Raw genomic sequence first — 55,035 nt, forward strand, 5'->3', positions numbered from 1 at the left:
AATCTCCGTGCCTTGCGATATCGCTGGCGTGAGCCACCACGAAAGCGCAAGTTTCAGTCCATGCCAAAGCTATCTTAGCGCCTATGCCCTTGAGGGGGAGATGGCCGGCAGGCCAGAGGGGGGCGCTGTCCCGCCGACCTCTCATCGACGCTCAACCCCGCGACTCGGCCTGTTTCGATCGGTCATGGAAAGGTTTGCGTTCCTTCGCGCCCCCCTCTGCCCTTCCGGACATCTCCCCCACGAGGGGAGAGATCAGCAGCTTCAAATTCCCCGCCTTCACCCTAAGCTGAATTGACCCTTCACCCCTGACATGCCAAAGGCCGCAAAGCCTTTCATCTGGAGAAGCCCTGATGACCGATCGCGTCGAGATCGCCGGATTGCGGATTGCCCGCGAACTGCATGACTTTGTCGGCGAAGCGCTGCCGGGTACCGGCATTGCCGCCGACGCCTTCTGGAACGGCTTTTCGGCTATCGTCCATGATCTCGCGCCGAAGAACCGGGCGTTGTTGGCCAAACGCGACGCCATGCAGGAACAGATCGACGCCTGGCACCGCGCCAATGGCGCGCCCATCGATATGGAGACCTACAAAAGCTTCTTGCGTGAGATCGGCTATCTCGTGCCCGAAGGGCCGGCCTTTTCCGTGTCGACCGACAATGTCGACCCCGAGATCGCCACCGTTGCCGGGCCGCAGCTGGTGGTGCCGGTGATGAATGCGCGTTATGCGATCAACGCCGCCAATGCCCGCTGGGGCTCGCTCTACGATGCGCTCTACGGCACCGACGCCATTGCCGAGACCGGTGGCGCCGAGAAGGGTAAAAGCTTCAACCCCGTGCGCGGCGCCAAGGTGGTTGCCTGGGCGAAGAGTTTTCTGGACGAGTCCGTGCCGCTCACCTCGGGCAAATGGGCCGGCGTGAACGGGCTGACGGTTTCGGGTGGCACCTTGCGGCTCGGCGCCGGCGCCGGCGGCACCACACTGGCCAACCCGAAACAATTTGCCGGCTACCGCGGCGACGGCGCCAACCCGGAAGCCATCCTGCTGGTCCAGAACGGCCTGCACATCGAGATCCTCATCGACCGCACCAACCAGATCGGCCGCACCGACCCGGCCGGCATTGCCGACGTGATCCTGGAATCGGCGCTGACCACCATCCAGGACTGCGAGGATTCGGTCGCGGCGGTGGATGCCGAGGACAAGGTCATCGTCTACCGCAACTGGCTCGGCCTGATGAAGGGCGATCTGGCGGAGGAAATCAGCAAGGGCGGCAAAACCTTCACGCGCAAGCTCAATCCGGACCGCGCCTGGACCGCGCCCAGTGGTGGCGCGCTGAGCTTGCCTGGCCGCTCGCTGATGCTGGTGCGAAACGTCGGTCACCTCATGACCAATCCGGCCATCCTCGACCGCGATGGCAACGAGGTGCCGGAAGGCATCTTGGATGCGGCGATGACGGCGCTGATCGCGCTGCACGATGTCGGCGCCAACGGGCGTCGGATGAATTCCCGCGCGGGCTCGATGTATGTGGTGAAGCCGAAGATGCATGGGCCGGAGGAAGTCGCCTTCGCAGTCGAGATTTTCGACCGCGTCGAAGCGCTGCTCGGTATGGCGGCAAACACCATCAAGATGGGCATCATGGACGAGGAGCGGCGCACCACCGTCAACCTCAAGGAGGCGATCCGCGCCGCCAAGGAACGCGTCGTGTTCATCAACACCGGCTTCCTCGACCGCACCGGCGACGAGATCCACACCTCGATGGAAGCCGGGCCGATGATCCGCAAGGGCGACATGAAGCAGGCCGCCTGGATCTCCGCCTATGAGGCGTGGAATGTCGATATCGGGCTCGAATGCGGGCTCGCCGGTCATGCCCAGATCGGCAAGGGCATGTGGGCGATGCCCGATCTGATGGCGGCGATGCTGGAACAGAAGATCGCGCATCCCAAGGCCGGCGCCAGCACCGCCTGGGTGCCGTCGCCGACGGCGGCGACGTTGCACGCCACGCACTATCACAAGGTCGATGTCCATGCCGTCCAGGCGGCGCTCAAGAGCCGGCCGAAGGCGAAGCTCGATGATATATTGTCGGTGCCGGTGGCGGTGCGGCCGAACTGGACCCCCGACGAGATCCAGCGCGAACTCGACAACAATGCGCAAGGTATTCTTGGCTATGTCGTGCGCTGGATCGACCAGGGCGTCGGCTGCTCGAAAGTGCCCGACATCAACGATGTCGGCCTGATGGAAGACCGCGCCACGCTGCGCATCTCCTCGCAGCACATCGCCAACTGGCTGCACCACAAGGTGTGCTCGCAGATCCAGGTGATGGATTCGCTGCGGCGCATGGCAGCGATCGTCGACCTCCAAAATGTCGGCGACCCGCTCTACCGCCCGATGGCCACCGATTTCGACAATTCCATCGCCTTCCACGCCGCCTGCGACCTGGTGTTTAGAGGCCGCGAACAGCCGAATGGCTATACGGAACCGGTGCTGCACGCACGGCGGCTGGAGCTGAAGGCGAAAGAGCGGGCGAATTAGCGCCTGCATTTCCCTCCCCCTTGAGGGGAGGGTGGCCCGAAGGGCCGGGGGGGGTCCTGCGTGAAGTGCGGCGACTCCCTTCGNCGGCGGCTGGAGCTGAAGGCGAAAGAGCGGGCGAATTAGCGCCTGCATTTCCCTCCCCCTTGAGGGGAGGGTGGCCCGAAGGGCCGGGTGGGGTCCTGCGTGAAGTGCGGCGACTCCCTTCGGACGACACTACAAGCAATGTCATTGCAGAGGCCCTTTCTCGGCTCGGCTCCAAAAAGATCGACCATTCTTCGGCGACCCCCACCCTGCCGCTTCGGGGCCACCTTCCCCTCAAGGAGGAGCGTTACGCCGCCTGCGCCACCCGCTCCGACATCATGCGGTAGGAAATCGCCTCGGCCAGGTGAATGCGGCCGACGGTTTCTCTCGCTTCGAGATCGGCCAGCGTGCGCGCCACTTTCAGCACCCGATGATAGGCGCGCGCGGAAAAGCCGAGCTTTTCGCTGGCGTCCTTCAACAGAGACAGGCCGGCGGCATCCGGCATCGCGATGTCCTCGATAACAGAAGGCGAGCAATGCGCGTTGGTGGTCGCGCTGGTCACGCCGAGCCGCTCGAACCGTTCGCGCTGGATGGTGCGGGCGCGCGCGACGCGCTGCGCAACGGCGGCACTTTTCTCCGCCCGATCCGGCCGGATCAGATCGGCGGCCGAGACAGCCGGTACCTCGATCCTGAGGTCGATGCGGTCGAGCAGCGGGCCTGAGATGCGCGCCTGGTAGTCGGTGCGGCAGCGTTCACCGCGCAGGCAGCGATAGCCGGGCTCGCCGGCCATGCCGCAACGGCACGGGTTCATCGCCGCCACCAGCTGGATGCGCGCTGGATAGGTGACGCGGTGGTTGGCGCGCGCGATCATGCAGTCGCCGGTCTCCAGCGGTTGGCGCAGCGCATCCAAGGTCTGCGGCGTGAATTCGGGAAACTCGTCGAGGAACAGCACGCCGTTGTGGGCAAGCGATACTTCGCCCGGCCGCGCCCTGATGCCGCCGCCGACCATTGCCGCCATCGAAGCCGAATGGTGCGGGGCGCGGAACGGCCGCCGGTCGGTGAGCTTGCCTTCGCCGAGCTCGCCGGCCACCGAGGCGATCATCGAGACTTCAAGAAGTTCCTTGGGCGCCAGTGGCGGCAGAATTGAGGGCAGCCTCTGCGCCAGCATCGATTTTCCCGAGCCGGGAGGCCCGACCATCAACAGATTGTGGCCGCCGGCCGCCGCCACTTCCAGCGCCCGCTTGGCGCTTTCCTGGCCCTTGATGTCTGAAAGGTCGGGCAGGTCGCGGGCCGAGACATGGATGCCGGGCTCGGGCCGCGACAGCACCTGCGTGCCGCGAAAATGATTGGCGATGGCAATCAGGCTGCGCGGCGCCAATATGTCGAAATCCTTGCCCGCCCAGGCCGCTTCCGGCCCGCAGCCGAACGGGCAGATCAGGCCTTTTCCCTCGGCATTGGCACCGATCGCCGCCGGCAGCGCACCGGCGACCGCGGCAATGGTGCCGTCGAGCGACAATTCTCCGAGCACGACATAGGAGGCCAGCATGTCGCCCGGAATGGCGCCGAGTGCAGCCATCAGGCCGAGCGCGATCGGCAGGTCGTAATGGCTCCCTTCCTTGGGCAGGTCGGCAGGCGCCAGGTTGACCGTCACCTTCTTCGACGGCATCGACAGCCCCGACGCATGCAGCGCCGCCTGCACGCGCTCGCGGCTTTCGGCCACCGCCTTGTCGGCCAGCCCAACGATCTGCATGCCGACCTTGCCCGGCGCGATCATCACCTGGACATCGACCGGCACGGCCTCGATGCCCTGGAAAGCCACCGTGCGAACCCGCGCCACCATCTTGCTCTGCCCCCGGATATCGGCTCGCCTCGGCCTTGTGGTTCAGACCGCGAGCGACGTCAGGACAAGACAACCATAGATTTTAGGCCAAGGCAAGAACATTACAGGAACATGCATTCGTGGTGGTTGCAGCGCGCTGTGCCGGTTGCAAAAACGGAAGATGGTTAAGCAATGGAACGGCTGCTCCGCCTCCTCGACCGCGTTAACAAGGCGACTAGGCCCTTCGGCAATCTGAGGCTGTTGCTTTCTAAGCGGTGATGAAGGCATCGACCGAACCTGAAAGCGATCGATCGATCGCGACCTGCGGTGGAAGCCACTCCATGACAGGATATCGGAAAGGCCAAGGCAGGGCGATCCGGCGCGAAGAGCCGCTCTCCAGAAAAATCTCGTTTACAAGGTCTATGAACCGCCCGCGGTCTCGTTCGATTCGTTTCAAAGTTTGCGAACGAATGTAATCCCGGGGAATTCGTCGCTCCTTCAGCGCTAAGACAGCCTCCGCGATGGATCGAGGATCGGGTGGAACTGTGAGCGAATAGTCGTCATCCAGATAAAGGTCTCGGCCGCCATGGTTCGGCGTCGTGACCACTGGAAGCCCCGCGAGAAGATATTCCGTGCTGGCGAACATTGGTCCTTCCAGGTGAGAGAGACAGATTCCCACGGCTGCACGATTTAGATGCGTGTTCACCTGAGCCGGTGCCAATCGGACCGGCTTGCCGGTGCCGTCAAACTCGTTGATAAAGACGTGATGCGGCGCGAGCTCCCTATGCCGATTTATTCGCGCTCTTTCCGACTCCGTCGTGGAGGATCCGCTTGAATCTCGATAGAAGACAAATGCGCAACGCTGGATGCCAAGCGACAAGTCATGGCGCTTCCACGGAGCCAGCTGCGCATTGTAGATTGCATCAAATTCTACAGGGACGTCATCGAGAGGCCTGAATATGTGTTCGGAGGTTGTTGACGTCTTGTTGTGCAGGACGGCGGCCTCGCCGGACTGGTTCAACAGATCAGCCTCTGCCTGAGTGTTGGATAGGAAGATTAGCGCGTGACGGGGGTTCTTGAGTCTATGCAGAACGGCATAGGTCCGGATGGTTTTGACGCTAGCACTGTTTTCGATGGACCAGGTTGGCGAGATGAGAAACCAGGCGCGGTGGCCGCGTGGAAGAAAAGGCATATGACTTGCTAATCCGAGCGGCGTACCGGACATTCCCGAATAGGATATGAACGGATCGTCCGACAGCATACTGGCCTGAAGAGCAGGTTGCGACTTCGCGGAAGGGTGCCCTTTTCTGAGTTTGTGGCCATGACGCAGCATGGCTCTGACAATCTCGAATTTGGTAGGAGGGTGATACCCGTGCTGTAGGGTCAACATGCGGCAATTGCGATCTTGAGTGCGGAGAAAAACTCGCTTCGACAGAGAGAAATTTGGCAAAGAAACATCGCCATTTGACCGACGGAATATCTCAGGCGATCAAATCTGGTGTACGGAGAAGCGCCTCTTGAAAGAAAACATCGTCCCAAGCGGGGCTGGTTCTCACATCGCGCTACCAACCGTATCCGTTTGCGTAGGCTGTTTCAATCAAGAGGCATTCATCGACACTGCGATCCGATCCGTAGCGGCGCAGACATACACTGCGTTCGAGTGCGTGGTGGTCGATGATTTTTCGACTGACGGTTCCCGCCGAAGGATTGAAGAGTGTCTGTCCCAGCTTGGCGACAGTCGTTTCCGCTTTCTGCCCCGACTGCAAAATGGCGGGCAGTTGACAGCAATGATGACCGGGCTTGACGCGACAGCCGGGCCCCTGATCTCCTTTCTTGACGGTGACGATGCTTGGCATCCTGACTTCATAGAATGCCATGTGAGAGCGCATCTCAGCCAAACCCGTATCGCGGCAATGTCGAGCTCCGATGAGGTGGTGATAGATACGGCCGGCAACCTGCTTGCGGGCGGTCATCCCGTATTCCACCTGAACGACCCGCGATCGATGCCGAAAATGAGCGGCTACCTGCATGTCGACACCGAAGCTGACCCGACATTATTATTTATTGATCGGGGTACCGTGGGTTGGTTTTGGTCAACCACATCGGGGATGATGTTTCGTCGAGCTCCGCTTGAAATCATGCGTCCATCCGATCCGGACGAAATAAAGATATGTGCCGATGGTTATATGGCTCGTGCCGCCCATATGATCGGCGGAACCGTGAGGATTGGGCGGGCTCTTGGCAGTTATCGGCTTCACGGCGGCAATGGCTGGGCGGACGGGCGCATCCTGGGTACCGGAGTTGGCCTCGGCAGGATGTCGCCTGATACTGAAATAGCGATACGGCGGGCACTGGCCAATCGTTGGTGCGAAGTGGCGCCGGGACTGGCGCATTTAATCTCCCGCCACTCAATGCGCAGGACCTTGGTCGACCTGATCGGACTGTCTGCGGCTTTTGCATTGCTGGAAAAGAACTCCGATGCGGGTTTTCTGCTGAAAGACTGGGCAACACCACAGCGAAAATTGCAGACCAGACTTATCGGTCTCCTTCCTCCGAAACTGAGGCCTCGGCGCTTCCGGGACATAGTTTGATTTGATGAGCCGCTTGCTCGGCAGTCTTACCCGATAAAGAGCATCTTTCGATGCTTCTCTGGACCCACCAAAGTCCTCCGTAGCAACGCACACTACGCGGCCAAATTCCGCCGCTTCGCCTCTACCGCGTCCCAGAACAGGCTGGCGATATCCGCGCCACCAAAGCGTTGCACTTCGCGCACGCCGGTTGGCGAGGTCACGTTGATCTCGGTCATGTAGTCGCCGATCACGTCGATGCCGACCAGGATGAAGCCGCGCTCTTTCAGCGACGGGCCGATGCGGGCGCAAATCTCGCGTTCGCGCTCCGTCAGCTCAGTCTTTTCGGCGCGGCCGCCGACATGCATGTTGGAGCGAGAATCGTGGTCGGCCGGCACGCGGTTGATGGCGCCGACCGCCTCGCCGTCGATCAGGATGATGCGCTTGTCGCCCTTGCGCACATCCTTCAGATAGCGCTGGACGATATACGGCTCGCGTGACAGCTGGGCGAACATTTCGAGCAGTGAGGCGAGGTTGCGATCGTCTTCCTTGAGATGGAAGATGCCGGCGCCGCCATTGCCATAGAGCGGCTTGACGATGATGTCGCCGAATTCCTTGCGGAAGGCCGCGACCTCCTGGGGATCCTTGGTGATCAGCGTTTCGGGCATCAGATCGGGGAATTCGGTGACGAAGATCTTTTCCGGGCTGTTGCGCACCCAGGCCGGGTCGTTGACGACCAATGTCTTCGGGTGAATGCGCTCCAGAATATGCGTGGTGGTGATGTAATTCATGTCGAAGGGCGGATCCTGGCGCAGCAGGATCACATCCATCTCCGACAGGTCGGTGCGCACCTTGTCGCCCAGCGTATAATGATTGCCCTTCTCGTCGCGGAGCTTCATCTCTTCGATGCGGGCAAACACCTTGCCGCCCAGCATCGACAGCCGGTCGGGCGTGTAGTGGAACAATTGGTGGCCGCGCCGCTGCGCCTCCAGCGACAGCGCAAAGGACGTGTCGCCGGCGATCGAGACGGTGGAGACATGGTCCATCTGGACGGCGATCTTCAGGGTCATCTTCTGGTCTCCAGCGGGTCGAGCAAGTCCAGGAAAAGTGCGTAGTGGTTTTCCGTCCGGAATTGCGGCAAGGCAAGTCGCCGATATACGGAACTTGGCGGCTTCTGCCAATCGCGCTTGCTTGGCCCAGACCTTTACCGGTCGAAGACCAGCCGGGAGTAACCGAGGAAGGACAGCGCCATGGCGACCAGCGAGGCGACGGCAAGTGCCGCCAGCGGCGGCATTGCCGGCAGCGCGAACAGGATGGCGCAGTAGACGAGATAGTTGACAATGCTGGTGGCGATGCCGACGCCGCCATAGCGCGCGCCCTCCTGCGCCACGCCGCGGCTCGACGGCGAAAAGGTCAGGTGCCGGTTGATCTGCCAGGTGACGCACAGCGCAAAGCCGATCGACAGGACACGGGCGACGAAGGGACCGAGCGGCGTCACCGCCAAGAACAGCCAGAGCACCGCGGCATCGGCGACGAAACCAACGCCGCCGGCCAGGACGAAGCGGGCGAGCCGGCTCACGGCCTCAGGCGGCCCGGGGCGTCTTGCCCGGTTCGGCCTTCGCTGTTTCGCTCGTGCGTTCGCGCCGTTCGACCCGGCCCGACGGGACGGAGAGATAGAAAATGCGCTTCTGCTCGGCGCGTCCGCGCGATACCGAATCGAGGATCAGTCCGGTCACCATCGCAAGCATCGACAAGAGCAGCAGGCCGACCGACAGCACCCAGGTCGGCATGCGCGGCACGAGGCCGGTCTGGGCGAATTCGATCAGCACCGGCGTCATCAGGGTAAGGCTCGATGCCAGGAAGAAAATGGCGAAGGCGCCGAAGAAGCGCAGCGGCTGCGTCTCCTTCATCAGCATGGCGAACATCCACAGGATCCTGGCGCCGTCGCGATAGGTCGACAGCTTCGACGACGATCCCTCAGGCCGGCGGCCATAATCGAGCGCGATCTCGCTCACCGGCAGTTTCAGCTGCGAGGCATGCACCGACATTTCGGTCTCGATCTCGAAGCCGCCGGAAACGGCGGGAAAGCTCTTGACGAAGCGCCTCGAGAAGACGCGGTAGCCGGAGAAGATGTCGGTGAAGTCGGCGCCGAACAGCCGCTTGTAGAGGCTATTGAAGATGCGGTTGCCGAAGGCATGGCCGGAACGGCCGGCATCGTCGGTGACGCCGCGCCTGGTGCCTACCACCATGTCGCAGCGCTCGGTCTGCAGGATGTTGATCAGCAGCGAGGCATCTTCCGGCGCATAGGTGCCGTCGCCATCGGCCATCAGATAGATGTCCGCATCGATGTCGGCGAACATGCGCCGCACGACATTGCCCTTGCCCTGGCGCGGCTCGCGGACGACGATGGCGCCCGCTGCGCGGGCCTTTAATGCCGTCAGGTCGCGCGAATTGTTGTCATAGACATAGATGTCGGCCGATGGCAGCGTCTCGCGAAAGCGCCGCACCACCTCGGCGATGGTCAGTTCCTCATTGTAGCAAGGCAGGAGCACGGCAATGGCCGGCTCGTGGCGGACTTCGTGCGGCATTTCCGTCTCCCGACACCCGGCGGAGCCTCCGGCCGCGCTCATATGCGGACTCGCTCAGGCGACTTTACTATTTATTGAAGCTGTTAAGGCTAGGTTTAAGGCCGCAGTCTTTCCGACGAAGGTCATGATGATGAACGCAGCCAAGGCGGGTGCTTCCTCCTGGAAGTCCGATATGTCGCTGGCGCTGCTTGCCATGCTGGTGGTGCTGGCCGTCAATGCCGCCACGGGCTTTCGCGAATTGAGCAATGCCGGCGGCGACAATGACAGCCTGCTGCGGCTGGTCGAGGTTCGCGACATGCTGGCCGGCCAGGGCTGGTTCGACCTGCATCAGTACAGGATGGGGCCGGAAGGCGGTTTCGTCATGCACTGGTCGCGGCTGGTCGACGCACCGCTCGCCGCCATCATCCTCGCCGCCTCGGCGCTGACCGGCAGCATGGCCATGGCCGAAGTGATCGCACAGGTGCTGTGGCCGTCGCTGCTGTTTTGCCTGGCGGTGTTTTTTACAGCCCGTGCGGCACGCAGCTTCGCCGGCGTCGGCGCCGTGCTGCCCGCTATCGTCATCGGCGCGGCGGCGCTGCATTTCATCGGCATTTTCTTGCCGGGTGCGCTCGATCATCACAATGTCCAGCTGACGCTGACCATGGCCAGCCTCAGCCTGCTGCTCGAGGCGCCGGCGCGTCGCTGGGCGGCGCTGATTTCCGGGCTGTGCGCGGCCCTGACGCTGGCCGTCGGCATGGAAACCGCGCCCTATGTCGCCACCATCGGCGCCTGCATCGCTTTGCTGTTCGTCGTCGATCCCGGCGGCGAACGCCGGATCGCCAGGGATTTCGGTCTCGGCTTTGCCGGCGTTTCAGCCCTGGTCTTCGTCAGCACCATCCCGCCATCGGCCTGGGGCCAGGCGCAGTGCGATGCCTTCTCGGCCGTACAATTCGTCGTCGCGGCAATCGCCGGACTGGGCCTTGCCGCCGTGACGTCGCTCAAGGTGTCCAACGGCACGGCCGGACGCCGCCTGATTTCGCTCGGCCTGCTCGCGCTTGTGCTGGGCGCCGTTGTCGCGGCGCTGTTTCCGCAATGCCTTGCGGCTCCCTACGCAAACCTCGATCCGCGCCTCAAGGAATTGTGGCTCGATCACATTGACGAGGCGCAGTCGCTGTTCAGTATTGCCGCCAGCGAGCCGGCCTCGCTGGCGGCGCGCTATGTCACGCCGCTGGTGGCGATCGCGCTGATGGCGCTTCGCCTGCGCGGACCATGGCGCCGCCAGGACAGCCTCGTCGGCGCCTTGCTGGTCGGCGCCTTCATCGTCAGCGCCTGGCAGGTCCGCGGCTCGACATTCTCGATCGCCTTTGCCGTCATCCCGCTGTCGGCCTGGATCGCAAGCTGGCGCGAACGGGCGAGGATCAGCCCTGCGCGCAGCGTATCGCTGCGCATGGCGGTGGTCTGGGTGGTGTCGGTGAATGCCGTCTGGGCCGGCGCTGCCGCCGCGACGTCGAGCGTGTTCGAGGCCAACAAGGTCTCGGTCGAGGCACAGGACACCGACAGCGATCCGTCCTGCGAGCGCAAGGCCTCCTTCGCGGCGTTGGCCCGGCTGCCGGACACCACGGTGCTTGCCATTTCCAATCTCGGCTCGCCCATCCTGGCCTATTCCGGGCACCGCGTCTTTGCCGGCCCCTATCATCGCAACATCGCCGGCGACCTGCTTGCGCTCGATGCCTTCCTCGGATCGGCGGACCAGGCGAGGATGATCGCGGCGGCTCACCACGTCGGCCTGATGGCGCTCTGCCGCGGCAGCGCCGAAAGCAAGATGCTTGCCGCCAAGGCGCCGCAAGGCTTCCTGGCCAGGCTGATGCAGGGAAGCGTCCCCGATTGGCTCGAACCGGTGGCCGAAACGCGCGGAACCCCGGTCGAACTCTACCGCGTCCGCTAAAGCATCATTCGCCAGCGAAAAATCGATTTCGCGATACGCTTCCTAAACGCTTTGCTGCCAGTCTCAGCCTAAATTTCGGGCGTCACAAACAGGGATACCGATGCAAACGACGTTTGGCACCGGGCAGGCAAGCAGGGAAAACTCGGATCTGGCGTTCACCGATGCGCTGACCGGGCTTGGCAACCATCGCCGCTTCTTCGACAAGGTCGATCGCCTGATCAGCGACCGTGCAGACGATCCCGCGCCGTTCACGGTCGGCATTCTCGACCTCGACGGCTTCAAGCCGATCAACGATCTGTTCGGCCACAAGGCCGGCGACGACATATTGATCCAGGTGGCGATGCGGCTGCGCGCCTCGATGGACAGCCACTCTACTGTCTGCCGCATCGGCGCCGACGAATTCGCCTTCCTCTACCCGATGGTGTTCTCGGAGGAGGCGGCGGCCGAGAAGTCGCGCATGATGATCGAAATCCTGTCGGCGCCCTACGATGTCGGCGAACGCACCGCCAGGCTTTCGGCCTCGGTCGGCTGCTCGCTCTTTTATTCCGGCGACGAAACCACGGAAATCCTCGTCAACAAGGCCGAAACGGCGCTCTACCACGCCAAGCGTTCGGGCCGTGGCCGCGTCGTCGTCTACACCCGCGAAATGGAAGAGGCGGCCAAGCGCGTCACCCGCATCGAACAGGCGCTGCGCCGCGCCGTCTCGGCCGGTGAGGTCGAGCCGCATTTCCAGCCCATCGTCGATCTGACCACCCGCCGCACCATCGGCTTCGAGACGCTGGCGCGCTGGACCGATCGCGACCTCGGCGTCGTCCCGCCGACCGTGTTCATCCCGATCGCCGAAGAGCGCGGCATCATCGGCCCGCTGTCGCAGCTGGTGCTGCGCAAGGCGGCCGAAGCGGCGCGCAGCTGGCCGAAGGACCTGTTCCTGTCCTTCAACCTGTCGCCCTCGCAGCTCGTCGACCAGAACACTGGCCTGCACATATTGTCGATCCTCGACCGCACCGGCTTCGATCCGCGACGGCTGGAGATCGAGATCACCGAAACCGGCCTGATGAACGATCCGGCCTCGGCCGAGAAGATCGTCGAGGACCTGCGTCGCGTCGGCATCCGAGTCTCGCTCGACGATTTCGGCACCGGCCAGTCCTCGCTCGGCCGCTTGCGCGAATTCCATTTCGACAAGCTCAAGATCGACCGCGCCTTCGTCTCCTCGATCCTCGACGACCGACCGTCGGAACACATCATCCGCGCCATTCTGGCCATGTGTGAAGGGCTCGGCATGGATGTCGTCGCCGAAGGCATCGAGGAGGAGGCGCAGGCCGACCGCCTCGTTCAGTTCGGCTGCGCCGGCGGCCAGGGCTATCTCTTCGGCAAACCGGTCGATGCCGACGCCACGCTCGGCTACCTCCGCGATTCCTATCGCGGCGCCCTCTACGCCAAGGCAGTCTGACCGGCGGTCTGGCCTGCGTCGAGCAAGTCAGCGGCGCGAGCCAAGATCGACTGTGGCCGCCATCTTGCGGCCTTTTGTCTGACATAAGCCAATCAAATCGCCGTTTTCGCCCTTGCTCCCCGGACTTGGCTGGATAGGATGCGCGCCGACCGGACCGGGAGATGAAGATATGATGCCATCGGCGGATTTTGCCGACCTCAGGGGAGCCTCGGTGCTGATCACCGGCGGCGGTTCCGGAATTGGTGCGGCACTGACCGAGGGCTTCGTTCGCCAGGGCGCCCATGTCGCCTTCATCGACATCGCCGATGGCCCAAGCACGCTGCTTGCCGACCGCGTCGAAAAAGAACTTGGCCGGCGACCGCTCTACCTCAAGACCGATTTGCGCGACGTCGAGGCGTTGCGCGCTTCGGCCGCCAAAGCGGCTGAGGCACATGGCGACGTCACCGTGCTGGTCAACAATGCCGCCTGGGACGAACGCCACGACGTCGCTGACGTTACCGTCGAGTTCTGGGACAACAATCTCGCCGTCAATCTGCGCCCGCATTTCTTCACCGCACAGGCGGTCGCGCCGGGCATGAAGCGGGCCGGCGGCGGTTCGATCATCAACTTCACCTCAACCTCCTATCTCATCAACCACCCCGATATGCCGGCCTACACCGCCGCCAAGGCCGGCATACTCGGCCTCACCAAAGGTCTCGCGGGCAAGCTTGGGGTCGACGGCATCCGCGTCAATGCGATTGCGCCGGGCTGGGTGATCACCGAGCGCCAGCGGGAACTCTGGGTCACCGAGCAGGGGCTCGCCGCCCATGTCGCCAAGCAATGCATCAAGCAGGTCATGCAGCCCGACGACATCGTCGGCACGGTGCTGTTCCTGGCCTCCGACGCCTCGCGTATGCTGACGGCGCAGATGTTGATCGTGGACGGGGGTTTCCTGTGAGCCCGGTGAATCAAAATCCGGCAAAAGGCACGCCGGCAGTCGCCGCCGTCGACTGGGGCACGACCCGCATGCGGGTCTGGCTGGTCGACGAGGCGGGCGGGGTGCTTGCCGAGCGTCGCGGCGATGATGGGTTGATCACCGCGCAGCAAAAAGGCTTTTCGATCATCCTCGAGGGCCATCTGGCGGCGCTCGGCGCACCGGCGACGCTGCCGGTCATCATCTGCGGCATGGCCGGCTCGCGCCAGGGTTGGCTGGAAGCGCCTTACGTCACCGTGCCGGCGCCGCTCAGTGCCATCCTCGCGGGGGCCGCCCGCATTCCCGGCCAGAGCCGCGACATCCGCATCGTGCCTGGCCTGGCGCAGCGCCTGGAAGATGCGCCGGACGTAATGCGCGGCGAGGAAACCCAGCTTGCCGGCGCCGGTTTGCCGGCAAAAGGTCGCCATCTCGTCTGCATGCCCGGCACCCATTCGAAATGGGTTCTGGTCGAAGACGGCGCGGTCGACGGCTTCTGCACCTGGCCGACCGGCGAGCTGTTTTCGGTGCTGGCCACTCACTCGATCCTGCGCCATTCGCTGGGCGAGAGCCCGAAGCCGGTCATTCCGGACAATCCGTTCTTCCAGGAATGGTGCCGCAAGGCTTTGGCCGAGGGCGGCGATGTCACCTCGCGGCTGTTCTCGATCCGCGCCGCCGGCCTGCTGCAGGACCTCAAGGCCGACGATGCCGCCGCTTGCCTGTCCGGCCTGCTGATCGGCGGCGAGATCGCCTCGGCGGGCCGCCGCTATGGCGAAAGCACCACCGCAATCGTGCTGGTCGCCTCGGGGTCGCTAGCAGCCCTCTACCGCCAGGCGCTCGACCTTGCAGGGCTTGCCGTCAGGACGGTCGACGCCGACGAGGCGGTGCGTGCCGGCCTTATCGAAGCGGCGCGGGAAAATGGCATGATCGCCAAATGACTCACCAGAGTGGAGTGACAGCGTGACCCAGACCGCCCCCTTCCCGAAGCTCAAGCGTGGTCTTGTCGCCATTCTGCGCGGCCTCAAACCCAGCGAGGCGGTTGCCATCGGCCAGGCGCTGTTTGACGCCGGCATCGAAGCCATCGAGGTGCCGCTCAATTCGCCGGAGCCGTTTTCATCGATCGCCAGCATTGTCACCGCATTGCCCAAGACAACGCTGGTCGGCGCCGGCACGGTGCTGACTTCAGCCGATGTCGACGCCCTGGCCAAGGCCGGCGGGAGGCTGCTGGTCAGCCCCAACATCGATGCCGACGTCATGGCCCGCGCCATGCACCATGGCATGGTGACGATGCCAGGCGTGTTCACCCCCACCGAAGCTTTTCAGGCGATTACGCTTGGGGCTTCGGCGCTCAAATTCTTCCCGGCAAGCGTGCTCGGGCCCAGCGGCATTTCGGCGATGCGCGCCGTGCTGCCGGCCGATACCGTGGTCGGCGCCGTCGGCGGCGTTTCCGACAAAGACTTTGCCGGCTACAAAGCCGCTGGGGTGACTGCTTTTGGTCTTGGCTCCAGCCTGTTCAAACCCGGTATGAGCGTCGACGAGGTGGCCACGCGTGCCCGGGCGGCGGTAACGGCCTGGGATGCGGCCTTCGGCGGAGCGGCATGATGGGAAACGTTTCGGTTTTTTCGGACCATGTCTGTGAACTCGGCGAGGGGCCGAGCTACGATCCCGCCACCGATACGCTGTTCTGGTTCGACATTGTCAACGGCCTGCTGCTGGAGCAGGGTGTCACGTCCGGCGCGCGGAAAGTCCATGAACTCGGCCAGATGGCCAGCGCCATCGCCATTGTCGATGACAATCGCCAGCTCATCGCTACCGAGACTGGCCTGCATGTCCGCGACGTCTCGACCGGCAAGCTGACGCTGCATACGCCCATCGAGGCCGACAATGCGCTGACCCGCTCCAACGATTCGCGCGTCCACCCTTGTGGCGCCTTCTGGGTCGGCACGATGGGCAAGGGTGAGGAGAAGGGCGCGGGCGCCATCTACTGGTTCTTCGAGGGAGAATTGCGCACGCTTTACACCGGCATCACCGTGTCGAACTCGATCTGTTTCTCGCAGGATGGAACGATCGCCTACTACACCGATACCTCGACCGGCCTCTTGATGCGGGTCGCCTGCGATCCGGCGACTGGCCTGCCGGTCGGCGAGTCCAAAGTATTCGTCGACCATCGCTCGTCCAAGGGCTTTGTCGACGGCTCGGTCGTTGATCGCGACGGCGTGCTGTGGAATGCCGTCTGGGGCGGCAAGGCGGTGAAGGCGTATTCGCCGGACGGCACATTGTTGCGCGAAATTGCCATGCCGGCGGGGCAGTCCTCGTGCCCGGCCTTTGTCGGCGCCAAGGCCGATCGGCTGGCGGTGACCTCGGCCTGGAAAGGTAAGGACGAAAAGCAGCGCAAGCTCGACCCGCAGGCCGGCATGACCTTCCTGCTTGACCTCCCCGTCAACGGCCGCTTCGAACCGCGCGTGCTGATCGCCTGAGCGTACCGGTTATCGTGCAGGCGTCGGGCGCGGGTCGATTTCGCGCAAGCCGATCGCATTGGCCGTGCGATGCTGTGGCTGCATCACCGAGAAGCGTTGACCCATGCCGCGCCCGACCTTGATCCTCGTCCATGAGCCGGAAAGGGCCTGTTTCGACAGGCTGGTCGCCGACGGCTTTCCCGCCGAGCGCGCCTTGGAAATCTCGTCTTATCTGGCGCAGTCGACCGATCTCGCTCCTGAGTTCGATCAACTGGCGACCGCTTGTGAAAAGCGCGGCCTGGCCTTTATGCCGGTTGCACTCGACGATGCGGCAAGCGCGCTGGCGAAGGCCGATCCCGCAACCACGCTGGTCTGGACGCTGACCGACGGCATTGCCTATTTCCGCGGTGCTGCGGCGCCCGCACTTGCCAGGCTGAATGGGCTTAGAACCATCGGGGCCGACGATGCGCTGTTCGCGCTTTGCCAGGACAAGTTCCGTTCCGGCGCCGTGCTTTGCGCGCTCGGCCTGCCGGCGCCGCAGGCAGGCCTGGCCCGCGACGGCCGCTGGCTGGCCGACCCGCCAGCTTCGGAAGCCGGCTGGTTCGTCAAGCCGAACCGGCTCGGCTCCAAGGTAGGCATCTGGCCGGATTCACGCTGCAACGACCTGGCCCATGCGCTGGAGCTTAGCCGGCGGGTCTATGCCGCTTATCGCGACGATGTCGTCGTCCAGCCCTATGTCGGCGGTCGCAATGTCCGCGCCAGCTTCCTTGGGCTGCAAACGGATGCCGGGGCGGAAGCGCTCGGCGTTGCATTCGTCGACTCCGGCGGCGATTTCCAGACCATGGCGGACTCGATGGCGCTTTACGGCGACACCGGCGAGGCCGCCAAGGCGGCTGGACTATACAGCGAGCCGGTGCTGGAGGCGGTTGCCGACACCCAGCCGGCAGCCGCGGCAACCATCCGCCGCATCGCCGAGCGGCTGGTCAGCGGGCTCGGCCTGCGAGACGTGTTTTCCCTCGATTTCAGGGTCGAGGCTAACGACCATGTCCACCTCATCGAGTTCGAGGTCTGTCCCGGCCTGCCCTGCTTCGATTTCCGCGCCTATTGCCTGATGCAATGGGGCATGACGCTGGCCGATGCGGTTGCCGAGACGGCGGCGAACCGACTGAACCGACAGGCGATCTGAACGGTCGAGGGACCAGCGCGACCTACCGCGCCTTGACGGCTTTTGCTCCACCTTTAGTGTCGCGGGACAGTCCTCAGGCAAGGCCGCGCGATGAGCACACCAGCAAGCTCCCTCCACCATCACATCAGGCGCATGGCCGGGCGCGATCCGCACGAGGCGCATCGCGTCGCCACGCCGCTCGAGCTGCTGTTCGATCTGACCTTCGTCACCGCCTTCAGCCTTGCCGCCGCGCAACTGGCGCACGCCCTTGCCGAGGGCAACTACGCGGCGGCGCTGATCGGCTTCGGCTTTGCCAGCTTCGCCATCTGCTGGGCGTGGATCAATTTCTCCTGGTTTTCCTCCGCCTATGACACCGACGATTGGATCTTCCGCCTCGTCACCATGGTGCAGATGATCGGCGTGCTGGTGCTGGCCATCGGCCTGCCGCGCATGTTCGCCTCGATCGAGCATGGCGAACACCTCAACAATTCGGTCATGGTGCTGGGCTACGTCATCATGCGCGTCGCCATGATCTTCCAATGGCTGCGCGCGGCGCGGCAGGACCCTGGGCGGCGGCGTGCCTGTCTCACCTATGCCATCGCCATCGCGATCGCCCAGATCGGCTGGGTGGTGCAGATCCTGGTCGATTTCTCGCTGGAGACCAGCCTGGCTTTCGGCGCGGTCCTGCTTCTCATCGAGCTTGCCGGACCGGTCATCGCCGAACGCCGGGATGGCGGCACGCCCTGGCACGCGCACCACGTCGCCGAGCGCTACAGCCTGTTCGCCATCATCGCGCTGGGCGAAGGGGTGGTCGGCACGCTGGCGACGCTGTCGGCCGCGGTCGAGGAGCAGGGCTGGAACCTCGATGCCGCCTTGATCGGCATTGCCGGAATGGGTCTCACCTTCGGCATGTGGTGGGTCTATTACATGCTGCCCTCGGGGACGGTGCTGCACCAGCACCGCAGCCGTTCCTTCGTCTGGGGCTATGGCCAGATGGTGATCGTCGCTGCCATCGTCGCCACCGGCGCCGGGCTGCATGTCGCGGCCTATTTCATCGAGCACAAGGCCCATATCGGCCCGGTAGCGACCCTGCTCTCGGTCGCCATTCCGCTAGGCGTGTTCCTGGGGGCGATCTACGCGCTGTATTATTATCTCGTCCAGCGCTTCGATCCCCTCCACATCTGGCTGCTGGCGGGAACGGCTGCGGTCGTCGCACTTGCCATCATCGCCGCCCTTGCCGGCGTCGACATGGCGGTCTGCCTCATCTTACTCACGCTAGCGCCGGCCGTCACCGTTGTTGGCTATGAGCTGTCGGGGCACCGCCATCAACTGGAGGTGCTGGCGCAGGAGGAAGCGCCGCACTGAGCAGAGCAGCTTCGCGCGTCAGATACCCTCGACCAGCACGATCTCGCCATTGGCTACTTTCTGACGGATGGCGACGGCGCGCTGGTACTCCGGCGAGTGGTAGCAATCGTGCGCCGCGCTGAGCGATTCGAACTCGATAATGACATTGCGGGCGCGGCCAGGCCCCTCGGCCTTTTCATGCTCACCGCCACGGGCAAGGAACTTCACGTCGAAACGGTCGAAAGCGAGCTTGGCGGCAGCGACATAGTCCTTGTAGCCTTCGGCGTCGCGCACATCGACGCGGGCTATCCAGTATCCCTTGGGCATTTTCTTCTCCTCATTACGCGGCGCGCATCTCTTCCAGTATGGCTTCCGCCGCCGCGCGCCTGTCGCTTGCCGCCACGATTGGCCGGCCCACAACAAGATGGCTGGAGCCGTTGCGGATCGCCTGGCCGGGCGTCACCACGCGTTTCTGGTCGCCATGGTCGCTGCCCTTGGGCCGTATCCCCGGTGTCACCACCGCCAGGTCGGGTCCGACGATGCGGCGCACCGCTTCCGCCTCCTCGGCCGAGCAGACGACGCCGCCCATGCCGGCATGCAACGCCTGTTCGGCGCGTCTCAGCACCAGCGTGTGAGGGTCGTATTCATAGCCGGCGTCGATCACGTCCTGCTCGTCCATCGAGGTCAGCACGCTGACCGCCAGCAGGCAGAGGTCGCTGCCCCTGGCGGCCTCCACCGCGGCTCGCATCGCCTTGGGATAGGCGTGGATGGTCAGCATGGTCATGCCCATGCGCACGATGTTCTCGACACCCTTCGCCACCGTGTGGTCGATGTCGAGCAGCTTCATGTCGAGGAAGATTTTCGTGCCGCCGCTGGCCAACTCCCTGGCGAAGTCGAGCCCGCCGGCGAAGGCCAGCTGATAGCCGATCTTGTAGAAGGAGACGACGCCGTCGAGCTCCTGCACCGCCTGTTCGGCCTCTTTCACCGTCGGCACGTCGAGGCCGACGATCAGCCTTTCTCTCATGGTATGGGCCTGCATGGCTGTGGAAATCATGCCCCGGTCCGGGTCGACAGCATGCGCGAGGTTTCGATCAGCGTGCGGCATAGGTGCTCCATCGATTTGGTCAGTCTCTCATCCCTGAAATTGCCGTCGCCGTCGAAGGCACTGCCGCCATCGGATACCGAGCATTCCGGCGTCACCATCTCCAACTGGCAGCGCACCAGCACGGCGCGCAGATGGTTGATGCAGCGGATCCCGGCGAAATGTCCGTTGGAAGACGAGCACAGGCCGGCGACCTTGCCGACAAGCGGCCTCACCGGCCAGCCGCCATCGAGGCGCACCCGGCTTACCCAGTCGATCGTGTTCTTGAGCAGTGGCGGGATCGAGCCATTATATTCCGGCGTCGCGATCAGTAGCCCGTCATGGGCGGCGATCAGCCGGCCGAGCTTCACGGCGTTGTCGGGAACGCCTTTTTCCTTTTCGAGGTCCTCGTCGATGATCGGCAGCGGATAGTCGGCCAGCGAAATGCGCGTCACCTCGGCGCCTTGCATGGCCAGCTCCTTCTGCGCCACATCGGCGGTCCTGCCGCTGAAGGCGCCGCTGCGCACCGAGCCGGCGAAGACGAGGATTTTCGCGATCACAGCCATTGGCCACTCTTGTTCCCGGACAGGTACAGCCAGAGGCTGCGCAAATCAACGCACTGGCTCAAAAAACGGAAACGATCGGGGGGCAGGCGCGCGAAGGTGTGCCGAGCAGCTGGGCTATTGCTAGTGGGTGACCGCAATTCTTGCACTCAGCGCGATGAGTGCAACTCCGAGCAAGGCATCTATCGGCCTGCGGACGCTGCCATATACCGACCGAACCCTTCTTGTGGAGAACATTAGCGCGACAAGCCCAAACCACGCCATCGCGACCAGCCCGATTATGGCCAGCGACACTGCCTGGACCCAGATCGGAGCCTGCATCGGCAATACCGATATGAACAGGCTCGCGAAGAAGGCGGCCGTCTTCGGATTTGTAATTCCGACAACGAAGCCGCTTCGCCAAGGAGCCGTAGTCTCTGCGCCACTGACGGCCAGCGGTGGCTGCGCCTGCCAAGCCGACAAAAGGATCTTGCTGCCCAGGTAACCGAGATACACGGCGCCGGCGATCCGGACGGCAAGGTGAGCCCATGCAATCTGCGTCAGCACGAGGCCCAGGCCAAACATCGCGAGAGCCGCCCACACCATGATCGCTGCGGCAATGCCAAGCGCCACATGGAACCCCGCGCGACGGCTGATCAGCGCATGGGAAGTCACGGCTACAAAATCGGGTCCCGGGCTCATGGCGCCGAGCAGGAACACTGAAGCAAGTGTCAGGAATTGCGGAAGGTAGCTCATGCGAAGCTCCAATTTCAGGCTCGTCGTACCGCACGCCTGCATGCCAGAGAGGCCAGGAAGCCGCTCGCCGCGATTTCGAGGGTCGTTTCCCTCATCTTCACAAACCTACAGCGCCCTTTAATATGAGCGAAATGAAAGATATTTCGGCAGCCATGAACAAAGCTAATATCAACATCACAATGGTGCGCGTCCTGACATCGCTCAGCGAGACGCGCAGCTTCACGAAAACCGCCGAGCGGCTCTGTCTTTCTCAATCGGCCATAAGCCATGCAATGAAGGCGCTGGAGGAGATCGTTGGCGCGCCCCTCGTCATACGTGATCGGCGCGGTGTCGCTTTCACCGCAACCGGCGAGGCGGCTTTGGATGCGGCGCGCGCCGCTTTGCATGCTTTAGGCCGTCTTGCCGGCCTACGGGAACACTCCATCAAAGGCAGAGTACGGCTCGCGCTGGTCAGCAGCGCCTCGGTAAAGATTGCTCCATATGCGTTGAACATTACTTCCGTCCGGCACCCGGAGCTTGCTGTCGAACTGCTCTTGGGCACGGATACCGAGGTGGCGGAGTGGGTCGATCGCGGTGCCGCCGATATTGGACTGTCCTACATCGCCGGCAATTGCCAAGCCGAGGAACTTGTCGACGACGAACTCTTTGTGGCGTCATCGCAAAAGAACTCAGTCCAAGGCGGGTCATTTCCGATCCGCGCTCTCGACGGCCAGCCATTCATCATGTCGAGCGGCGGCTGCGGACCAATGCTTGCCGAATTGTTCCAGGATTTTGGCGTTGCGCCAGTTGTCATCCTGTCGGCGAGCGATATGGCGGCGCTGCTTGCTCTGGTTGGGGCCGGGCGCGGTTTGTCGATTGCGCCAGGCCTGGCGTTTCCGGCCGATTGGCAGCGAACCGTCGCGAGGCGTCCTCTGGAGCCGCGTGCGCGTCGGCCTCTGCTGCTTCTGTTCTCCAGCAGCGCCGAAGCAACGGCCGTGCGGGCCATGTGCGCGGCGATCAGAGAAGTCGCCACGAGTTTGCGAGGCGGATAACAGTCAAGGATGTGGATCGACCCTCAATCGAGCTTCCTTCGGGAGACGTCGATCCTCTACAAGGCGCCAGAGACTTCTCCCGCCCCCAATACCAGCTAATGCGCTTCCCGCCGGTAGATCCACAGCTGCGTCGGCGGGATGTTGCGGAAGATGAAGTCGAAATGCTTGACCGTGTAATTGCCGCGGCCGGGCGGGATCGGCGACAACGGCCCATAGGTCAGCTGCACGATCGGCCGTCCAACCGGGATGCGGTCTAGCAGGCTTTCAATATAGGCGATCCGCTGTGCGACCGGAAAATTGAGCAGCGGCACGCCGGAGACGACGGAATCGAAAACCATCCCGCTCTTCTCGCCAAGCGTGGCGTTGAGATTGAAGGCATCGCCCTCGATGACGTTGACGCCGGGATAGAGCTGGCGCAGATGGCGCACGAAATCGGTGGAATATTCGACCGCGTACAGGTTTTCGGGCTTAACGCCCTGGGCGAGGATTGCACGGGTGATGACGCCTGTGCCGGGTCCGACTTCAAGCACCGGCAGGCCGGACTTCGGATTGACGATGGAAGCCATCTTGCGGGCGGTGATGGAGCTTGTCGGCACGATCGAACCGACCGACTTCGGCTTGTCGATCCAGCCTTTGAAGAATTTGAGTTCGTCGTCGAACTTTTCCGCCAGCGCCTTCCGCAATCCCGGACCACGTGCCATGCAAGTTCTCCTCAACACTCCCCGAACGCTACTTAGCAGCTAACAGGTCCAAGGCAAGGCGCGATCTGGCATAAGATGTTGATGACGTTCGGGAAGCGTGGCGGCCTTGGTTTGGGTTCAGTGCTCGCCGAAGGATTCGAAAAAGTCCTTCATGCGGGCGAAAAAGCCGCTCGACTGGGGCGAATTGTCCTTCGACGACAGCTGCTCGAACTCTTCCAGCAGCTCGCGCTGGCGGCGCGACAGGTTTTGCGGCGTTTCGACCGCGGTCTGGATATAGAGGTCGCCGACATTGGGCTGGCGCAGCACCGGCATGCCCTTGCCCTTGAGGCGGAACTGGCGGCCGTTCTGCGTGCCTTCGGTCACTTTCACCTTGGTCTGACTGCCGTCCAGCGTCGTCACCTCGAACGAGCCGCCAAGGGCGGCCGTCGTCATCGATATCGGCACCTTGCAGTAGAGATCGGCGCCGTCGCGCTGGAAGAATTCATGCGGCTTCACCGCCAGGAAAATATAGAGGTCGCCCGATGGGCCGCCGCGCAGGCCCGCCTCGCCCTCATTGGCAAGCCGGATGCGGGTGCCGTCCTCGATGCCGGCCGGGATATTGACCGACAGCGAGCGTTCCTCGGTGACGCGGCCCTGGCCGGCGCATTTCGGGCACGGGTCCTTGATCGTCTGGCCGCGGCCTTGGCATTGCGGGCAGGTACGCTCGATCGAGAAGAAGCCTTGTGTCGCTCGTACCTTGCCGTGGCCATGGCACATCGAGCAGGTCAACGGCTGGGTGCCGGGCTTGGCGCCGGTCCCGGAGCATTCCGTGCATGAGATCGAGGCCGGCACGCGGATTTGCGCGGTCTTGCCGGCAAACGCTTCTTCCAGCGTGATTTCCATATTGTAGCGCAAATCGGCGCCACGCTCGCGGCCGCCCGACGAGCGGCGCTGGCGCCCGCCCATCATGTCGCCGAAAATATCCTCGAAAATGTCGGCGAAGCCGCCGGCGCCAAAACCTTGCGCGCCGCCATTCATGCCGCCCTGCTCGAAGGCGGCGTGACCGAAACGGTCATAGGCCGCGCGCTTCTGCGGGTCCTTCAGCGTTTCGTAGGCTTCGTTGATTTCCTTGAACTTATGCTCGCAGGAGTGATCGCCGGGATTGCGGTCGGGATGGAACTGCATGGCCAGCTTGCGGAAAGCGCTCTTGAGCTCCTTCTCGTCGGCGCCCTTCTGCACGCCCAGCGTCTCGTAGAAATCAGCTTTCATCTTTTCCCGCAGTCCGGATGCTCAACGTCTTGATGCATGTTGCGTCGTTTGCCGGCACGTTGTCTCGATTTAGGAGCGGTGCTGCCCGGATGCTAGGGCCGGCGCGCTTGTGCCTGTGTTTTTCAGTGACTTTTTCGGCAAGGCCCGCACTTTTTCAGCGAGGGTTGCAAAAAAGCCCGGCTTTGCGCCGGGCTTTCCGCTTTATTTGCCGTCAACCGGTCAGGCCGACTTCTTCTTCTCGTCGTTTTCGTCGATTTCCTCGAAATCGGCGTCGACCACGTCGCTATCCTTGGCCGCGTCCGCCTTGGCGTCGGCTTCCGCCGCTTCCTTCTGCGAAGCTTCGTACATGGCCTGGCCGAGCTTCATGGATGCTTCGGCAAGGGTCTGCGACTTGGCCTCGATGTCGGCGGCATCGTCGCCTTCGGCAGCAGCCTTCAGCGCCGTGATAGCCTCCGATATCGCCGTGCGCTCGGTTTCCGAAACCTTGTCGCCATATTCCTTCAGCGACTTCTCGGAGGAGTGCACCAGCGCCTCGGCCTGGTTGCGGGCCTCGACCAAAGCACGCCGCTGCTTGTCGGTCTCGGCATTGGCTTCGGCGTCCTTGACCATCTTCTCGATGTCGGCGTCCGAAAGGCCACCAGAGGCCTGGATGCGGATCTGGTGCTCCTTGCCGGTGCCCTTGTCCTTGGCCGAAACGTTGACGATGCCGTTGGCGTCGATGTCGAAAGTGACCTCGATCTGCGGCACGCCGCGCGGCGCCGGCGGAATGCCGACCAGGTCGAACTGGCCGAGCGCCTTGTTGTCGGCAGCCATTTCACGCTCGCCCTGGAAGACGCGGATGGTCACGGCCGACTGACTGTCTTCAGCGGTCGAGAACACCTGGCTCTTCTTGGTCGGGATCGTCGTGTTGCGTTCGATCAGGCGGGTAAACACGCCACCCAGCGTCTCGATGCCGAGCGACAGCGGCGTCACGTCGAGCAGCAGCACGTCCTTCACGTCGCCCTGCAGCACGCCGGCCTGGATGGCGGCGCCCAAAGCGACGACTTCATCCGGGTTGACGCCCTTGTGCGGCTCCTTGCCGAAGAACTGCTTCACGATCTCCTGGATCTTGGGCATGCGGGTCATGCCGCCGACCAGGACCACTTCGTCGATCTCGCCAGCCTTCAGCCCGGCATCCTTGAGCGCCGCCTTGCAGGGCTCGATGGTGCGCTGGACGAGATCGTCGACCAGTTGCTCGAACTTGGCGCGGGTCAGCTTCAGCGTCAGGTGCTTGGGGCCGGTCGCGTCGGCGGTGATGAAGGGCAGGTTGATTTCCGTCTGCGTCGTCGACGACAGCTCGATCTTGGCCTTTTCAGCCGCCTCCTTGAGGCGCTGCAGCGCAAGCTTGTCGTTCTTCAGGTCGATGCCCTGTTCCTTCTTGAACTCGGCCGCCAGGTATTCGACGAGACGCATGTCGAAATCCTCGCCGCCGAGGAAGGTGTCGCCATTGGTCGACTTCACTTCGAACACGCCGTCGCCGATTTCGAGCACCGAAATGTCGAACGTGCCGCCGCCAAGGTCATAGACGGCAATGGTCTTGCCATCCTTCTTGTCGAGGCCGTAGGCAAGTGCTGCAGCCGTCGGCTCGTTGATGATGCGCAGCACCTCAAGGCCGGCGATCTTGCCGGCGTCCTTGGTGGCCTGGCGCTGGGCGTCATTGAAATAGGCCGGAACGGTGATGACCGCCTTCTCGACCTTCTCGCCGAGATAGGCCTCCGCCGTTTCCTTCATCTTCTGCAGGATCATGGCCGAGATCTGGCTGGGCGACTGCTTCTTGCCGCCGGCCTCGACCCAGGCATCGCCATTGTCGCCCTTGACGATCTTGTAGGGGACAAGCTTCTTGTCCTTCTCCGTCACCGGGTCGTCATAGCGGCGGCCGATCAGGCGCTTGACCGCAAAGATGGTGTTTTCAGGATTGGTGACCGCCTGGCGCTTGGCCGGCTGGCCGACGAGACGTTCGCCGTCGCCCGAGATGGCGACGATGGAAGGCGTCGTGCGCGCGCCTTCCGCATTTTCAATGACCTTGGGCTCCTTGCCATCCATGATGGCGATGCAGGAGTTGGTGGTGCCGAGATCGATACCGATTACTTTTGCCATTTTTCTAGTCTCTCCGCTAAGCAGGCTCTCAGGACCCGTAAGGCGTTCCGACGAAAGCCCCTGTTCACAAGAAATTCCGCTCCGGCAACCGGCATTCCGGCACTGGGCGGCTTGGCGCGTATATAAGAACAGGCGGCATCGGGCGCAAGCATTCTGCGCATGGCATCCACCGCGCCGCGCTTGGCGCCTTTGAACAGCCGCCCGGCGGCCCGGATGTGCTCAAACCGCGCTCAAACCCCAGGATCTGCGCGATCCCCCGGCGAAGCGCCCAGTCAGGGCTTCGAAACCACAAGAAAACGTCACCTATGCGTGAGAGAGGCGGCTCCTGGCTGAGGAAGGCGCCTGCCCACAGCAGACACAGGCAAAAGCGTCACGCGGCCTGCGACAGCGATTTATGCGCCTCGGCCAGGATTTCGAACGAGCGCACGCGTGCCGCATGGTCGAAGATCTGCGCGGTCACCATCAGCTCGTCGGCGCCGGTGCGGCGCACGAACGCGTCTATGCCTTGCCGGACGGTTTCGGGCGAGCCGACCACGGCGCAGGACAGCGCCTGCGAAATCATGGTTTTTGCCATCGGCTCGAGCGTCTGGTCATAGCCCTCGACCGGCGGCGGCAGGCGGCCGGCCCGCCCGGTGCGCAGATTGACGAAGGCCTGCTGGAGCGAGGTGAACAGCAGTTTTGCCTCTCCATCGGTCGGTGCGGCGAAAACGTTGAGGCCGAGCATGACATAGGGCTTGTCCAGCTGTTCCGAAGGCTGGAAGCGCGAACGGTAGATCTCCAGCGCATGGTCCAGTTCGGCCGGCGCGAAATGCGAGGCGAAGGCATAGGGCAGGCCGAGCATGGCGGCGAGCTGCGCGCCATAGAGGCTGGAACCGAGGATCCAGACCGGCACCTTCTGGCCTTCGCCGGGCACGGCGTGGATACGCTGGCCTTCCGCGGCCGGCTGGAAATAGCCCATCAGCTCGACGACATCCTGGGGGAAATTGTCTGACGCCTCGAGATTGCGGCGCAGCGCGCGCGCTGTTCCCATATCGGTGCCGGGCGCGCGGCCGAGGCCGAGGTCGATGCGGCCGGGGTGCAGTGCCGCCAGCGTGCCGAACTGCTCGGCAATCACCAGCGGCGCATGGTTGGGCAGCATGATGCCACCGGCGCCGACGCGGATGGTCTTGGTGCCGCCGGCGACATGGGCGATGACGACGGCGGTCGCCGCGCTGGCGATGCCCGGCATGTTGTGGTGCTCGGCCAGCCAGTAGCGCCTGTAGCCGAGCCGCTCGGCATGGCGGGCCAGGTCGAGCGAATTTGCCAGCGATTGCGAGGCGTCGCTGCCTTCGACGATCGGCGACAGGTCGAGAACGGAAAGTGCGGTCATGGGCCTCAAGCCTTTACGATGTTCAACTGCCTGACCCTGGTTTCGAAGGCGCGGTCGGGAATGACGATGTCGAGCTGGTGCCAAGCAACGGGTCCATATTCTCGAACGGGATCGCCTGCGGACGCTGGCGATGCGGCGCGCTCAGCGTGCCGAGCGGAGCATCGATCGGGCCGCGATAGCCGATGCGGTCGAAATAGGAATCGAGGTCGAAGGAGGCATCTTTCATCGCAGGGTCCGGCTTGACCGGCTCGATATAGGCACTCCGCCTGAAGACAACAAATGCGCGATGACGGGCAGGCGCGGCAAGCTTATGCCGCTGCCTTTCCGTTCTCTTCGGCCGCTTCTTCCTCCACCACGGCCGTCTGCTGTGCGGCGAGAAAATTGCCGACATGGCTGAGGCCATCGAAATGATCGCAGAACACTTTGACGACGACCAACAGCGGCACCGCCATCAGCGCGCCGACAAAGCCCCAAAGCCAGGACCAGAAGGCGATGGCGATGAAGATCGCCACGGCGTTGATCTCGAGGCGTCGGCCGACAACCATCGGCGTAACGAACTGGCCTTCGACGATGTCGCACAAAAGCACGAAGCCCGGCGCCAAAAGGGCGTAGGTGATCGAGTCGAAGCTGATCATCGCAATGACGCTGACCAGCACGATGGTGATCAGCGCGCCGACATAGGGCAGGAAGTTGAGCAGCGCCGCCATCGTTCCCCAGACGAGCGGGTTGGGCATGCCGAGCGCCCACAGGCCAAGGCCGATAACCGCGCCGAGACCGGCATTGATGACGGTGACGGTGAGCAGATAATGCGAGATTTCGCGCTCGACGTCATAGACGACGCGCAAGGCCCGCTTCTTCTCACTGAGGCTGGCGAAGGACTGGATGATCTTCTCATAGAACATCGTGCCTGACGCCAGCAGGAACAGCGACAGCACGAAGATGATGGTCAGGCTTGTCCCCGCCGACAGGACGTTGCTGGCGGCGGCCGACAGGACGCCGGACTGTGCCATCGCCACCTTCTGGATGCCCGGCTCCTGCGAGGTCTCCGTCATCTGTTCGATCTGATGCGAGATCTGCATGATCCTCTCGAGCGGACGCCGTAATTGCGCCAGCCGTTCGGTAAGTTGTTGGCCGATCGACGAGGTGTTGTTGAGAAGGTCGATGACCGGGCCGCTGAGCAGATAGCCGGCAACGCCGAAGACGCAGATCGACAGCACGACCAACATTGTCGCCGAAACCACTTCCGGAATGCCGCGCTTGCGCAGGAAGCGCACGATTGGTGTCAGCGTCAGCGTCAGCAGGAAGGCGAGGATGACCGGCATGAAGAAAGCACGCGCGAAATACAGCGCGTAGATGGCCATGAACAGGAAGATCCCGATGAGCAGCGAACGCATCAGATGCGTGTCGGCACGCGCCACAACTCTCGCCTCTTCGGTTTCGGCAAGGCCAGCACCCAAAGCGGCGGGTTCGGCTTTCATGATTTTCCCTCAGCGGCGCACCGCAATTGGTGCATTCCCCTGACGGAAACGCCTCTGCAAGCCCAAGGTTCCGTTAGCCGGCAAGGCCCTCAATCCGGGCCGCCCGTCGCTCAGGCGGCTGGCGCTGCGACGGCGACGCCGGGCTTGGCGGTCTCCTTGCGCACGATCGGCGCCACCTTGGTGCCGTACAGTTCGATCGCCTTCATGATCTTGGCGTGCGGCATGGCGCCGATCGCCATCTGCAGCAGGAAGCGGTCATTGTTGAAGATCTTGTGCTGGGCGACGATCTTTTCCGCCACCTGCTCCGGATTACCGACGAACAGCGCGCCGTTCGGACCACGCGACTGATCGAAATGCGCCCGCGAGGTCGGGCCCCAGCCGCGCTCGCGGCCGATGCGGTTCATCACTTCGGCCTGCGGGCCGTAGAAATCGTCGGCCGCCTGTTCAGTGGTCCCGGCGATGAAGCCGTGCACATTGATGCTGGTGGCAAGGCCCGAGGGGTCGGTACCGGCCCGCCTGGCGGCATCGCGATAAATGTCGAACAGCGGTGCAAACCGCGCCGGCTCACCGCCGATGATGGCCAGCGCCAGCGGCAGGCCGAGCACGCCCGCGCGCGCCGCAGATTGCGGCGTTCCACCTATTGCGATCCAGATCGGCAATTTGTCCTGCAGCGGCCGCGGATAGACGCCGCGGTCGTTGATGGGCGCGCGCAGATTGCCGGACCAGGTGACATTTACATTATCGCGGATGGCCAGCAGCAAATCGAGCTTTTCGGCGAACAGCTCGTCATAGTCCTCGAGATTGTAGCCGAACAGCGGGAAGGATTCGATGAACGAGCCGCGCCCGGCCATGATCTCGGCCCGGCCGTCCGACAAAAGGTCGAGCGTTGCGAACTGCTGGAAGACGCGCACCGGATCGTCGGAGGACAGCACGGTGACCGCGCTGGTCAGCTTGATGCGCTTGGTGCGTTCGGCGGCAGCGGCCAGCGCCACCACCGGCGCGGACGCGGCATAGTCGGGGCGGTGATGTTCGCCCAGACCAAAGACGTCGAGGCCGACCTGGTCGGCCAGCTCGACCTCCTCGATCAGATTGCGCAGTCGCTGATGCGGGCCGATCGCGCCGGGGCCGGGCTCCGGGCTGACGTCGGCGAAAGTGTAGAGACCGAGTTCCATGGCATGTCATCCAAATGTTCTGATTTGCCGCTAGAGGTAGCGGCGAGCCGCCCCGGCCGCCAGAGGGGCGGATGGTGAACAGTGCATGTCGGTTTCGGCCGGCTTTGTTTCAGGGAAAACGCGTCTCCCGGCTGCAACAGCATAAACTTTCATGGCTGGCATACCGTTTTGGCGCTTGAACTCTCGGTTTTCGCGCGTATGTAAGCGTCGCGAATTGACTTCAGGGAAGTGGACTTGGCTATCTACAGGGAAAAAGACATTTTCGAGCGGCGCAATGCCGCGAACGAGGCAAAGAAGGCGCTTCTGGAGCGCTTCAAGTCAAAGCCGGCGGCTGATGATCCTGCGGTTCTGGCCAAACAAGCCGAACGCAAGGCGATTCTTGAGGCTCGCGAGATACGCGAGGCCGAAAAGGCCAGGCTGAAGCAGGAAAAGCTGGCACGCGAGGCGGTCGAGAAGGCCGAGCGCGAGGCAGCAGCCGAAGCGGCGCGTATTGCGGCCGAAGAGGCAGCGCAGGCTGAAGCGAAGATCAAGGAAGCCGAAGAAAACGAGCGCATTGCCCGTTTGCTGGCCGACGAAGCCGAACGCAAGGCCAAGCGCGACGCACGCTATGCGGCCCGCAAGCAGCGTACCGGCAGGACGCCTCCGGGCTTCTCCGCCCGCTAACGCTTCGATCGAAACGATCGGACATCAGGGTCGCCTTCCAGCGGCCCTGAATGTGTTTGTGCGTCGATTTCCTTGGTTGCTTTGCTCAGGCGGCGAGCTTCAGCCCCATAATGCCGCAGACGATGAGCGCAATGCAGGCGAGCCGGATGGCCGTCGCCGGCTCGCCCAGCAGCCAGATGCCAAGCAGCGCCGTGCCGACCGTGCCGATGCCGGTCCACACCGCATAGGCCGTCCCGACAGGCAGCGTCTTGAGCGCCAGGCCGAGCAACCCGAGGCTGATGATCATCGAGGCGACAGTGAGCACCGTCGGCAGCGGCTTCGAGAAGCCGTCAGTGTATTTGAGGCCGATCGCCCAGCCGATTTCGAACAGACCAGCGAAGAACAGAAAAATCCACGACATCGGGATGCACTCCTTCCATGAGGATGGCGGGGCGTCCCGGCCGGACTTTTGAGAAAGGCGCGAGGTCGTCCTCGCCGCTTCGGTATAAGCGGCTGCGCCGGTGCGATCAACAAAAACACCGGCCGCATCGTTCATGCCGCCGGTGTCAAAATCTGCGCCGAAACGGTTGTCCGGATTTCAACCGTCCAAGATCTTCCGAGGCGGGCTTACTTTTCCTTGAGCCTCATCGCCTTGACGGGCGGCGCCTTGAGTGCCGGAGCCGCTGCGGGCTTCTTGGCGTCTTTTTTCGGCTTCCGAGCTTCCTTGCCCGCCTTCATCGCACCTTTAGCCATGATTCGCTCCTCCAGTTGCTGGGAGGCCAAGTGAAACAAGAGAAACGCCGGACTGCAAGGGGGCGGGCGTCTGTCGCCGGCGCCGTCGGGCCGCTTTCAACCGGTTTCTAATTTGCTCGTAAACCATTCCGGTCCGTGCCATGGTTGCCTTCGCACTGCAGCATCGGCCATGCCTTCGCCCGGCGATGATCAGGCAGTGCGGTCAGGACGACAATGCGAATCCGCATCGGCAGCGAGATGAGTTTCGATTTTCCGCAGGAAACGCCGCTCATCGCGATGCTCAACGTCCACTACTCCAGGGCCTCCGATCTCGAGCGCCCGGATTTCCTGACCTCCAGCCCGCCGGTGCCGATCCAGAGCTACCGCGACAGTTTCGGCAATTGGTGCAACCGTTTCGTCGCCCCGCCCGGGCGCTTCACCTTCGGCACCGATTCGGTAATCCGCGACCCCGGTACCTTCGAGATGGGCGACCTGATGGCCTGGCAGCATGAGGTTCGCGACCTGCCGTCGGACACATTGCTGTTCCTGTTGCCCAGCCGCTTTTGCGAGAGCGATCTGCTGGCCAGCGAAGCCTGGCGGCTGTTCGGGCATACGCCGCTCGGTATTGCCCGCGTCCAGGCGGTCTGTGATTTCGTCCACAACCACATCGTCTTCAGCTACGGCAATGCCCGACCGACGCGCACCGCGGCCGAAGCCTATCGCGAGCAAAGCGGCGTCTGCCGTGACTTTGCCCACCTCGCCGTCACCTTCTGCCGTGCGCTAAACATCCCGACCCGCTACTGCACCGGCTACATCAGCGACATCGGCCTGCCCAAACCTTGGGCGAGCATGGATTTCGCAGCCTGGATGGAGGTCTATCTCGGTGGCCGCTGGCATGTCTTTGACCCGCGCAACAATTCGCCACGCATCGGCCGCATCCTGATCGCGTCGGGTCGCGACGCCGCCGACGTGCCGCTGACCCACATCTTCGGACCGGGCACGCTGGCTGGTTTCAAGGTGTGGACGGACGAGATCATCGAATAGGGGCGTCTTTCCGCAAGCTGGCCTTCAACCTGAACGACCAGGCGATTCGTGCGTTGTGATGCCTGTGGAGCTCGGCGGCAGGCCGTTACATTGGGCGCCTTGGAGGGACAGCATGGCAGCGCATGGCGGGTCGAAGACGGTCATCTACGCGGCGCTCGCCGGTAATTTAGCTATTGCTATGACCAAATTCGTCGCCGCCTTCTTCACCGGCAGCTCGGCGATGCTGTCGGAAGGCGTGCACTCGCTGGTGGATACCGGCAATGGCGGGCTGCTGCTCTACGGCATGCACCGCGCCGCCCGTCCGCCGGACCGCACGCACCCGCTCGGCCATGGCCGCGAGCTGTATTTCTGGAGCTTCATTGTCGCCCTGCTCGTCTTTGCGCTCGGCGCTGGCGTGTCCTTCTATGAAGGCGTCGTCCACATCATGGCGCCTCAGCCGGTCGCCAATCCCAAAATCAACTACATTGTGCTGGGCCTCTCAATGCTGTTCGAGGGCAGCTCCTGGTACGTGGCGCTGAAGGAGTTCCGCCAGCAGAAGGGCAACCAAGGCTGGCTGCAGGCCGTGCAATCGAGCAAGGATCCGAGCGTCTACACGATCCTGTTCGAGGACAGCGCCGCCCTGCTCGGTCTGTTCGTCGCCTTCGCCGGCATATTGGCGGCCGAACTCCTCGACATGCCCGAGCTCGACGGCGTCGCCTCGATCGGCATCGCGATGATCCTCGGCGCCACCGCCATCTTTCTGGCGCGCGAAAGCAAGGGATTGCTCATCGGTGAGCCGGCCTCGCCGGAAGTGCAGGCCAAGGTGCTGGCCATCGCCCAGCAGGATCCGGCAGTGCAGCGGGCCAACGGCGTTCTCACCGTCCATCTCGGCCCGCAACAGATCGTCGCTGGGCTGAGCATCGAATTCGAGGACCATCTGACGGCGCCTGAGATCGAAGCCTGTGTCGAGCGCATCGAGGCGCTCTTGAAAAAAGAAATGCCGGAGATCACCAGACTGTTCGTCAAGCCGCAGACGACCGGAACCTGGGAGCACCGGCGCAAGCAGGTCGAGGCGGCGTCGGACTAGTTCTGGACCAGCAGTCCACCGTTGGCGCCATCGCCTGGTCCCGCTAAGATCACCCGACGGATTTCGGAGAATCAACGATGAAAATCGATGGTGGGTGCCATTGCGGCGCCATAACTTATGAAGCAGACGTCGACCCGGAAAAGACCTCTATCTGTCATTGCACCGACTGCCAGCAACTGACCGGTACCGCCTTTCGTGTCACTGTTCCCGCGCCTGAGGATCATTATAGGATCACAAAGGGCACACCGAAGGTTTATATCAAGACGGGATCGAGCGGCGCCAAGCGTGCCCAGGCGTTCTGCGGCGACTGCGGTTCCCATCTTTACGCAACGTCGGTTGGCGACGGGCCGAAGGTCTATGGGATCAGGGCGGGGACCGCGCGGCAACGCGAGGATCTCGTTCCGACCCAACAGAAATGGCACCGATCGGCCCTGCACTGGCTTCCGGAATTCGAGGGCGTAAGCATCGTAGAGGCGCAGTAGCACCTGCCTCCCGGTTAAACGCGGCCCAAACCAGCCAATAATGTGCTAGGCTAGCCATCAAACGGATGGCGGGGGATAGCAATGTCGGAAACGGACAAAGTGTTTGCCGGCTCGATTCCGGAAAACTACGACCATTACATGGTGCCGCTGATCTTCGAGCCGTTCGCCGCGGATTTGGCACGACGGGCAGCGTCCTTGTCGCCCGGCGCCGTCCTGGAAGTCGCCGCCGGTACCGGCGTTGTCACCCGCGCATTGGCTCCAAAACTGTCTCCCGGCGCAAGCTATGTCGTGACCGACCTCAACCAGCCTATGCTCGACTACGCGGCCTCGCGACAAGCTCCCGACAGTCGTATACAATGGCGTCAGGCGGATGCTCTGGCGCTGCCGTTCGAAGATGCGGCTTTCGATCTCGTTTGCTGTCAGTTCGGCGCGATGTTCTTTCCCGACCGAGCCGCCGGCTATCGCGAAGCAAAGCGGGTCCTGAAGACCGGCGGCCATTTCCTGTTCAACGTGTGGGATCGCATCGAAGAGAATGTATTCGCCAATGATGTGACGAATGCTCTTGCGGAGATTTTTCCGAACGATCCGCCCCGCTTTCTCGCCCGCACGCCGCACGGCTACAATGACATTGCATTGATCCGCGGCGAGTTGGAAGCCGCAGGTTTCTCCCGTGTGGTGATCGACACGAGGGCCGAACAAAGCCGTGCCTCCTCGCCGCGCCTTCCGGCGGTTGCCTATTGCCAGGGAACTCCGCTTCGCAACGAAATCGAGGCCAGAGGAAAACTGGAAGCCGCAACCGATCACGCCGCGTCCGTGATTGCAGCCAGACACGGCAGCGGCGAGGTTGCGGCCAAGATCCAGGCGCACGTGATCGTGGCTACGGTCTAATGCATGGCGCCCAGAAGTGTGCCGCGGTTCTGGGACAACGACATGCATCAAAACAAAGACTTTAATCGTCGCCTTCGACGACACGTAGCCTGAGCTGCCCCGTCTTGGAATCCGCCACCCGCACCCCGGCTTCGGCCTTGGCGGGTCCGCCACCGCGCACTTCGGCTTCGCTTTCGCCAAACTCCAGCGCTTCGATCTTTTGGCCGCGCTTGGTCACCTTCGAGGTCGACACCAGTATCTCGTCGATATCCTTGGCCGACTGGCCAAAATGCGTTTGCAGCCGGCGCACGCGTTCGTCGACACGCGCGACGTCCTCCATCAGCCGGATCACCTCGCCCTGGATCAGATGCGCCTGTTCGCGCATGCGGGCGTCCTTGAGGATGGCCTGGATGACCTGGATCGACAGCATCAAAAGCGACGGCGAGACGATGATGACACGCGCCCGGTGCGCCTTCTGGACCACGGCGTCAAAATTCTCGTGGATTTCGGCGAACACCGATTCCGACGGCACGAACATGAAGGCGGTGTCCTGCGTCTCGCCCTGGATCAGGTATTTTTCCGAGATATCGCGGACGTGAATTTCGATGTCGCGGCGGAAAGCCTGGGCCGCGATCTTCTGTTGTTCGGCGCCATCGGCGGCGCGGATGGCGTTCCAGGCTTCCAGCGGAAACTTGGCGTCGATGGCAAGCTGCGGCGCACCGTTCGGCATCCTGACCAGGCAGTCGGGACGGCTGCCGTTTGACAGCGTTGCCTGGAACTCGTAGGCGCCCATCGGAAGGCCGTCGGCGACGATCGCCTCCATGCGCGACTGGCCGAAGGCGCCGCGCGTCTGCTTGTTGGACAGGATCGCCTGCAATTGCACGACCTGGCCGGCCAGCGACTGAATGTTGCCTTGCGCGGTGTCGATGACCGCCAGCCGTTCCTGCAGTTTGGCGAGGCTCTCATGCGTCGATTTGGTCTGTTCGGTCATGGTTTGACCGAGCCTGCCGGTCATGGCGTCGAGGCGCTGGCCGATCGACTGGTTGAGTTCGGCCTGCCTTGCGCCGAACACGTCGGCGATGGCGCCCATGCGGCCCTGCATCTCGGCCTGGCTTTGCAAAATGCCGGCCATCCGCGCCTCGGCGTCGCGGGCGTGGTCGGCAGCTTCCGCCGCGGCGATGGTGCGCGCCTTGGCCGATCGCCACAGCGCCACGACAAGCGCCAGGAACAGGCCGAGAAACACCAGCGCGCCGATGGCCAGTGCATGGCCGAGCGTGATCGTCGTAGCGCCAAGCCGGGCAACGGGTTCGGAAAGGATGGTGCTCAGGTCGTTCATCCCGCCAGCATAGCCGATTCGCAGACCTGGCACAGATCAAAACGTGAACGAGACCGATTCGCACCGGTTGACGCTTCTCCTGCGACGTTTTAGGTGAGGCGCCATGTCGATCAAGCCGCTCATCATCCTTCCCGATCCTATCCTGCGCCAGGTTTCCAAACCGGTCGAACGCGTCGACGCGCCTTTGCGCAAACTGGCCGACGACATGCTGGCGACGATGTATGATGCGCCGGGCATCGGCTTGGCCGCAATCCAGATCGGCGAGCCGCTGCGCATGCTGGTCATCGACCTCGCCAAGGAAGACGAGCCGCCGGCGCCGCATGTCTTCATCAATCCCGAAATCCTCGAAAGCGCCGACGCTCGCTCGGTCTACGAGGAAGGCTGCCTGTCGATCCCGGACTATTACGCCGAGGTCGAGCGTCCCGCCTCGGTGCGCGTGAAATATCTCGACCGCGACGGCAAGCTGCAGGAGATCGAGGCCGAAGGCCTGATGGCGACCTGCCTGCAGCACGAGATCGACCATCTCAACGGTGTGCTGTTCATCGACCACATCTCGAAGCTGAAGCGCGACATGGTGGTCAAGAAGTTCAAGAAGCTCGCCAAGGACAAGGCGCCGGGCAAGCTGGTGGGATAGGGAAGATGCCGCTTCGCGTCATCTTCATAGGCACGCCAGAGTTTTCGGTGCCGGTGCTGCGCGCGATTGCCGAGGCCGAGCACGAGATAGCAGCCGCCTACACCCAGCCGCCGCGCGCCGCCGGCCGCCGCGGTCTGGAGCTCACACCGTCGCCGGTGCAGCGCGAGGCTGAGCGGCTGGGCATCGAAGTGCGCACGCCGCTGTCGCTGAAGGGCGAGGGCGAGCAAGCTGCTTTCCATGCGTTGCGTGCCGATGTCGCAGTCGTCGTCGCGTATGGTTTGCTGTTGCCGAAGGCTATTCTGGAGGCTCCGCGCCTCGGCTGCCTCAATGGCCACGCCTCGCTTTTGCCGCGTTGGCGTGGTGCAGCTCCCATCCAGCGAGCCATTATGGCCGGCGACGTCGAAACCGGCATGATGGTGATGCGCATGGAAGAGGGCCTGGACACCGGTCCGGTGGCACTGGTTGAAAAATGCGCCATAGAGCCCGACATGACGGCCGGCGATCTGCACGACCGCTTGATGAATATTGCTGCCACGCTGATGGTGGAAGCCTTGTCCCAATTGGAGACAAATACCCTGGCATCGACTTTGCAGGCGGCTGACGGGGTGACCTACGCCAGGAAAATCGATAAGTCGGAGACACGTGTGGACTGGACGCGCCCGGCTGCGGAGGTCCACAATCACATTCGCGGCCTGTCGCCATTTCCCGGCGCCTGGTGCGAGGCCGACATCGGCGGCCGCACGGAACGGCTGAAACTGCTTCGCTCGACGCTTTTGGAAGGCACGCTTTCTGAAAGCATGGGCGAGTCGGGAGGAATTCTCGATGACCGGCTGACGGTCGCCTGCGGGTCGGGCGCGGTCAGGCTGGTCGAAGTTCAACGGGCGGGCGGAAAGCCCGCTGCCGCGCAGGAGTTTCTGCGCGGGGCCAAGATCGAAAAAGGAATGAAGTTCTCATGAGCATGATGTCGATACGCGGCGCGACGCCGCGGGACCGCGAGGCCATACGCCTGGTCGAGGAACACGCATTCGGCCAGCAGGCGGAGGCCGGGCTGGTCGACGCTCTGGTCACCGGCGGCGACGCCGTTGTCGAACTGGTGGCGGAAGAAGACGGCCAGGTGGTCGGCCACATCCTGTTTTCCAGGCTGTTCGTCCAGAACGGCGGCAAGCAGTTCGCAGCCGTGGCGCTGGCGCCGTTGGCGGTGGAACCTTCGTTCCACGGCTCGGGCATTGGCGGTGCGCTGATCCGCGAAGCGCATATCCGCCTCAGGGATGGCGGCGAGACGCTCGCCGTTGTGTTGGGCGATCCGGCCTATTACGGCCGCTTCGGCTACAGCCATGCGCGCGCCGAAAAGTTCGAGAGCGAATATCAGGGCGAAGCGCTGCAGGCGCTGGCCTGGGGTGACGCACCCGAAAAAGGCAAACTGGTCTACGCCCAGGCCTTTACCGCACTCGCCGCCTGAACGAAGGGTGTATGCCGCGTTTTCGTCTCGATATCGAATATGACGGCAGCCTTTTCGCCGGCTGGCAACACCAGGCGGATCAGCCTTCGGTGCAGCAGGCGATAGAGCAGGCGATCGAGAAATTCTGCGGTGAGGCGGTGCGGATACGCGCCGCCGGCCGCACCGACGCCGGGGTGCATGCGACCGCCCAGGTGGCGCATGTCGACCTCGCCAAGGCATGGCCAAACGACAAGGTGCGCGACGCCGTCAACGCGCACCTGCAGGCGGCAGGCGCGCGCATCGCCATCCTGCAGGCGACGGTTGTCCCCAATGAGTTCGACGCCCGTTTCTCGGCCACCGGGCGGCACTATCTCTACCGCATCCTCAACCGGCGCGCGCCTGCAGCGATGGAAAAGGGCAAGGTCTGGTGGGTGCCGAAGCGGCTCGATGCGAACGCCATGCACGAAGCGGCGAAAGTCCTGCTCGGCCGACATGACTTTACCACCTTCCGCTCGACGCAATGCCAGGCCAACAGTCCGGTGCGGACGCTGGAGCGGCTCGATGTAAGCCGCCAGGGCGACCTGATCGAAGTCAGGGCCTCGGCGCGCTCTTTCCTGCACAACCAAGTGCGCTCCATGGTCGGTTCGCTGAAACGCGTCGGCGACGGCGGCTGGACCGGCGCCGACCTCAAGGCAGCGCTCGCGGCGCAAGACCGCGCCGCCTGCGGCCAGGTGGCGCCGCCCGACGGGCTTTTTCTCGTCGGTGTAGACTATCCGGAAAAGTTCTAAGCCGGAGCGGCGGTCGGCACAGTGATGCCGAGCAGCGCCACCAGGCCGAACAAGACGGCCAGAGACACCACCAACATGCCTGCGAACACGGCGCTGCCGACAGCCGCGCCCTTGCCGATCGCGGCGTTGGTCATCCGCCAGGAGAGTACCAGCGACAGCACCACCAGAACCAGCCACACCAATTCGGCAACCGGGTTGCCAGACGGCAGGAAAAGCCTGATCAGCGCTGAAGGCAGCAGCATCCAGGCAGTGATCGCCGACGCCCAGTTGCTGGCGACGACATAGTGGACGAAGCGGTCGCCGATGCCGGCGCGCGATGCGACCAGGGCAAGCACAACCAGGGGCAGCAGCCACGAGCCGAGGTCGACGGTCGCCAGGCGAATCAACATGCCCAGCCGGCCGGCGAACGCATTGGGATCGCCGATCTCGTTGGCCGTGCCGACCCAGCCGACGATCATCGCCGGCGCGGCGACGACGATGGCGAAGAAGGAATTCCAGAAGCCGTCCGCCGAAAGGTCGAGCAGCCGCAAGCCGTCGGCCTTTCCGAGCATCAGCCGCCAGGCGCCGTTAAGCGATGAAGAGGTCTCGTCAACCGAAAGCATGATCAGCCCTGCTCGAACCAGTCATCGATGAAGCGCTGGTAGATTTGGGTCAGCGTCTCGAGGTCGGCCAGTGCGACGCGCTCGTCGACCATGTGCATGGTCTTGCCGACGAGGCCGAACTCGACCACCGGGCAATAGTCCTTGATGAAACGCGCATCCGAGGTTCCGCCCGAGGTGGACAGCGCCGGCTCCTTGCCGACTGTCGCCTTGATCGACCCGCGCAGCGTCTCGATCAGCTTGTCGTCGCGCGTCAGGAAGACATGGCTCGGCCGGTCGCGCCAGATCAGCTCGTAGTCGACCGGCGTCTTGCCGGTCCGGTATTTCTTGCGCTTCGCCGCCTGGTCGAGGCGGTTATGGATCTCGGCCTGCACCGTCTCGGCAGTCCATGTGTCGTTGAAGCGGATGTTGAAGGTGGCTGTCGCCTTGGCCGGAATAACATTGGTCGCCGGGTTGCCGACATCGATCGAGGTCACTTCCAGATTGGTCGGCTGAAAATCCTTCGTGCCCTTGTCGAAGACGGGCGACAGCAAGGCGTCGACCAGGCTGATCAGGCCGCGCACCGGATTGTCGGCGAGCAATGGATAGGCGACATGGCCCTGGCGGCCGTTGACCGTGACACTGCCCGACATCGAGCCACGCCGGCCGATCTTGATCATGTCGCCGAGCGTGTCCGGATTGGTCGGCTCGCCAACGATCGCGGCGTCCCATCTCTCGCCCCTGGCCGCCGCCCAGTCGAGCAGTTTTGTCGTCCCGTTGATCGCCGGCCCCTCCTCGTCGCCGGTAATCAGCAGCGAGACCGAGCCTTTCGGACCACCCTTTTTCTCGACATGGCGCGCCACGGCGGCGATGAAACAGGCGATGCCGCCCTTCATGTCGACGGCGCCGCGGCCATACATCTCGCCCTTGGCGATCTCGGCGGCGAAGGGCGGATGCGTCCACGACGCCTCGTCGCCCGCCGGCACCACGTCGGTATGGCCGGCAAACATCAGATGCGGCCCATTGCCGGAGCGACGCGCGTAGAGGTTCTCGATGTCGGGGGTGCCGTCTTCGGAAAACACCGGGCGTTCGACGGAAAAGCCGAGCGGCTTCAGCATGCCTTCCAGGGCAGCCAGCGCGCCGCCCTCGGCGGGCGTTACGGAGGCGCAGCGTATGAGGGTCGCGAGGTTGGCGGCGGGATCGGTCGGCAGTTTCATGGGCAAAGCGATAGTCGAAAGCGAAAGGCCTGTCACGGCCAGAGATGATGACCGGTCCTGCCGCCGACATTATGGTTTTCCTGTCGTATAGTGCAGGCCAACACGAGATAATCGCATGGCCAACGCCGAAAAGACCATCGTCATTGCCGGCGCCGGCAGCATAGGCTGCTATGTCGGCGGCTGCCTGGCGCTGGCCGGACGCAAGGTGGTGTTTTTGGCGCGGCCAAGCATCGCGACGGTCTTGCTGGACGGCGGCCTGCGCATCACCGATCTCGATAATCGCGACCGATCCATCCGGCCGGAGTCCGTCACCACTGATCCCGCCGCTGCCCTGGCCAGTGCCGACGTGGTGCTGGTGACGGTCAAGAACGGCGCTACCGAGGAGATGGCGTCGCTTGTTGCCGGACATGCGCGCGGCGAAGTCGTGGTGGTCAGCCTCCAGAACGGCGTCGGCAATGCCGACCGGTTACGCGCCGGGCTCGGTGGACGGACTGTGCTCGCCGGCATGGTGCCGTTCAATGTCGTCCAGTCGGCCATAGGCAATTTGCCGCTTCACGTGCATCGCGCCAGCAACGGCAAGGTCATGATCGAAGATGGCGTGACCGGCCTTGCCGGCCTTCTCGATGTCGAAGGGCTTGGCGTGGAAACCCATCCCGACATGAAAGCCGTTCAGTGGGGCAAGCTGCTGATCAACCTCAACAACGCGCTTGTCGCCTTGTCCGGCCTGCCGCTGGCGAGCGAACTTGCCGACCGCCGCTGGCGGCGGATCCTGGCCGGTCAGATCGACGAGGCCTTGGCGGCGATGAAGGCGTTACATATCGCGCCGGCGCGGATCGGCGGCTTGCGTCCCGGCCTGCTGCCGAAGCTGCTCCGGCTGCCGGACTGGCTGTTCCGGCTGGTCGCCCGCCGCATGCTCGCCATCGACCCGCAGGCGCGCTCGTCGATGTGGGACGACCTCCAGCGCGGTCGGCCGACCGAGATCGGTGACCTGCAGGGGGCCGTCCTGAGCCTCGCCGACAAGGANTCTGACGCCGGAAGCCGTCACTGGATAGTCTACTTGCCGCGAGCCTCGGGCCTTGGCCCGCATAGCCCGAAAACAGGCGCGTGGGCCCGCCGCGTCACAGCTTTGGTGCGCGCCTCGGAGCCGGCGCTTTGCTCGCCGGGCCTGGCGCCGGCACGGGCTGCGCCGCCGGGTGGTTCTCGATCAGCGTGATCTTCTGCCAGATCTTGCGCGACAGGTTGGACGCCAGGTTCTCGACGTCGTTGACGCCGTCGATGACCACATCGTCATTGACGGACTGCGCAAACAGCGCCGCGATCTTGCCGGTGATCGACAGCATTTCCGAGCAATAGTCGAGGTAGCGCGCCAGGTCGGCGGCATTGGTGATGCGAGCCGGCGAATGCGCGGTCGGCCTGAAATTGGCGGACAATGCTGCCGGATCCTTGGTCAGCTGGTGCATGTCGATGACATGGATCAGCGATCTCAACCCATGCAGCTGGCGAAACACCCGCTTGCGCTTGATGCGCTCCTCGGTGCGGATCAGCGCCAGCAGGCCGAGCACGGCAAGGATCATCATGTTGATCGTGGCTTCGATGCCTTGCACCGACTGCACCGCATCATCGGCCTGCGAGATATGGATGAGCGGCAGGATGGTGCCGACGAACAGGAAGATCAGCGCGCCGGCGGCAACAGCGGCGACGATGGCGCCGCGCAGCCACCAGATCGGCGCTTCCAGCGCCTGCGCCGCCTTGGCCAGGTCGCGCGACAGCGACACCAGTTCGGCGGCGACGCCGCGCAGGCCGGCATCGGGAAAACGCTCGGCGACGCGCTCTTCCAGCCGCTCGGCGGTGTCGATGATCAGTTTCGGATCAAGCGTGCGGTAGCGCATGGCGAGATATCCGGTCGGCGCTCATGGTTCAGCCGGCGCGTTGCTGCGTTTGCCGTAGCGGTTCGGACCGGGGTCACCGCGGAAACACGCTAGAACGATGAGAAGAATGGGGCCGATGATAAGAGAGATCAACGCGTAATAAGTCGGCTTGCCGAAATCATGAAACCGCTTTGCGGTTACCGCAAAGCTCGACCATGTCGAGATCAGCAAAACGACCCAGAACACAAGTGCCCAGTTCTGGCTGGTTGCGGTGCCGGGTTCCAGTCTCGACAACTGGTAGAGCGGGAAAAACTGTGCAAGCACCAGCAGCAGCCCGGCGAGCACGTAGGCACTTGGGCTGACGCGCCCTGAGAGGCTGAAGAAAAGCCAGGGAAGTGGTGGTGTGTTGGGCAATCTGGAGCGCTCTGGTTGCTCGGACAGGATCAATCACGCAGCAGTTCGTTGATCGAGGTTTTCGACCGGGTCTTGGCATCGACGCGCTTGACGATGACGGCGCAGTAGAGGCCAGGGCCCGGCTCGTTGTTCGGAAAGGCCTTGCCCGGCATCGAGCCGGCGACGACGACCGAATTCGGCGGCACCTCGCCATAAAACACTTCGCCGGTGGCGCGGTCGACGATCTTGGTCGACTGGCCGATGAACACACCCATTCCGAGCACCGAGCCTTCGCGCACGATGCAGCCCTCGACCACTTCGGAGCGCGCGCCGATGAAGCAATTGTCCTCGATGATGGTCGGGCCGGCCTGCATCGGCTCCAGCACCCCGCCGATGCCTACGCCGCCCGAGAGGTGCACATTCTTGCCGATCTGGGCGCAGGAGCCGACCGAGGCCCAGGTGTCGACCATGGTGCCGCTATCGACATAGGCGCCGACATTGACGAAGGACGGCATCAGCACCGCGCCCGGCGCGACATAGGCCGAGCGGCGCACGATCGAAGACGGCACGGCGCGGAAGCCTGCCTTCTCGAAATCGACCGCGCTCCAGCCGTCGAACTTCGACGCCACCTTGTCCCACCAGACCGCCTGGCCGGGGCCGCCCTTGATGATCTCCATCGGATAGAGCCGGAACGAGAGCAGCACCGCCTTCTTCAGCCATTGGTTGACATGCCATTTGCCATCGGCCTGGCGCTCGGCAACGCGCACGGTGCCACGGTCGAGCAGGTCGAGTGAGGACTGGATGGCGTCGCGCGTTTCGCCCCGGGTCGCGGTCGAAATCGTGTCGCGCTCCTCGAAGGCCTTCTCGATCGTCTTTTCGAGGCTGGCCAGATCAGGCTTCGACATGAATTCGCTCCGTTACCACGCTGTTAAGGCCGTCGGCCTTAACCTTGTTTTGAAAGTCGCGCGGACCCTATGTTAAGGCGTATTGGGGGTCAATCGCGCGTGCGCCATGGGACGGCGCAAGTGAACTGTTGGGACGGGTAGAAAGCATATGACTCCTATGGAAAAGGCGGGATGGACGCCGCTGCCGCATTCGGACGAGGATCTGGAGCGCTCGAAAAGCGTTCCCGACACGCCGCAGACGCGCGCCGAAACCTACCGGCTGGCCTGGAACGATCCCGACTTCATGACGCGCCGGGAATTGCGCGCTGTGCGCTTGCAGCTTGAGCTCTTGAAGCCCGAAATGATCCTGGCCGAGCGCGGCATCCGCTCGACGGTCATCCTGTTCGGCGGCGCGCGTATTCCCGAGCCCGGCGGCGAGGCCTGGGCCGCCAAGAACGAGACGCAGAAGAAAAACCTCGAGGAAAACAGCAAATACTACGAGGAGGCGCGCAAATTCGCCCGCCTCTGCTCACAGCAATCGGCCACGTCCTACTACCGCGAATTCGTCGTCGTCACCGGTGGCGGCCCAGGCGTGATGGAGGCGGGAAATCGCGGCGCCGACGATGTCGGCGCGCCGTCGATCGGCCTCAACATCGTCCTGCCACACGAGCAGGCGCCGAACGCCTATGTGACCCCGGAGCTGTGCTTCAACTTCCACTATTTCGCCATCCGCAAGATGCATTTCGTGATGCGCGCCAAGGCCGTCGCGGTGTTTCCGGGCGGCTTCGGCACCATGGACGAGTTCTTCGAGACGCTGACGCTGATCCAGACCGGCCGCATGGAACGCGTGCCGGTGATCCTGTTCGGCAAGGCGTTCTGGCAGCGCGCGATCGACCTCGATTTCCTGGCCGAACAAGGCACCATCACGCCCGGCGACCAGGATATCATCGACTTTGTCGACACCGCCGACGAGGCCTGGGGGATCATCAGCCGCTTCTACAAGTTGGGGGAGTAGGGGAACCGGGAATTGAGGAGCTGAAGAATTGAGGAAAAGGAGGTCCGGATCGGTCTTCCTTTCACCAGTTCTTCAATTCTTCAGCTCCTCAATTCCTCAATTCCTCCACCCCCTCCACTATCCCCGTCAGAAACGTCGCCAGATCGTCGGTGACGAAATCGACGTCGTCCTCATTGGCCGGATCGTGTTCCCAGATTTCAGCAAAGGTCGGCTCGAAATTGCGCGGCACCACCAGCACCGTGGTCATGCCCAGTGATTTCGGCACCTCGAGGTTGCGGGCGAGATCCTCGAACATCACCGCATTGTGTCCGGTGACGGCGTGCAGTTCGGCAAACTTCTCATAGGTCTGCCGCGACGGCTTCGGCGTCAGCCCGGCGGCGACGATATCGAAAATGTCGTCGAAATGGTCGAGTATGCCGAGCTGGCGCGCGGTGCGCTCGGCGTGCCTGCGGTCGCCATTGGTGAAGATGAACTTGCGGCCGGGCAGCTGGCGGATAGCGGTGCCCAGCACCGGATCCGGCACCAGCCACGAATAGTCGATATCATGCACCTTTTCGAGAAAGTCGTCGGGGTCGATGCCGTGACGCGTCATCAGCCCGTTCAGCGTCGTGCCATATTCGAGATAGAGTTCCTTCTGCAGCTTGCGCGCTTCCTCGCGCGGCAGCGTGAGCAGTTCTCCGACATAGGCCGTCATCTTGACGTCGATCTGCGAAAACAGATTCGAATGGTGCGGATAAAGCGTGTTGTCGAGGTCGAACACCCAGTCGGTGACATGGGCGAAGCGGGCGGGATCGGGCAGCGTGGTCATGGCGTCCTTATGGCATGAAATATCTGCCGTTCGAACCCCTTTCTGATGTAGAGCTTATCCACAACCTATGTGCATCTAGAGTTGTAAAAATGGGCTCACCATTCAAATTTTAGCCATCACGGAAAGGTGGCCTTCAGGGCTTGCTGGCACAGAGACGGTTCAGTGGGAGCCAGCGATGAGTCGCATAGTCTTAAAGTCCGCCGCGGTCGCATTCGGCTCGGTAGCCATCTCGCTTTTGCTGACGCTGATCATCGTTCCAGCCATGGGTTTTCCGGTCGACCGCACTGTCTGGCTGACATCGACGGTGTGCCCGCTGGCGCTCGCCTGGATCGCCTGCGCCAGCACCTTCTGGCAGAGCGACCGACTGAAAAACGCGCATCGCGATCTCGCCCGCGCGCATGCCCAGCTCGCCGCCGCGCATCGGCGCCTGTCGGCGAAGGCGAGCCGCGACGACATGACCGGCATGCTCAACCGCGAGAGCTTCTTTGCCGCGTTGGACGGCTCGCGGCGCAAATCCGATCGCGGCGCGCTGCTGATCATCGACGCCGACCATTTCAAGGCGATCAACGACAGTTTCGGCCATCTGACCGGCGATGACGCACTGGTGTTGATCGCCAGCGCCATCGAGCGCGGCGTCCGCAGCGGCGACGTGCTCGGCCGCATTGGCGGTGAGGAGTTCGGCGCCTTCCTGGTCGGCGCTACGGAAGCCGAAGCCCGGCGCGTGGCCGAGCGCATCCGCCGTGAAGTCGAGCTGGTCCGCTTTCGTCCGGTCGAAGAGCGCACGGTGCCGCTGACCGTCTCGATCGGCGGCATCACCTGTGCGCAAGATGCCGATGTCTCGGACCTGATGCGCGCCGCCGACCGCCGGCTCTACGAGGCCAAGCACCGCGGCCGCAATTTGTCGATCCTCGACCGGGACATTTCCGAAGCTGCCTAGGTGTTGGTGGTGGGGCTGTTAACGGTTCGCCAACATTGTTTCCACGCAACTGCGCCGTTTACCGGGTTGTAACTCGTTTACAGGCAAGGCTTGGCACGGGAATGGCATGTCTGGCCGGTACCTGTGCCGTTCAGGGAACGCCATGCGTGGATCGAAGCCCCCATCCAGAGACGTGTCATGAGTTTCTTCATCAGGAAAATGTCGCGTCGCACCATCGTGCAGGCGCTGATTGCGATGCCGGCGCTACAGCTTTTTCGCAAGCTGCCTGACAGCGACCGCCCCCCGGCCGATCCCGACGAGATCGTCGTGGTCAATGGCTGGATCCTGAAGCGGAGCGACCTGGCATGATCTTCGACAGCTATGAGGCGTTTCGAGCCTCGGATTTCAAGCCCAAGGTCTGCATTCTCGGCTCCGGGCCGGCCGGCACCACCATTGCCAGAAAGCTCGGCGCCGCCGGCATTCCGGTCGTGGTGCTGGAGGCCGGCGCACGCGAATTCAGCGACGAGTCGCAGGATTTCTACCGCGGCTCCACGGTCGGCGATCAATATTTCGATCTCGACATCACCCGGCTGCGCTTCATGGGCGGGTCGTCGAACCACTGGGCCGGCTGGTGCCGCGTGCTCGACAAGCAGGACTTTGAGCCCAAGGCATGGGCGCCGGACACCGGCTGGCCAATCGCCCGGACCGACATCGAGCCCTATCTGTCCGAGGTGCACGACATACTCGAGCTTCCCGACTTCAAGCCCGATGTGCCGATTTCAGACGAAATACGCTGGGTGCAGCTGATCAAGAGCCCGGCCGTGCGCTTTGGCGAGAAATTCTCCGACGAGCTCCACAAGAGCAAGAACATAGCGCTCGTCCTCAACACCTATGCCACCGAACTTGCCGGCGACGGCAAGCGAGTGACCGGCGCCAGGCTGTGGTCGAACGGCAAGGATGCCGGCGCTTTCAGCGCCGATTATTTCATCGTCTGCGCCGGCGGGCTGGAGAATTCGCGGCTGCTTCTATGGTCGAACCAGCGCTCGAATGGCGGCGTGGTGCCGAACGCCACGGCACTTGGCCGCTACTGGATGGAGCACCCGACCTTCGAGGGCGGCAATGCCATCCTGGCCGATTACAGCGAGTTCGAGGTCGATGCCGTCAACGAGGCGTTCTTCTCGCCGACGCTCGCCGCCATGGAGCGGCTGCAGATCATGAATTTCGGCATACGCCTGATCGAGACGCCCTATGCCGGCGTCAAGAGCCTGATTGCCGACCTTGCCTGCACCGCGCCCGAGGCCGCCGAATGGGCCGCCTACCAGCTCAGCCAGAACCTGCGCTGCGCCGCCCAGCTCTACGTCGCCTGGGAACAGGCGCCGCTGGCCTCGAACCATATCGAATTGTCGAAGACCGATGTCGACCGTGCCGGCGTGCCGCGCATCGAGCTGCACTGGAAGAAGTCGCCGTTGGAGCGCCGCACCATCCTCGAGGGGCTCAAGTTGTTCGGAACGACGCTGATCGAGAAGGACCTCGGCCGCGTCCGCATCATGGACTGGCTGACCAATGGCGAGGACTACCCGACGGATGAGGAACTGGCCGGCCACCACCACATGGGCGGCACGCGCATGGGCACCGATGTCGTCAAGAGCGTGGTCGACGCCAACTGCAAGGTGCACGGCATGGACAATCTCTATGTCGGTGGTTCCTCGGTATTCTGCACCTCTGGCGAATGCAATCCAACGACGACGATCACCGCACTTGCCTGCCGGCTAGGCGACCATCTGACCAAAGTAATCACGGTGTGACGAAGTCATCCCCCCGGTGTGACGAAGTCATCACCGTCTGATTGTCAAAAAAGCGAACGGCGCGACAGGATTGTTGCCGGCGCTACCCATGCCTTGGTGTCGAAACCCCCGGAAATCAGCGCCAACGAGATCTCCCTCCCCCTTGTGGGGAGGGATTAAGGGTGGGGGTAGGTGCCGCGCAAACCCTCCAGGATTTGCTAAACCGTTGCCGGATCGAGCGCCGGCTGCCCCTTGCGGCGGGCGACGATCGCCTTGAAATCGGCGGTCCGGAACGCATCGCGCAACACGTCGAAAGACGGCAGCACGAAATAGGCGCGCTGGAACTTGTCGATCTCGTAGCCGGTGCGCATCACCATTTCGAGGTCGAAGGGCACGTGGTGCGCGTCCGGGCTCGCGACGGCGAACTGCAATTCGGTGAACGACGACATCAGTCCGGCGCCGAAAGCTTTCCGCTTCTGGCCCTCCTCCTGTATCAGCCCGTATTCGGCGGTGTACCAGTAGAGCCGGGAGATCATCTCGTCACCGCCCAGCGCAATCACGCTCTCGGCCTTTTCGCCATACATCTGCATGAAGTCGGCAAACACCGGCTGTGTCAGGATGGGCACATGGCCGAAGAAGTCGTGGAACATGTCGGGTTCGACGATGTAGTCGAGCTCGTCCTTGGTGCGCAGCCAGTTGGTCACCGGAAAGCGCCGGTTGGCGAGATGGTCGAAGAAGGGCGCGGCCGGGATGAGGCCAGGCACGGCGACGATTTCCCAGCCGGTCAGCTTGCGCAGCTTGTCTGAGACCGCGCCGAAATCCGGGATCTTGTCGAGCAGGCCGAGTGCGGCGACGCCATCGAGATAGGAATGGTGCGCCAGCTTCTGCGTCAGCTTGGTCTGCCGGTCGCACAACGTGCGCCACACCGCCTGTTCGTCGGCGTTGTAGTTGTAGCCCTGCGCTACGGTGAAGTCGGAACGGCACACTGAATAGTCGCCACGCAGGCCTTGCGCCGCGCAATCACGGGCATATTCGGCAACGCTCATCGTCGTCATGGTTCTTCTCCCCTGATTGTGACACTTGAATCTGTCCCCCGAATCTAGCGGCAGCCGGCGAGGCAATTCAGCTTTGATGATGGCTTGGGTCCATGATTTGAGGTAAAAATCACCAAGCAGAAGCTGAAAGAGAGTGAAAATGCCTCAGTTCGACGATTTCGAGATCAAGATGCTGGACGTGCTTCAGCGCGATGGACGCAAGCCCGTGTCCGAACTGGCGCAGGAGATCGGCCTGTCGACGACGCCTTGCGCCCGCCGTTTCGAGGCGCTGCAGGAGGCCGGAATCATCAAGGGCTTTGCCGCCGTGCTCAACCGCCGCGCCGTCGGCCTGATGGTCGAGGTGTTCATCCAGGTGCGGCTCACCAGCCACAGCGACGGTTCGCCCGAAACCTTCATCGCCGCCGTGCAACGCATGGATGAAGTGTCGTCATGCTGGACGATGACCGGCGACCACGATTTCCTGCTGCACGTCATGGTGCCGTCGGTCGACGAACTCAACGCCTTCGTCATGCACCGCCTGATGCGTCTTGCCGGCGTGCGCGACGTTCACACCCAGCTGGTGCTGCAGAACATCAAGGGCCCGGGCCACGTGCCGCTCGCCCACCTCAGGCGGTAGGACACGCACCGCCATTTCTGCGGAAAAGCTGCACGCAAACTGCTGAACGGAGCCCAAATGCGAAACTGAAACGCCGGCTACGCCATGCGGACCGTCGCTCAAAGGTCCGTCATGAACATCGTGCTGATCAATCCGCCGCACACCGCCATCGGCAGCCGCGTGCCCGATGACCATCTGCCACCGCTCGGCCTGCTGGCACTGGGCGGCCCGCTTATCGAAGCCGGCCATAAAGTCCGGCTGGTCGATGCCGAATTCGGGCCGATGCCGTTGGAAACGCTGGTGCGCGATGCGCTCAGCGGCCAGCCCGATTGCATCCTGATCGGCCATTCCGGCTCGACCTCGGCGCATCCCACCGCGCTCGCGATCGCCCGCATGGTCAAGGCGCTCGAGCCGGCGACGCTGGTGATCTATGGCGGCGTGTTCCCGACCTATCACTGGCGCGACATACTGGCGGCGAGCGATGTCTTCGACTTCATCGTGCGCGGCGAGGGCGAGGCAACCATCCTTGCCCTGGTCGTGGCACTGGACAATCGCCGGCCACTGGCCGATGTCGCGGGCATCGCCTATCGCGACGATCTCGGCCGCCCCTTCGCGACGCGGCCGGCCGGGACCATTGCCGATCTGGACGAGTACCGCGTCGGCTGGGAGCTGATCGATCACCGCCGCTACAGCTATTGGGGCGGCAAGCGCGCCGTGGTCATGCAGTTTTCGCGGGGCTGCCCGCATCTGTGCAACTATTGTGGCCAACGCGGTTTCTGGACCCGCTGGCGGCATCGCGACCCCAAGAAATTTGCGCAGGAGATTGCCTGGCTGCACCGCCAGCACGGCGTCGAACTGATCAACCTCGCCGACGAAAACCCGACCGTGTCGAAGAAGGTTTGGCGCGCCTTTCTCGATGCGCTGATCGCCGAGAACGTGCCGGTGCTGATCGTCGGCTCGACCCGGGCCGATGACATCGTGCGCGATGCCGACATCCTGCACCTCTATCGCAAGGCCGGCGTCATCCGCTGGCTGCTCGGCATGGAAAACACCGACGAACAGACGCTTCAATTGATCCGCAAGGGCGGCAGCACCTCATCCGACCGCGAGGCAATCCGGCTGCTCCGCCAGCATGGCATACTGTCCATGGCGACCTGGGTGGCCGGGTTCGAGGATGAGACCTTTCGCGATCTGTGGCGCGGCTTTCGCCAGCTGCTTGCCTATGACCCCGACCAGATCCAGGCGCTCTATGTCACGCCGCACCGCTGGACGCCGTTCTTCCGCATCGCCAAGAACCGCAAGGTGATTCAGACGGATGCCCGGCTGTGGGACTACAAGCACCAGGTGCTGCAGATGACCCGGCTGAAACCGTGGATGCTGTTCTTCTCGATCAAGCTGATCGAGGTCGCGGTGCAGTCGCGGCCGAAGGCGCTGACGCGCATTCTCTTCCACCCCGATCCCGAACAGCGCCATTCGATGCGCTGGTACACGCAAATGGGCCGCCGCGTCTGGTTCCGCGAGGTCTGGGGTTTTCTGGCCCGCGACCGCCGCCTCAAGGATGGTCCGACGCTGGCTGAGTACTGGGGCGCGCCGCAGGATGCCGATGAGGAATCCATGGTCGTCATGCGCCCGCCGCTCAAGCCGGCCGAAGCGGCTGTCGCGATCTCGGCCGGCGCCTGACGGGCTCGCTGCCCTTCATACCTACCGTATGCGTATTGACATACGCAGCGTATGTACCCACCTCATGCATACGGGACGTATGTGAGTGCCCCGGACAATGGAGTGAAAATGACCAAACGTGACGCGATCTTTCCTGCCGGCCGGCAGGCTCTCTACGAGATCAATCGCTATTCTGCTGCAATCCGATCGGGCGATCTTTTGTTCGTCTCGGGCCAGGTCGGCAGCCGCGAGGACGGGTCGCCCGAACCTGTCTTCGAAAAGCAGGTCCAGCCTGCCTTCGATAATCTCGCGGCAGTGCTGAAAGCAGCGGGCGCCACGTTCGACGATATAGTCGACGTGACCACCTTCCACACCGATCCGGCAGCGCAATGGCCCGTGATCGATGCCGTTCGGCTGAAGGTGTTCGGTGAACCGCCCTACACCAATTGGACGGCGGTCGGCGTCGACTGGTTAGCCGGCTTCGACTTCGAGATAAAGGTCATCGCGCGCCTGCCCCAGCCTGCCTAACGGCTGGCCAGCCGATCGACTGGCCGCCAAGCCAGTAGCACCTCAGGGCACGATCAGCGTGCCGGCGCCGTGTTCGGTGAACAATTCCAGCAGCACCGCATGCGGCGTCTTGCCGTTGAGGATGACGACGCCTTCGACGCCGCGCTCGATCGCCTCGATGCAGGTCTCGACTTTGGGGATCATGCCGCCCGACACCGTGCCGTCCTTGATCAGCGCCTTGGCTTCGGCCACCGTCAGCTCGTCGATCAGCTTCTTGTTCTTGTCGAGCACGCCGGGCACGTCGGTCAGGAACAAAAGGCGCGTCGCCTGGCAGGCGCCGGCGATGGCGCCGGCGAAGGTGTCGGCATTGATGTTGTAGGTATGGCCATCGCGGCCGGGCGCCACCGGCGCCAGCACCGGGATCATTTCGGAGCGCGCCAGCAGGTCGAGCAGGGTGCGGTCGACTTCGACCGGTTCGCCGACGAAACCGAGATCGAGCACACGCTCGATGTTGGAATCCGGGTCGATCATGGTCTTGCGAGCCTTTTCGGCGAACACCATGTTGCCGTCCTTGCCGCACAGGCCGATCGCCCATTCGCCCTCGGCGTTGATCAGCGCGACGATCTCCTTGTTGATCGAACCGGCCAGCACCATCTCGACGATTTCGACCGTCTTCTGGTCGGTTACGCGCAGTCCGCCTTCGAACTTGGATTCGATGCCCATCTTGGCCAGCATGGCGCCGATCTGCGGCCCGCCGCCATGGACGACGATCGGGTTGACGCCGGACTGCTTCAGCAGCGCGATGTCACGGGCGAAAGCCTTGCCGAGCTCGATATCGCCCATGGCATGACCGCCATATTTCACCACCACCGTCTTGTGCTCGTAGCGCTGCATATAGGGCAGGGCCCGCGAGAGCAGGGCGGCCTGCATTTCGGCGGTGGCGGTGATCTCCGTCATCGGCATGGTTCCCTGGATGTGGGTAAGGACGGCGGCGTCTTAGCGGGAATTGGCCCAGGCCGCAAACAGCTTTGCTATCACGATGATGAAATCTGCCGGATCAGGCCGGCACCTTGAGCGGCGCCCGCCGCGTCAGCCACCCGGAAACCTTCTCCATCTGCGCGGCAAGCGACAAAAGCGTCCTGCTCGTCGCCGGGGCGGCCGACGGCCTGGATGCCAAGCGGCAGGCCATTCTGGATCGCCGGCCAGTGGGTGAACCACAGGCGCTTGTCCATCAATTGCCCAAACAGGGATCTGATCTCCAAGAGACGGTCAGATGCAATTTGTCGAGCAGGTTTTCGATGAGCTCGTCGGCCCCCTTCGGGTCCATCGCGCCGCAGGCAAGCGGCGGATGCGCAATGATCGGGTTGCCTCGGCGCGCGCGATCGCAGCATCGACAAGGTCCGGCGGCGAGATCTCGCCTCTGTGCACAGCCTGCCAAGTCGGTTGCATCGTTCTCCCACAGCATCTGTTCGGCCGACATTGCTGTTCCCCTTTCTGCGGGAGGCTAACGACAGCCGATTTCCTTGGCACCGACCGGCGATTACTGGCGATCGGGCGCGGACATCGTTTGCGTGGACAACAAGATTTCTGCCTTTGCAAATAAATCGTGATCGCTTAGCTTGTCCGTATGACGCCGCAGGATATCTCCACCCTGATTGTCCGGACCTCGATGAAGGATCGGACTGCGTTCGATCTGCTTTACCGGCAAACCAGTGCGAAACTTTTCGGCGTGTGCCTTCGTGTATTGAAGGATCGCGGAGATGCGGAAGAAGCGCTGCAAGAGGTCTTCGTCAAAGTGTGGACGAAGGCGGACCGTTTCGCTGTTTCCGATCTAAGCCCAATCTCCTGGCTGGTGGCCATAGCACGCAATCATGCGATTGATCGCATCCGGTCGCGACGCAAGCCCGCTGCCGATATCGATGCCGCGCTCGACGTGGCTGACCCCGGTCCGGGGCCAGAGGCTATGGTTGTTGCGGGCGGTGAATCCGAGCGCATCTATCAGTGCCTTGAAGAGTTGGAACAAGACCGGGCGCAAGCCGTTCGGGGTGCTTATTTGAACGGCGAAAGTTACGCCGAGCTCGCGGAACGTCACAAGGTTCCGCTCAACACGATGCGGACATGGCTGCGCCGCAGCCTGTTGAAACTTAGAGAATGTCTGGAAAGATGACCTTGGCAGAAGAAAATGGACCGGAACGTGGAGGCGACGACCTGCTCGCAGCCGAATACGTTCTCGGCGTGCTGCCGGCGGATGAGCGCCAGATAGCCTCCGGACGCATCGACGCGGAGACCGGCTTTGCCCGTCTCGTCGATTCCTGGGAAGTGAATCTCTCGCCGATGGCTGCCGCTTATGCTGAGGTAGAGCCGCCGGCCACCATCAAGCCGGCTATCGATCGCCGGCTGTTCTCCTC

General features: G+C 63.2%; 59 protein-coding genes (1 of these 59 only partly in view). 30 read left to right on the top strand and 29 right to left on the bottom strand.

Annotation, left to right across the window (positions count from 1 at the left end; all coding sequences use genetic code 11):
• The first annotated feature begins 350 nt into the window (after positions 1–350).
• Entirely contained in the window at positions 351–2,522 is a 2,172-nt protein-coding gene (locus X726_RS140455; RefSeq protein WP_023673177.1) for a malate synthase G, read from the top strand.
• Between the two features lie 328 nt (positions 2,523–2,850).
• Here X726_RS140455 and X726_RS140450 read toward each other — a convergent pair whose 3' ends face one another.
• The gene (locus tag X726_RS140450; RefSeq protein ID WP_023673178.1) at positions 2,851–4,383 is read right to left on the bottom strand and encodes a YifB family Mg chelatase-like AAA ATPase; all 1,533 of its coding nucleotides are present in this window, start codon (positions 4,381–4,383) and stop codon (positions 2,851–2,853) included.
• A 247-nt stretch (positions 4,384–4,630) separates the two neighbouring features.
• Positions 4,631–5,695, bottom strand: a complete 1,065-nt coding sequence (locus X726_RS140445) for a glycosyltransferase (RefSeq protein WP_156940723.1) — start codon at positions 5,693–5,695, stop codon at positions 4,631–4,633.
• A gap of 184 nt (positions 5,696–5,879) precedes the next feature.
• On the opposite strand from X726_RS140445, the gene X726_RS0136575 reads away from it, so the two are divergent.
• Positions 5,880–6,953: a glycosyltransferase family A protein gene (locus X726_RS0136575; protein WP_023673180.1), complete on the top strand. Its 1,074-nt coding sequence runs from the start codon at positions 5,880–5,882 to the stop codon at positions 6,951–6,953.
• Positions 6,954–7,045: 92 nt separating this feature from the next.
• Here the strand turns inward: X726_RS0136575 and gshB are convergent, their stop codons facing one another.
• The 3 genes from gshB to X726_RS140430 form a co-directional block, all read right to left on the bottom strand.
• Entirely contained in the window at positions 7,046–7,999 is a 954-nt protein-coding gene (gene gshB, locus X726_RS140440) for a glutathione synthase (protein WP_023673181.1), read from the bottom strand.
• Positions 8,000–8,133: 134 nt separating this feature from the next.
• Positions 8,134–8,508 (bottom strand): GtrA family protein, encoded by a 375-nt coding sequence (locus tag X726_RS140435; RefSeq protein ID WP_023673182.1) that lies wholly within the window; start codon positions 8,506–8,508, stop codon positions 8,134–8,136.
• A gap of 4 nt (positions 8,509–8,512) precedes the next feature.
• A complete protein-coding gene (locus X726_RS140430; RefSeq protein WP_023673183.1) occupies positions 8,513–9,517 on the bottom strand; it encodes a glycosyltransferase in 1,005 nt (334 codons plus the stop codon).
• 127 nt (positions 9,518–9,644) lie between these two features.
• Here X726_RS140430 and X726_RS140425 point away from each other — a divergent pair, with 127 nt between their 5' ends.
• The 8 genes from X726_RS140425 to X726_RS140390 all read left to right on the top strand — a co-directional run bounded on the left by X726_RS140425 (position 9,645) and on the right by X726_RS140390 (position 18,826).
• Positions 9,645–11,441, top strand: a complete 1,797-nt coding sequence (locus X726_RS140425) for a GtrA family protein (RefSeq protein WP_245272174.1) — start codon at positions 9,645–9,647, stop codon at positions 11,439–11,441.
• A 100-nt stretch (positions 11,442–11,541) separates the two neighbouring features.
• A complete protein-coding gene (locus tag X726_RS140420; protein WP_023673185.1) occupies positions 11,542–12,891 on the top strand; it encodes an EAL domain-containing protein in 1,350 nt (449 codons plus the stop codon).
• A 169-nt stretch (positions 12,892–13,060) separates the two neighbouring features.
• On the top strand, positions 13,061–13,828 hold the full coding sequence (locus X726_RS140415; RefSeq protein WP_023673186.1) for an SDR family oxidoreductase: 768 nt from the start codon (positions 13,061–13,063) through the stop codon (positions 13,826–13,828).
• A 5-nt stretch (positions 13,829–13,833) separates the two neighbouring features.
• Positions 13,834–14,778: a 2-dehydro-3-deoxygalactonokinase gene (locus X726_RS140410; RefSeq protein WP_031215507.1), complete on the top strand. Its 945-nt coding sequence runs from the start codon at positions 13,834–13,836 to the stop codon at positions 14,776–14,778.
• Between the two features lie 22 nt (positions 14,779–14,800).
• The gene (locus tag X726_RS140405) at positions 14,801–15,442 is read left to right on the top strand and encodes a 2-dehydro-3-deoxy-6-phosphogalactonate aldolase (RefSeq protein WP_023673188.1); all 642 of its coding nucleotides are present in this window, start codon (positions 14,801–14,803) and stop codon (positions 15,440–15,442) included.
• Complete coding sequence (locus X726_RS140400) at positions 15,439–16,317, top strand: SMP-30/gluconolactonase/LRE family protein (protein WP_198037395.1); 879 nt, start codon at positions 15,439–15,441, stop codon at positions 16,315–16,317. The genes X726_RS140405 and X726_RS140400 overlap by 4 nt, the downstream gene beginning before the upstream one ends.
• A 103-nt stretch (positions 16,318–16,420) precedes the next feature.
• The gene (locus tag X726_RS140395) at positions 16,421–17,482 is read left to right on the top strand and encodes a hypothetical protein (RefSeq protein ID WP_023673191.1); all 1,062 of its coding nucleotides are present in this window, start codon (positions 16,421–16,423) and stop codon (positions 17,480–17,482) included.
• Positions 17,483–17,572: 90 nt separating this feature from the next.
• On the top strand, positions 17,573–18,826 hold the full coding sequence (locus tag X726_RS140390) for a low temperature requirement protein A (RefSeq protein ID WP_031215508.1): 1,254 nt from the start codon (positions 17,573–17,575) through the stop codon (positions 18,824–18,826).
• An 18-nt stretch (positions 18,827–18,844) separates the two neighbouring features.
• On the opposite strand, the gene X726_RS140385 is transcribed toward X726_RS140390, so the two are convergent.
• The 4 genes from X726_RS140385 to X726_RS140370 all read right to left on the bottom strand — a co-directional run bounded on the left by X726_RS140385 (position 18,845) and on the right by X726_RS140370 (position 21,184).
• The gene (locus tag X726_RS140385; RefSeq protein ID WP_023673193.1) at positions 18,845–19,132 is read right to left on the bottom strand and encodes a DUF1330 domain-containing protein; all 288 of its coding nucleotides are present in this window, start codon (positions 19,130–19,132) and stop codon (positions 18,845–18,847) included.
• Between the two features lie 13 nt (positions 19,133–19,145).
• Positions 19,146–19,859 (bottom strand): orotidine-5'-phosphate decarboxylase, encoded by a 714-nt coding sequence (gene pyrF, locus X726_RS140380; protein ID WP_023755354.1) that lies wholly within the window; start codon positions 19,857–19,859, stop codon positions 19,146–19,148.
• The gene (locus X726_RS140375; protein WP_023673195.1) at positions 19,856–20,452 is read right to left on the bottom strand and encodes an NADPH-dependent FMN reductase; all 597 of its coding nucleotides are present in this window, start codon (positions 20,450–20,452) and stop codon (positions 19,856–19,858) included. Before X726_RS140375 ends, pyrF begins: the two co-directional genes overlap by 4 nt.
• Before the next feature lie 120 nt (positions 20,453–20,572).
• Positions 20,573–21,184, bottom strand: coding sequence for a LysE family transporter (locus X726_RS140370; RefSeq protein WP_023714463.1), 612 nt, complete (start codon positions 21,182–21,184; stop codon positions 20,573–20,575).
• A 122-nt stretch (positions 21,185–21,306) separates the two neighbouring features.
• On the opposite strand from X726_RS140370, the gene X726_RS140365 reads away from it, so the two are divergent.
• Positions 21,307–22,215, top strand: a complete 909-nt coding sequence (locus X726_RS140365) for a LysR family transcriptional regulator (RefSeq protein ID WP_023673197.1) — start codon at positions 21,307–21,309, stop codon at positions 22,213–22,215.
• 95 nt (positions 22,216–22,310) lie between these two features.
• On the opposite strand, the gene pmtA is transcribed toward X726_RS140365, so the two are convergent.
• From pmtA to X726_RS140330, 7 genes are all read right to left on the bottom strand, one after another.
• Positions 22,311–22,916 (bottom strand): phospholipid N-methyltransferase PmtA, encoded by a 606-nt coding sequence (pmtA, locus tag X726_RS140360; RefSeq protein ID WP_023687484.1) that lies wholly within the window; start codon positions 22,914–22,916, stop codon positions 22,311–22,313.
• Positions 22,917–23,033: 117 nt separating this feature from the next.
• Positions 23,034–24,164 (bottom strand): molecular chaperone DnaJ, encoded by a 1,131-nt coding sequence (dnaJ, locus tag X726_RS140355; protein WP_023673199.1) that lies wholly within the window; start codon positions 24,162–24,164, stop codon positions 23,034–23,036.
• A 219-nt stretch (positions 24,165–24,383) separates the two neighbouring features.
• The gene (dnaK, locus tag X726_RS140350) at positions 24,384–26,300 is read right to left on the bottom strand and encodes a molecular chaperone DnaK (RefSeq protein WP_023673200.1); all 1,917 of its coding nucleotides are present in this window, start codon (positions 26,298–26,300) and stop codon (positions 24,384–24,386) included.
• Positions 26,301–26,670: 370 nt separating this feature from the next.
• Complete coding sequence (locus X726_RS140345) at positions 26,671–27,669, bottom strand: LLM class flavin-dependent oxidoreductase (RefSeq protein ID WP_023673201.1); 999 nt, start codon at positions 27,667–27,669, stop codon at positions 26,671–26,673.
• 22 nt (positions 27,670–27,691) lie between these two features.
• Complete coding sequence (locus X726_RS140340) at positions 27,692–27,895, bottom strand: arylamine N-acetyltransferase (RefSeq protein ID WP_023673202.1); 204 nt, start codon at positions 27,893–27,895, stop codon at positions 27,692–27,694.
• An 82-nt stretch (positions 27,896–27,977) separates the two neighbouring features.
• Positions 27,978–29,147, bottom strand: coding sequence for an AI-2E family transporter (locus tag X726_RS140335; protein ID WP_023673203.1), 1,170 nt, complete (start codon positions 29,145–29,147; stop codon positions 27,978–27,980).
• 110 nt (positions 29,148–29,257) lie between these two features.
• A complete protein-coding gene (locus tag X726_RS140330; protein WP_023673204.1) occupies positions 29,258–30,319 on the bottom strand; it encodes an LLM class flavin-dependent oxidoreductase in 1,062 nt (353 codons plus the stop codon).
• 234 nt (positions 30,320–30,553) lie between these two features.
• Here X726_RS140330 and X726_RS140325 point away from each other — a divergent pair, with 234 nt between their 5' ends.
• Positions 30,554–30,982, top strand: a complete 429-nt coding sequence (locus X726_RS140325) for a DUF6481 family protein (RefSeq protein WP_023673205.1) — start codon at positions 30,554–30,556, stop codon at positions 30,980–30,982.
• Between the two features lie 85 nt (positions 30,983–31,067).
• Here X726_RS140325 and sugE read toward each other — a convergent pair whose 3' ends face one another.
• Together sugE and X726_RS1000000172320 are read right to left on the bottom strand one after the other, a co-directional pair.
• A complete protein-coding gene (gene sugE, locus X726_RS0136580) occupies positions 31,068–31,382 on the bottom strand; it encodes a quaternary ammonium compound efflux SMR transporter SugE (protein WP_023681326.1) in 315 nt (104 codons plus the stop codon).
• A 206-nt stretch (positions 31,383–31,588) separates the two neighbouring features.
• Entirely contained in the window at positions 31,589–31,714 is a 126-nt protein-coding gene (locus X726_RS1000000172320; RefSeq protein ID WP_006200611.1) for a hypothetical protein, read from the bottom strand.
• A 213-nt stretch (positions 31,715–31,927) separates the two neighbouring features.
• Here X726_RS1000000172320 and X726_RS140320 point away from each other — a divergent pair, with 213 nt between their 5' ends.
• The 4 genes from X726_RS140320 (at position 31,928) to X726_RS140305 (ending at position 35,173) form a co-directional block, all read left to right on the top strand.
• Positions 31,928–32,737, top strand: a complete 810-nt coding sequence (locus tag X726_RS140320; RefSeq protein ID WP_023673208.1) for a transglutaminase family protein — start codon at positions 31,928–31,930, stop codon at positions 32,735–32,737.
• A gap of 112 nt (positions 32,738–32,849) precedes the next feature.
• Entirely contained in the window at positions 32,850–33,803 is a 954-nt protein-coding gene (locus X726_RS140315) for a cation diffusion facilitator family transporter (protein WP_023696044.1), read from the top strand.
• Positions 33,804–33,880: 77 nt separating this feature from the next.
• Positions 33,881–34,285 carry a GFA family protein gene (locus X726_RS140310; protein WP_023673210.1) on the top strand — a complete coding sequence of 135 codons (405 nt, stop codon included), beginning with the start codon at positions 33,881–33,883 and terminating at the stop codon, positions 34,283–34,285.
• Between the two features lie 81 nt (positions 34,286–34,366).
• Positions 34,367–35,173 carry a class I SAM-dependent methyltransferase gene (locus X726_RS140305; RefSeq protein WP_023673211.1) on the top strand — a complete coding sequence of 269 codons (807 nt, stop codon included), beginning with the start codon at positions 34,367–34,369 and terminating at the stop codon, positions 35,171–35,173.
• A 61-nt stretch (positions 35,174–35,234) separates the two neighbouring features.
• Here X726_RS140305 and X726_RS140300 read toward each other — a convergent pair whose 3' ends face one another.
• A complete protein-coding gene (locus X726_RS140300) occupies positions 35,235–36,488 on the bottom strand; it encodes a DNA recombination protein RmuC (protein WP_023673212.1) in 1,254 nt (417 codons plus the stop codon).
• Between the two features lie 103 nt (positions 36,489–36,591).
• Between X726_RS140300 and def the strand changes: the two genes are divergently transcribed.
• The 4 genes from def to truA are packed head-to-tail and all read left to right on the top strand — an operon-like array spanning position 36,592 to position 39,348.
• Positions 36,592–37,122, top strand: a complete 531-nt coding sequence (gene def, locus X726_RS140295; protein WP_023673213.1) for a peptide deformylase — start codon at positions 36,592–36,594, stop codon at positions 37,120–37,122.
• A gap of 5 nt (positions 37,123–37,127) precedes the next feature.
• Positions 37,128–38,078 carry a methionyl-tRNA formyltransferase gene (gene fmt / locus X726_RS140290; protein ID WP_023673214.1) on the top strand — a complete coding sequence of 317 codons (951 nt, stop codon included), beginning with the start codon at positions 37,128–37,130 and terminating at the stop codon, positions 38,076–38,078.
• Positions 38,075–38,581, top strand: coding sequence for an N-acetyltransferase (locus X726_RS140285; RefSeq protein WP_023673215.1), 507 nt, complete (start codon positions 38,075–38,077; stop codon positions 38,579–38,581). Before fmt ends, X726_RS140285 begins: the two co-directional genes overlap by 4 nt.
• Positions 38,582–38,592: 11 nt before the next feature.
• The gene (gene truA / locus X726_RS140280; RefSeq protein WP_023673216.1) at positions 38,593–39,348 is read left to right on the top strand and encodes a tRNA pseudouridine(38-40) synthase TruA; all 756 of its coding nucleotides are present in this window, start codon (positions 38,593–38,595) and stop codon (positions 39,346–39,348) included.
• Here truA and X726_RS140275 read toward each other — a convergent pair.
• Both X726_RS140275 and dapE read right to left on the bottom strand, forming a co-directional pair.
• Positions 39,345–39,950, bottom strand: a complete 606-nt coding sequence (locus X726_RS140275) for a hypothetical protein (RefSeq protein WP_023673217.1) — start codon at positions 39,948–39,950, stop codon at positions 39,345–39,347. The two genes, truA and X726_RS140275, sit on opposite strands and share 4 nt — an antisense overlap.
• Before the next feature lie 2 nt (positions 39,951–39,952).
• Positions 39,953–41,143, bottom strand: a complete 1,191-nt coding sequence (gene dapE / locus X726_RS140270) for a succinyl-diaminopimelate desuccinylase (protein ID WP_023673218.1) — start codon at positions 41,141–41,143, stop codon at positions 39,953–39,955.
• Positions 41,144–41,258: 115 nt separating this feature from the next.
• Here dapE and X726_RS140265 point away from each other — a divergent pair, with 115 nt between their 5' ends.
• Positions 41,259–42,356, top strand: a complete 1,098-nt coding sequence (locus X726_RS140265) for a 2-dehydropantoate 2-reductase (protein WP_023673219.1) — start codon at positions 41,259–41,261, stop codon at positions 42,354–42,356.
• Here X726_RS140265 and X726_RS140260 read toward each other — a convergent pair.
• Genes X726_RS140260 through dapD form a run of 3 tightly spaced genes read right to left on the bottom strand, consistent with a single transcriptional unit; the run spans position 42,262 to position 44,309 of the window.
• Positions 42,262–43,032, bottom strand: a complete 771-nt coding sequence (locus X726_RS140260) for a hypothetical protein (protein ID WP_023673220.1) — start codon at positions 43,030–43,032, stop codon at positions 42,262–42,264. The genes X726_RS140265 and X726_RS140260 overlap by 95 nt on opposite strands.
• Before the next feature lie 21 nt (positions 43,033–43,053).
• Complete coding sequence (locus X726_RS140255; protein WP_081725464.1) at positions 43,054–43,458, bottom strand: DUF805 domain-containing protein; 405 nt, start codon at positions 43,456–43,458, stop codon at positions 43,054–43,056.
• On the bottom strand, positions 43,455–44,309 hold the full coding sequence (gene dapD, locus X726_RS140250; RefSeq protein ID WP_023673222.1) for a 2,3,4,5-tetrahydropyridine-2,6-dicarboxylate N-succinyltransferase: 855 nt from the start codon (positions 44,307–44,309) through the stop codon (positions 43,455–43,457). Before dapD ends, X726_RS140255 begins: the two co-directional genes overlap by 4 nt.
• A 148-nt stretch (positions 44,310–44,457) precedes the next feature.
• Here dapD and X726_RS140245 point away from each other — a divergent pair, with 148 nt between their 5' ends.
• Positions 44,458–45,303, top strand: a complete 846-nt coding sequence (locus X726_RS140245; RefSeq protein WP_023681343.1) for an LOG family protein — start codon at positions 44,458–44,460, stop codon at positions 45,301–45,303.
• Positions 45,304–45,391: 88 nt separating this feature from the next.
• Here the strand turns inward: X726_RS140245 and X726_RS140240 are convergent, their stop codons facing one another.
• Positions 45,392–46,111: a pyrimidine 5'-nucleotidase gene (locus X726_RS140240; RefSeq protein WP_023673224.1), complete on the bottom strand. Its 720-nt coding sequence runs from the start codon at positions 46,109–46,111 to the stop codon at positions 45,392–45,394.
• Between the two features lie 175 nt (positions 46,112–46,286).
• Between X726_RS140240 and X726_RS140235 the strand changes: the two genes are divergently transcribed.
• From X726_RS140235 to X726_RS140230, 3 genes are all read left to right on the top strand, one after another.
• Complete coding sequence (locus X726_RS140235) at positions 46,287–47,048, top strand: GGDEF domain-containing protein (RefSeq protein WP_023673225.1); 762 nt, start codon at positions 46,287–46,289, stop codon at positions 47,046–47,048.
• Between the two features lie 177 nt (positions 47,049–47,225).
• Positions 47,226–47,396 carry a hypothetical protein gene (locus X726_RS1000000170845; protein ID WP_023673226.1) on the top strand — a complete coding sequence of 57 codons (171 nt, stop codon included), beginning with the start codon at positions 47,226–47,228 and terminating at the stop codon, positions 47,394–47,396.
• Positions 47,393–48,832, top strand: coding sequence for a GMC family oxidoreductase (locus X726_RS140230; RefSeq protein WP_023673227.1), 1,440 nt, complete (start codon positions 47,393–47,395; stop codon positions 48,830–48,832). Before X726_RS1000000170845 ends, X726_RS140230 begins: the two co-directional genes overlap by 4 nt.
• Positions 48,833–49,029: 197 nt before the next feature.
• On the opposite strand, the gene phhA is transcribed toward X726_RS140230, so the two are convergent.
• The gene (phhA, locus tag X726_RS140225; protein WP_023673228.1) at positions 49,030–49,866 is read right to left on the bottom strand and encodes a phenylalanine 4-monooxygenase; all 837 of its coding nucleotides are present in this window, start codon (positions 49,864–49,866) and stop codon (positions 49,030–49,032) included.
• 139 nt (positions 49,867–50,005) lie between these two features.
• Here phhA and X726_RS140220 point away from each other — a divergent pair, with 139 nt between their 5' ends.
• The 3 genes from X726_RS140220 (at position 50,006) to X726_RS140210 (ending at position 52,648) form a co-directional block, all read left to right on the top strand.
• A complete protein-coding gene (locus tag X726_RS140220) occupies positions 50,006–50,482 on the top strand; it encodes an Lrp/AsnC family transcriptional regulator (RefSeq protein WP_023687465.1) in 477 nt (158 codons plus the stop codon).
• 111 nt (positions 50,483–50,593) lie between these two features.
• Entirely contained in the window at positions 50,594–52,141 is a 1,548-nt protein-coding gene (gene bchE, locus X726_RS140215) for a magnesium-protoporphyrin IX monomethyl ester anaerobic oxidative cyclase (protein ID WP_023673230.1), read from the top strand.
• A gap of 108 nt (positions 52,142–52,249) precedes the next feature.
• Entirely contained in the window at positions 52,250–52,648 is a 399-nt protein-coding gene (locus X726_RS140210) for a RidA family protein (protein ID WP_023673231.1), read from the top strand.
• Positions 52,649–52,690: 42 nt separating this feature from the next.
• On the opposite strand, the gene argB is transcribed toward X726_RS140210, so the two are convergent.
• From argB to X726_RS1000000172065, 3 genes are all read right to left on the bottom strand, one after another.
• Positions 52,691–53,584 carry an acetylglutamate kinase gene (gene argB, locus X726_RS140205; RefSeq protein ID WP_013528489.1) on the bottom strand — a complete coding sequence of 298 codons (894 nt, stop codon included), beginning with the start codon at positions 53,582–53,584 and terminating at the stop codon, positions 52,691–52,693.
• A 77-nt stretch (positions 53,585–53,661) separates the two neighbouring features.
• Positions 53,662–53,859 carry a hypothetical protein gene (locus tag X726_RS1000000172060; RefSeq protein ID WP_023673232.1) on the bottom strand — a complete coding sequence of 66 codons (198 nt, stop codon included), beginning with the start codon at positions 53,857–53,859 and terminating at the stop codon, positions 53,662–53,664.
• The gene (locus X726_RS1000000172065) at positions 53,859–54,107 is read right to left on the bottom strand and encodes a hypothetical protein (protein WP_023673233.1); all 249 of its coding nucleotides are present in this window, start codon (positions 54,105–54,107) and stop codon (positions 53,859–53,861) included. The genes X726_RS1000000172060 and X726_RS1000000172065 overlap by 1 nt, the downstream gene beginning before the upstream one ends.
• A 147-nt stretch (positions 54,108–54,254) precedes the next feature.
• Between X726_RS1000000172065 and X726_RS140190 the strand changes: the two genes are divergently transcribed.
• Complete coding sequence (locus tag X726_RS140190) at positions 54,255–54,794, top strand: sigma-70 family RNA polymerase sigma factor (protein ID WP_023673234.1); 540 nt, start codon at positions 54,255–54,257, stop codon at positions 54,792–54,794.
• On the top strand, positions 54,791–55,035 hold the beginning of the coding sequence (locus X726_RS140185; RefSeq protein ID WP_023673235.1) for an anti-sigma factor. It continues 478 nt past the right edge of the window; the window shows 245 of its 723 coding nt (coding positions 1–245); its start codon is at positions 54,791–54,793; the stop codon falls past the right edge of the window. Before X726_RS140190 ends, X726_RS140185 begins: the two co-directional genes overlap by 4 nt.

The sequence above is a fragment of the Mesorhizobium sp. LSJC285A00 genome (assembly GCF_000503155.1).
Lineage (GTDB): Bacteria > Pseudomonadota > Alphaproteobacteria > Rhizobiales > Rhizobiaceae > Mesorhizobium.

Bases quoted from the DNA above. Each gene is read 5' to 3' on its own strand.
- X726_RS1000000172065 (WP_023673233.1), bottom strand. From the start codon at position 54,107: ATGTCGGCCGAACAGATGCTGTGGGAGAACGATGCAACCGACTTGGCA.
- X726_RS140445 (WP_156940723.1), bottom strand. From the start codon at position 5,695: ATGCTGCGTCATGGCCACAAACTCAGAAAAGGGCACCCTTCCGCGAAG.
- def (WP_023673213.1), top strand. From the start codon at position 36,592: ATGTCGATCAAGCCGCTCATCATCCTTCCCGATCCTATCCTGCGCCAG.
- X726_RS140260 (WP_023673220.1), bottom strand. From the start codon at position 43,032: ATGCGCTACCGCACGCTTGATCCGAAACTGATCATCGACACCGCCGAG.
- argB (WP_013528489.1), bottom strand. From the start codon at position 53,584: ATGACGGAGATCACCGCCACCGCCGAAATGCAGGCCGCCCTGCTCTCG.
- X726_RS140240 (WP_023673224.1), bottom strand. From the start codon at position 46,111: ATGACCACGCTGCCCGATCCCGCCCGCTTCGCCCATGTCACCGACTGG.
- X726_RS140430 (WP_023673183.1), bottom strand. From the start codon at position 9,517: ATGCCGCACGAAGTCCGCCACGAGCCGGCCATTGCCGTGCTCCTGCCT.
- X726_RS140230 (WP_023673227.1), top strand. From the start codon at position 47,393: ATGATCTTCGACAGCTATGAGGCGTTTCGAGCCTCGGATTTCAAGCCC.
- dnaJ (WP_023673199.1), bottom strand. From the start codon at position 24,164: ATGAAAGCTGATTTCTACGAGACGCTGGGCGTGCAGAAGGGCGCCGAC.
- X726_RS1000000172060 (WP_023673232.1), bottom strand. From the start codon at position 53,859: ATGGACAAGCGCCTGTGGTTCACCCACTGGCCGGCGATCCAGAATGGC.
- X726_RS140305 (WP_023673211.1), top strand. From the start codon at position 34,367: ATGTCGGAAACGGACAAAGTGTTTGCCGGCTCGATTCCGGAAAACTAC.
- X726_RS140285 (WP_023673215.1), top strand. From the start codon at position 38,075: ATGAGCATGATGTCGATACGCGGCGCGACGCCGCGGGACCGCGAGGCC.
- X726_RS140275 (WP_023673217.1), bottom strand. From the start codon at position 39,950: ATGCTTTCGGTTGACGAGACCTCTTCATCGCTTAACGGCGCCTGGCGG.
- X726_RS140425 (WP_245272174.1), top strand. From the start codon at position 9,645: ATGATGAACGCAGCCAAGGCGGGTGCTTCCTCCTGGAAGTCCGATATG.
- sugE (WP_023681326.1), bottom strand. From the start codon at position 31,382: ATGTCGTGGATTTTTCTGTTCTTCGCTGGTCTGTTCGAAATCGGCTGG.
- X726_RS140370 (WP_023714463.1), bottom strand. From the start codon at position 21,184: ATGAGCTACCTTCCGCAATTCCTGACACTTGCTTCAGTGTTCCTGCTC.
- X726_RS140415 (WP_023673186.1), top strand. From the start codon at position 13,061: ATGATGCCATCGGCGGATTTTGCCGACCTCAGGGGAGCCTCGGTGCTG.
- X726_RS140210 (WP_023673231.1), top strand. From the start codon at position 52,250: ATGACCAAACGTGACGCGATCTTTCCTGCCGGCCGGCAGGCTCTCTAC.
- X726_RS140420 (WP_023673185.1), top strand. From the start codon at position 11,542: ATGCAAACGACGTTTGGCACCGGGCAGGCAAGCAGGGAAAACTCGGAT.
- gshB (WP_023673181.1), bottom strand. From the start codon at position 7,999: ATGACCCTGAAGATCGCCGTCCAGATGGACCATGTCTCCACCGTCTCG.
- X726_RS140190 (WP_023673234.1), top strand. From the start codon at position 54,255: ATGACGCCGCAGGATATCTCCACCCTGATTGTCCGGACCTCGATGAAG.
- X726_RS140310 (WP_023673210.1), top strand. From the start codon at position 33,881: ATGAAAATCGATGGTGGGTGCCATTGCGGCGCCATAACTTATGAAGCA.
- X726_RS140330 (WP_023673204.1), bottom strand. From the start codon at position 30,319: ATGGAACTCGGTCTCTACACTTTCGCCGACGTCAGCCCGGAGCCCGGC.
- bchE (WP_023673230.1), top strand. From the start codon at position 50,594: ATGAACATCGTGCTGATCAATCCGCCGCACACCGCCATCGGCAGCCGC.
- X726_RS140300 (WP_023673212.1), bottom strand. From the start codon at position 36,488: ATGAACGACCTGAGCACCATCCTTTCCGAACCCGTTGCCCGGCTTGGC.
- X726_RS140455 (WP_023673177.1), top strand. From the start codon at position 351: ATGACCGATCGCGTCGAGATCGCCGGATTGCGGATTGCCCGCGAACTG.
- phhA (WP_023673228.1), bottom strand. From the start codon at position 49,866: ATGACGACGATGAGCGTTGCCGAATATGCCCGTGATTGCGCGGCGCAA.
- truA (WP_023673216.1), top strand. From the start codon at position 38,593: ATGCCGCGTTTTCGTCTCGATATCGAATATGACGGCAGCCTTTTCGCC.
- dapE (WP_023673218.1), bottom strand. From the start codon at position 41,143: ATGAAACTGCCGACCGATCCCGCCGCCAACCTCGCGACCCTCATACGC.
- fmt (WP_023673214.1), top strand. From the start codon at position 37,128: ATGCCGCTTCGCGTCATCTTCATAGGCACGCCAGAGTTTTCGGTGCCG.
- X726_RS140390 (WP_031215508.1), top strand. From the start codon at position 17,573: ATGAGCACACCAGCAAGCTCCCTCCACCATCACATCAGGCGCATGGCC.
- dapD (WP_023673222.1), bottom strand. From the start codon at position 44,309: ATGTCGAAGCCTGATCTGGCCAGCCTCGAAAAGACGATCGAGAAGGCC.
- X726_RS140385 (WP_023673193.1), bottom strand. From the start codon at position 19,132: ATGCCCAAGGGATACTGGATAGCCCGCGTCGATGTGCGCGACGCCGAA.
- X726_RS140400 (WP_198037395.1), top strand. From the start codon at position 15,439: ATGATGGGAAACGTTTCGGTTTTTTCGGACCATGTCTGTGAACTCGGC.
- X726_RS140235 (WP_023673225.1), top strand. From the start codon at position 46,287: ATGAGTCGCATAGTCTTAAAGTCCGCCGCGGTCGCATTCGGCTCGGTA.
- X726_RS140340 (WP_023673202.1), bottom strand. From the start codon at position 27,895: ATGAAAGATGCCTCCTTCGACCTCGATTCCTATTTCGACCGCATCGGC.
- X726_RS140320 (WP_023673208.1), top strand. From the start codon at position 31,928: ATGCGAATCCGCATCGGCAGCGAGATGAGTTTCGATTTTCCGCAGGAA.
- X726_RS140315 (WP_023696044.1), top strand. From the start codon at position 32,850: ATGGCAGCGCATGGCGGGTCGAAGACGGTCATCTACGCGGCGCTCGCC.
- X726_RS1000000170845 (WP_023673226.1), top strand. From the start codon at position 47,226: ATGAGTTTCTTCATCAGGAAAATGTCGCGTCGCACCATCGTGCAGGCG.
- pyrF (WP_023755354.1), bottom strand. From the start codon at position 19,859: ATGATTTCCACAGCCATGCAGGCCCATACCATGAGAGAAAGGCTGATC.
- X726_RS140335 (WP_023673203.1), bottom strand. From the start codon at position 29,147: ATGAAAGCCGAACCCGCCGCTTTGGGTGCTGGCCTTGCCGAAACCGAA.
- X726_RS140365 (WP_023673197.1), top strand. From the start codon at position 21,307: ATGAGCGAAATGAAAGATATTTCGGCAGCCATGAACAAAGCTAATATC.
- dnaK (WP_023673200.1), bottom strand. From the start codon at position 26,300: ATGGCAAAAGTAATCGGTATCGATCTCGGCACCACCAACTCCTGCATC.
- X726_RS1000000172320 (WP_006200611.1), bottom strand. From the start codon at position 31,714: ATGGCTAAAGGTGCGATGAAGGCGGGCAAGGAAGCTCGGAAGCCGAAA.
- X726_RS140450 (WP_023673178.1), bottom strand. From the start codon at position 4,383: ATGGTGGCGCGGGTTCGCACGGTGGCTTTCCAGGGCATCGAGGCCGTG.
- X726_RS140220 (WP_023687465.1), top strand. From the start codon at position 50,006: ATGCCTCAGTTCGACGATTTCGAGATCAAGATGCTGGACGTGCTTCAG.
- X726_RS140245 (WP_023681343.1), top strand. From the start codon at position 44,458: ATGACTCCTATGGAAAAGGCGGGATGGACGCCGCTGCCGCATTCGGAC.
- X726_RS140395 (WP_023673191.1), top strand. From the start codon at position 16,421: ATGCCGCGCCCGACCTTGATCCTCGTCCATGAGCCGGAAAGGGCCTGT.
- X726_RS140345 (WP_023673201.1), bottom strand. From the start codon at position 27,669: ATGACCGCACTTTCCGTTCTCGACCTGTCGCCGATCGTCGAAGGCAGC.
- X726_RS140375 (WP_023673195.1), bottom strand. From the start codon at position 20,452: ATGGCTGTGATCGCGAAAATCCTCGTCTTCGCCGGCTCGGTGCGCAGC.
- pmtA (WP_023687484.1), bottom strand. From the start codon at position 22,916: ATGGCACGTGGTCCGGGATTGCGGAAGGCGCTGGCGGAAAAGTTCGAC.